Consider the following 57,671-nt stretch of genomic DNA (forward strand, 5'->3'; position numbering starts at 1 on the left):
GCCATATAAGCTTGTGCTGTTGGCGGTACAGATGGAATAAATAGACCAATTAAAAATCTTGTTCCAATAAGACTTGCTAATAATAAACCGCCGCTTATAAGCTGGTTCAATCCCATATAGACAACAATGGTGAACAGCGCATATGTTACAAATAACCCTAACAGACCGATGAGCATGATCGGTTTTCTGCCTTTTTTATCACTCCATACACCCCATAAAGGACCTGCTGCAGTCATTGCAATGGACCCTATCGAAACAATCCAGCCTGCATGGCTTTCTGAAAGGTGAAGTTCACGAATTAAAGGTGACAAAACAGGCATGATCACGGTTAAACCAAGGAAAGATACGAAAACAGAAATAAAAATACTAAATTTGATTTTTTCCAATTTTTCACCTCTTAATAGTTTGTAATTGATATTCTTTCTCAATTATAGTGGCGGTTATTAATGCGAACTACCTCAAAGCGGATAAAATTACGCTCAAAAGGATTATTTTTTATAAAAAGAGGTGAGAAAATCAATAATAACGTTTAATATGTGAAGGGGTGATACCAAATGTATCGCGGAAGCATTTAGAGAATGCACTTAAATTTGTATAACCCACTTCAGAGGCTACTTCTGTTATGGTTCTTTTTTCGGTACACAATAAGTCAAAAGCATGATCCATCCGTTTTTTTCGTAAGTAACCAAAGACTGTTGTTCCAAAATACTCCTTAAATCCGACTTTCAACTTATAATCATTAAGACCTACTGAACGGGCTAACTCTAATAAAGTAGGAGGGTAATCCATTTTTGAAGTGATGAGCTCAGCTGCTTTACGCAATTTCATTGTATCGTTCCTTGATAAAGATACTTGATGCCGAACATGACTTGAATCAAACATGAGAAGATGAAGTGAACGATTAAGCAGCTCTAATGCTTTAGCTTCAATAATAAATGCCGATGTATCTTGAGCAGATATTTCTTTTACGATGCGATGTATCAAATGTTCAATGATGGGATCAATTTCTAATTCATACTGTTTAAATGACTGTCTCAACAAAAAATATTCGAATTTAGCGTGTGAATGGTCTAAATACTGTGCCAAATAATAATCGAAAAGTTGAACAGGCAGTCCTATCGATAATGATTTAATTCGCCCTAATTCCGGGAATTCAAAACTGACCTCAAAGTCTTTCATAAATAAAAATGAACTTGTTCCCGGATTTACATTGCAATTAGAGCCTTTTACCCAAATCTCACTTTCTCCTTCAAGCATAAACTGAATTTCCACCATTTCGTGTTCTGAAGAAAAACGTTTTATTTGTTGCTGTTTATAAAAAAAATTTGAATAGACAATCTCAAGTCCTGAAAATGTTTTAACTCGTTTAAAACCGCCTTCTCCCAATAACTCAGGTAGCGTATAAATACGGTTGTTTTTAGAATGAACAGGCATGGCTGAGAAAAAATCGTGATAAATTGTATCAAGACTTTCTATTTGCATAGTTGATCCCTCTTTTCTCTATAATCTCAGTTTATAATTGATAATCGTTATCAATTATAAACAAATCTTTTTTTAAAACAAGTCATATTTATGGTAAATTAATTTTTTAGAGAATTGATGATATGAAACTACCATTAGGTCATTCTATTGTCAGCAAATAAGATCGCCTAGCATATGGGGATCATATTGATATTTCCAGAGATAATAATAGTGAGGGAGGTCGAGAAAAGGGGTTGGGGTGACCTGGGAATTTGCTCGCTTTCCACGGGCGATCCGCGAATCTCCTGTGGGGTCCCGCCTAGTTCGCTGTTCCCGCAGGAGTCTTGCAGTTTCCCCTGATCCATGTTGATAAAGGGCTTTTTAGACAGCTTCTTTCTAGTAAGTACATCATGTCGGGTGAATGGGCTATAAGGCAGAGACAGCTTCATGTGACATACATCTTCATTGTTTTAATATCCGCAAATATTCCTTCCAAGGTCCGACATCTCCCTGATATCGTTTCGCCAGCACTCTAGTTATTTGAGAGAGATGATCGAGATCATGTGCAACCCAAGTTGAGATTTGTTCTCTCAGTTTGACAATGCCAAACTCAGGATGTACCCCTGTTTGCTCTAAATCTGTCTGTGAATCAACTAAACATTGTAGCTTTTCTAGGTTTTTCTGACGAAGTTTCACAAACTCTTCAAGTAATTGTTCAATTGTTTTCCCAATGTTTTGTTGAAGCTGAGTAAAGCGATCAAATGGGGAGAATGTTTCAGTTTCTCCTTTAGTTATGATCATTTCGATTCGCGGTATCCAATTATGTTTTTCGCCCTCAATCAGGTGCCCGACGATATCAAAAGCATTCCAAGTTGCTTCACCTTCGTTGCAAGTGATCCATGAGTTTGATAATCCATCAAGCAAATGCTGAAGTGTTTTTGGTGTGCGTTCAAGAATTTCGATTGCTTCTTTAAGTTGAAAGTTCATTTCTATCAACCTCCTAATATGTGATTTATAGCCTTAGATAGTCTTGTGATCCCCTCATTAATTTGTTCTTCAGTTAAATGTCCATACCCTATGATAATCTTATCTACATGCATGCCTTTTTGAATGGTATGATCTTCTACTGAATAGACTTTGACTTTGAACTTTTCGATGTTGTTTATGATTTCTTTTGTAAATTGAAGTTCTTTAAATTCAACAATTAAATGTAATCCTGTCGAATACCCAAAAATATTAACTCTGTTTGAGAATGTTTCATATAATCGTTTAATAAGGTAATCCCTCCTTTTTTTATATACTTTTCTCATTTTCAAAATATGTCTCTCCAAATATCCCTGTTCTATAAACTGTGCAAGAATAAGTTGATCAACTGTTGGTGTATGTAAATCTAAGTATTTTTTAAGATTGCGGCATTCTTCTACAAGATGTGGTGGAAGGATTAAGTATCCTAGACGTAGTGATGGGGAAAGTATTTTACTGAGTGTTCCAATATATATGACTCGGTCAGGAGCCAATCCTTGTAAAGAACTTACAGGGGTATTTTCATAACGAAATTCACTACCATAGTCATCTTCAACTAGGTAACAATCATTGTTTCTCGCATAATTGATTAAATCGATTTGACGTTCTACTGAAAGAGTTCCGCCCAAGGGAAATTGATGAGAAGGAGTAAAAAATACAAATTTTGGGTTTTTGTTGGTGGGTAATAAATCTGTTTTTATTCCATTGCGATCTACCGGAATTGGATAAAGAAAAGCACCTGAACTTTTAAAGATTTTTTGTACATTGTCTTTAATAGGGTCTTCAATGACAACTTGTCCGTTTGATTTTAAAAGCAAACTAGAAACAAGTGTTAATGCTTGTACTGCACCAGATGTAATAATCAGATGGTCCGGGTGACATAAAACTTTTCTTGTTTTATTTAAATAATTTAAGATAGCCCCTCTTAATTCAATCCGGCCTTCAGGTACATCATATCCAAACATAGAGGACCTAGTTTCATGCCATATTATATTTGATAACCTTGCCCATATTTTTCGGGGGAAGAAATCTAATGCAGGAACTCCTGAGCGGAAATCGATCATATCATTGCTAGTTTTCTCATTCGATTGATTTAATTTGTATGTCTGTATTTTTTCCTGTTTTAAGTAGGTTCCTTCAGCAATGTATGATCCAGAACCCTTATATGTAACGATAAAACCTTCCGCAATTAGTTGTTCATATGCTGTTAAAATGACATTTCTAGAGACACCTAAGTGAGAAGACAGCTCTCTTGTTGAAGGTAACTTTTCTCCGGATTTTATCTTTCCATTTAAAACTTGATCCCTAATATACTGGTAAACTTGTCCTGTTAAAGATGTGGTAGAAAGACGATTAATTGGTATCAATAGCATCACGTTAGATCCTTTCTTAAAAAGTGGTACCACAAAAATTTTTAACAAGTGGTACTAATCATCTGAATTATAGCATGTTAAAGTATAACTAAACAGAACAAACCCATTATTAAACAAAAAAGGTAAATTTGAATCAGTCTATTCATCAATTCTTGGTCTTTTTAAGGAGGTAAAGACTGTGATTAAGGAATTAGTTTATAAGTTAACCAACAATCAGTCACTGAGTTTTCAAGAAGCCTATGATTGCATGAGTGAAATACTAAAAGGGAATTTCACACCCGTTCAAATAGGGGCGTTTCTTTGTGCATTATCTGCAAAAGGAGAAGTAAAAGAGGAATTAATGGGTTTTCTTAAAGCTATTCATGAGCAGATGATTCAGATTGATAAAGTAGAAGATGTAGTAGATACGTGTGGTACAGGAGGTGATATGTTAGGTTCATTTAACACTTCTACTGCTGCAGCACTTGTGGCAAGTGCTGCTGGAGCAAAAGTAGCAAAGTGTGGCAATAGATCATCAAGTAGTTTATGTGGTAGTGCAGATTTGTTAGAGGAGTTAGGAATTAAAATAGAATTATTACCAGATGAGGCTGAAAATTGGGTAAAAGAAAGTGGTTTTGCATTTTTGTTTACTCCTAAATTCCATCCTTCCTTAAGAAAGCTATCTCCTCTTAGAAAAGAAATTGGTGTGCCAACTGCATTTAATCTTTTAGGACCGCTTGGGAACCCGATGAGCCCGAAACGACATTTACTAGGTGTGTCTAACCGAACGCTTGCTCCTTTATATGCAGAATTATTATTAGAGTTAGGTGCAAAACATTCATTGGTTGTTCATGGACTTGATGGAATGGATGAGATTTCCCTTAGCGCTCCATCTGAATTGTATGAAATTCGGAATGGATATGTGAAAAAGATGCTATTTGACCCGGCTTCACTTGGACTTGAATATATATCTCATGAAGACATTAGTGGAGGTGATGCTCACCATAATAAAAACATGTTAATAGAGCTATTTGATGGACAAAAAAACGGTGTAAGGGAAATAGTCTGCCTTAATGCAGGGGTAACTTTAATGCTTGCGGGTCAGGCTGAAGATTTTCGCGAAGGTTTAATTGTAGCTAGAAAAGCTATTGATTCAGGTTTAGCAAAAGAAAAGCTAAATGAACTAATGAATCGAAGTAAAGAAGGAGTGAACGGTTAAAATGTTTATGCTTGATGAGATTTTGCAAAATAAAATCCAAGAAGTTGAAGCTAAGAAACAGAGTAAATCGTTGAATGAGATGAAAGTAAAGGTAGAAGATGCGAGAGCACCACGTGATTTTTATCATGCATTGCAAAAGCCGGGTATTTCTTTAATTGCTGAAGTAAAGCGTAAGTCTCCCTCGAAAGGAGAATTAAGGAACGACTTTCATGCACTTACACTAGCTCGCACATATTCTACATATGGAGCTAGCGCAATTTCCGTTCTTGCCGATGAAGTCTTTTTCGGTGGCGGGCCTCATGTTGTGCAAAGTGTTGCAAATGACCCACAAGTGAACTTACCGGTTATGTATAAAGAGTTTATTATTGATCCATACCAGATTTTTGAGGCTCGATCTGTAGGAGCTGATGCTGTATTGCTCATTGTTCGTATTATTGATCCTGAGTTACTGCCTGAGATGTTGGCAATCGTACACGACCTTGGAATGCATGCTCTTGTTGAATGCTTTACTTTGGAGGAAGCAACTTTTGCGGTAAAAGCAGGAGCTAAAATAATTGGAATTAATAATCGTGATTTACAGACGTTTAAAGTAGACTTAAAGCGCTCAGAAGAAATTCGTTCGATGCTGCCATCTTCAATCGTCACAGTCAGTGAGAGTGGTTTGCACAATCGTACTGATGTTCTCAAAGTAGAATCAATCGGATTTGATGCAATGCTAGTGGGTGAAGCTCTATTAAAGTCAGATGATGTAGGAAATCGAATTCAAGAGTTTTTAGGGCTTAATGATGTCATAAGAGAAAAAAGGTAAGAGGAGTGACGGTTAAGATGGAAGGATTTTTTGGACAGTTTGGCGGTGCATATGTTGCGGAAACATTGATTTCTAATTTAGAAGATTTGGAACGAGAGTATCGGAAAACGAAGAAGGATATTGAGTTCAAAGAGGAACTATCCCAACTTTTAAAAGAATTTGTTGGTCGTCCAACACCGTTAACTCCTCTTAAAAGAATGACTGCAGAGAAAGGCGGGGCAAGGATATATTTGAAAAGGGAGGATTTGACACATACAGGTGCTCATAAAATAAATAACGCTTTGGCCCAAGCTTTACTAGCCAAAAAAATGGGGAAGAAGCGAATTGTAGCAGAAACTGGGGCTGGACAACACGGTGTTGCAGTGGCAACTGCTGCTAGCTTACTTGGACTGAAATGTGTCATTTATATGGGTGCTGTTGATGCGGAACGGCAAGCACCTAATGTTCAAAGAATGAAATTGCTTGGTGCAGAGCTGCATCTTGTAAACATCGGGCAAAAAACATTAAAAGATGCCATTAGTGAAGCTATTCGTGATTGGATATCCAATGCTAATAATACCTATTATTTACTTGGTTCAGCTGTCGGTCCTCATCCTTTTCCAACGATTGTGAGAGATTTTCAATCAGTCATTGGTGAGGAAACAAAAGCTCAGATACTTGAGATAGAAGGGCGCCTTCCAGATTGCGTTATCGCTTGTGTAGGAGGCGGGAGTAATGCAATTGGGATGTTTCATTCTTTTTTAGATGATCAGTCGGTCAAATTAGTGGGAGTTCAATCGGCAGGAAAAGGAATCGAAACAGATCAACATGCTGCACCACTTATTAAAGGAACATTAGGGATTGTTCAAGGTGCTCATACCTATATGTTACAAGATCAATATGGTCAAATAAAGGAAACCTATTCAATTGCACCTGGTCTTGACTACCCAGGGGTTGGTCCGCAACACAGTTATTTGAAAGATATTGGTCGTGTTCAATATACACATGTAAATGATGATGAAGCCCTTGAGGCATTTGAGTATTTGTGTAGATCAGAAGGTATATTGCCAGCGCTGGAATCTTCACATGCTGTTGCTTATGCGTTGAAAATAGCCGGAACAATGAATGAAAAAGACATTCTGATTGTCAATTTATCAGGTAGAGGTGACAAAGATTTAACCCAAGCTATAGATGCCCTTGAAAATTTAAGAGAAAGGAGATCTTCAGACTATGAGTCGTATCAAGAATACGTTTGAGAAGCTTAAAAAAAGAAATGAAGGAGCGCTTATTCCATATATTCCTGTCGGTTATCCAACCATGGATTCATCTGAAACAATAATCAAGACGATATGTCATGCAGGTGCTGATATTTTAGAACTAGGTGTTCCATGCGCTGATCCTTTAGCAGATGGTCCTACAATTCAAGAAGCAAGTGCTCAAGCTTTAGATAATGGTATAAATCTAAATGAATGTATCAAAATGGTTCACAAGTTGCGAAGTAATGGTTTAGAAACTCCGATTGTATTAATGGGGTATTGTAACTCCTTTTTAGCTTATGGATTAGAGCAACTTGCTACTGATGCTTCAAAAGCAGGTGTAGATGGATTTATCATTCCTGATTTACCTTCCACTATGGCTGATCCTTGGTTAACTGTGTTTCGTCCATACGGTCTAGACTTGATATTCTTTTTAGCACCAACAACATCAAATACTAGAATGGCTTCAGTCGTAAAAAAAGGTTCAGGGTTCTTATATTGTATATCAGTAAATGGTGTAACAGGCGAGCGAGAAAATATGCCTAAAGAATTACCTGTATTTTTAAAACATGTACGAGCTGTAACTGATTCACCTTTATGTGTAGGTTTTGGAATTTCAAGTGCAAACCACGTAACTGAAGTGTGTGAGTATGCCGATGGGGCAATAGTAGGCAGCGCTTTAATTAATGTGATGAAACATGCAGCACCTAACGAGATAGAAACAGTTGTCAGAAGTTATATAGCTTCATTGAAAGAAGCAACACAAAAGAAGTTAATAACATGATGGAGGAAACAAAATGGTCCGAATTAAGTTTTGTGGGATCACGAACCTACAATCTGCAAAAAGTGCAATTGAAGCTGGTGCTGATGCGATCGGTTTCGTGTTTACAAATAGTAAGCGCGAGGTGACACCTGAACAAGCCAAACATATCATCAGCCAACTACCTCCATTTGTGACCGCCGTAGGTGTATTTGTTGACGAAAGACTAGAACTTGTAAATGAAATCGCAAACTTTTGTCAGTTGGATTTCATACAGTTACATGGTTCTGAGTCCTCTGAATATTGTCGCTTAGTTGAACGCCCAGTTGTTAAATCAATCAAGGTTCGTAATGCTGGTGATTTGGAAGATATGCATGTGTATGCAGAAGCTGTGAGAGGAATTCTTTTTGATTCGCACGTTCATGGAAAATCCGGCGGGACAGGTAAATCGTTTCCGTGGGAACACATTGTTTCCATTCAAGACAAAAGTAAAGTGATTCTTGCTGGGGGATTAAATGTTGACAATATTGAGGAAGCCATCTTAAAAACACGTCCTTATGCAGTGGATGTTAGTAGTGGTATAGAGACCAATAATGTGAAAGATCCTCTTAAGATGCATGAGTTTGTTAACCGTGTAAGAAACTGCGTCATGAAGATCAGTTCTGATAAATAGAGAGGGGATAACAATGCAGCAATCGTTAATTATCGGTTTTGGAAAGGCAGGTCGTGAGTTGCATTTACATTGTCTGCGTAAAGCCTATTCTGATCAGTCTCATCCCAGCCTCTTCGACCCCAAAATAGGTGTTGTCGATCCATATGTTAAGTCATCTGACTTTAAAAAAGAAGACATTCAGTTTTTTTCAAACATGGAGGAAGTAGATGGTTTTGATCCTAAAAACACTGTTGTACACATTTGTACTCCACCTGAAATGCATAATGAAACTTTAAAGCAAGTGGCTAAGTTAGGTTTTACGAAATGTATGATGGAAAAACCGCTTGCAACCAGCAAAGAAGAACTAGCAAGCATACATGAGTTGATTGAAAAGTTCTCCATTGACCTTTTAGTCGTTGCCAATTGGTTATCGAGCACATTAACATCTCAATTAGTCGATATTATTAAGACGAAAACATATGGACAGCTTTTGCATATGGTTGCAGAACAAAACAAGGCAAGATTATCACGGACGATGAGTAACCATAGCCATGGTAGTGCATTTGATGTTGAGATACCGCATCTTATGGCACTTGCTCTTTATTTAGGCGGGTCAGATGTTGAAGTTGTTTCAGCAAAAGTTGCTGATATGCATATCGGTAATCTTACAGTGCCACATATGGGGCAGGCTAATATATCTTTATTGCATCACAATGGTATGACATCTGAATTACTGTCAAACTTAAAAACTCCGATTCGTGAACGTTGTATCCGTCTATATTTTAAAGAACACAGGGTTGTAGGCTATTATCCAAGCAGTAAAGATGACAGTTACTCATGGATTAAAATATATTCAGCTTCAGGAAAACTTCTGGAAGAACGTGTGATGTATGATGATCCACTATCGGCTGTTTTCACAGAATATTATCAATATTTTGATGAATCTAAAGAAAAGCCAGTTAGTGATGCACAATTTAATTCGCAAATAGTTGAAGCTATTTGTCAAGCAAAAGAATCTTGCGGATTGATGTTTACTGAGAAAGATGAGGTGATATTATGAGTGTTCCTTTTTATACCAATCGAGAATCTTTTGAAAAGCAATGGCCGCTCATTTCTTCTAAGCTTGATGAAGTTCTTCATCAAGGACAGTTCACAAATGGCCCGATCGTGAGCGAATTAGAAAGAGAGATACAAGTGTTTACAGGTGCAAAACATGCTATTGCTGTTGGGAATGCAACAGAAGCTTTAGTGATTATGTTGAAAGCAGCAGGGATTGGATCTGGTGATGAAGTGATTGTCCCTTGTTTTTCTTTTTTTGCATCAGCCTCTAGCATAGCACATGTTGGTGCAGTACCTGTTTTTTGTGATATTGATCCAGTAACATACAGCATTAAAATAGCTGATCTTGAAAGCAAAATAACAAAGCGGACAAAAGCCATTATGCCGGTCCATTTATTTACCCAACTGGCTGACATGGCAGCTATTTGTGAAATAGCGGAAAAACATGATTTATTGATCCTTGAAGATAGTGCTGAAGCCATCTCAATGTTCAATGATGGGACTCATGCTGGTTTAATTGGAATGGCTGGTGTTCTGTCCTTTTTTCCTACAAAAACTCTTGGTGCAATCGGTGATGCGGGTATGCTGCTAACAAATGATGATGATATTGCACATCAAGCACGACTATTAAGGACTCATGGTCGAGAGGAAGATAGACCTTATATTCATCAAGTGATTGGTTATAACAGCCGTATGGATGATATTCAAGCAGCTGTCCTTCTTGTAAAGCTAAAATATTTACAAAGTGAGATTGCTAGACGTGCACATTTAGCCCGGCTTTATGATCAGTTGCTTGGTGAATTGCCACAGGTTCAGATACCGGTTATTAAAGAGCGGGAAGATACTGCAAATCCTGTTTACTATGTTTATTTAATTGAAGCGGAACAGAGAGATTCCTTAGTGACTTTTTTAGGGGAACATGGAATTGGTACAGAAACATATTACCCAACTCCATTACACACCCAACCTTGTTTTTCAGAATTAGGCTATAAATCAGGTAGTATGCCTCATGCTGAACGAGCATGCACTCGAACAGTTGGTCTACCAATGTATCCTGATTTAACAGAAATAAAGGTGCGAGAGGTTTGTGAGGTTATTCAAAAGTTTTACAAACAGGGGGTTGAATGATGAAAGTCCCATTTTTTAATTACCCGGCACGCTATGCAGAAGATCGTGAAACCATCAAAGATATAGTCTATCAAATCGGAACATCTGATGATTTCATCCTGAAAAAAAATGTATTGGAACTGGAGGGGAAAATACGCGACTATACTGGAGCGAAACATGCCATTGCTACATCAAATGGAACCAGTGCATTGACAATTATTTTACGTGCGATGGGAGTCGGTCCAGGAGTGGATGTGCTTACTCCAGCATTTTCTTTTATCTCAACGGCAAGCACAATTGTGTTATTAGGAGGACGACCCATATTTGTAGATGTCGATCCATTGACTGGAATGATGGATCCAAGTGATTTAGAAGCAAAGATTACTCCGCAAAGTAAAGTGATCATTCCAACGCACCTGTTTTCGGTCATGGCTGATATGTCGGAAATTCAGAAAATTGCCAAGAAACATCATTTATTGGTACTTGAAGACAGTGCTGTTTCTCTTGGAGCACGCATGAATGGTAAGATGGCAGGCATGTTAGGTGATGCAGGATTATACTCTTTCTTCCCAGCAAAACCACTTGGCGGTATAGGTGATGGGGCAATCATTGTGACGAATAACGATGAGCTTGGGAAGATGTGCCGGATGCTAAGAAATCATGGGCAGGATGGAATCAATCGTTTTCTCCATCATCACCTTGGCTATAATCATCGAATGGATGAAACGGTAGCTGCATATTTAGTTCACAAGCTAGGTCGATATGATCAATTGCTTGCACGGCGTTCGAAGATTGGTAGTGATTACAATGAAGCATTTAAAGACCTAAACCCGCAAATTCAAGTAGTCAATGAAACAACTTATGATCGTGTGTATTATACGTATGTTCTCCAAGTGGAGAATCGTGACAATTTTCGTCAGTTCCTGCATGAGAAAGGGATTGAAACACAGATTTATTACCCGCTTGCCTTACCATTACAACCGGCTTTTTCCTTTCTAAAGCATCAAGAAGGCGATTTTCCAGTGGCAGAAGGAATAGCTAAGCGTTCAATTGCTATACCGCTTTATGCAGAGATGCCAGACGAACATGTCGAGTATGTCGTGCAAAGTGTATTACAGTTTGTATCGGTTGTGAATGCACATGTCTAAACCTGCAAATGCGCTTTCAGGAATTAGTGATGAGGCTGGAGCATCAATCGATGTGCAAATCAAAGCCCATCTAAAGCTGGGTTGGAAAGAGATCGAGCTGCGTTCAGTAAATGGGATACCTCTATATCAACTAGATAGCTCTACATTTGAACAATTACGACATAAGATGTCGTTAGCCGGACTTAAAGTGACGGCTGTTGCATCAAGCATTGGCAACTGGGGAAGGTCGATCCATTCTCCATTTGCTGAAGATTTGGAAGAGCTTAAAATACTTTCAGACAGAATGAATCAACTCGGAGCTAAATATGTAAGAATCATGTCATATCCAAATGACGGGCTAATAGAAGAAGAGTGGCGTAACCGTGTGGTTGAACGAATGTATGCATTATCAATGCTTGCTGAGAAATCAGACATTGTACTACTTCACGAAAATTGTGCTGGTTGGGGAGGTATTTCACCAGAAAATTCACTCTATTTAATAGAAAAAGTGAATCACCCCGCACTAAGGTTGCTGTTCGATACTGGAAATGGGATTGCATACCGCTATAATGCTTATGAGTTCTTACAAAAAACATATCAATATGTAGAACATGTTCATATTAAGGATGGTCTATTGCAAAATGGGGAAGCTGTATATACATTTCCTGGGCAAGGACACTCTCAGGTAAAAGAATGCTTACAATTTTTAATAAACCATCATTACAAAGGAATTTTTTCCATAGAACCACATTTGCATCTGATCCCTCATTTAGGAAAAGGTGGGACAACAGATTCATTTATGGATTCATATATTGAATACGGTCACCATTTAGAGGCGCTTTTAGATGAACTATCGACAAAAGAGAGAATTCATCATGAGTAAACAGGTGTTCACAACAGATTATATCAATTTGCTGTTAGCCCTGCTCCATACCAATACGATCACACCGATGGAAACAGGGGAAAAATCTGAGACATTAAAGGCGCAACAATTATACGCAGATTATGCTTTAGGTCATTTTAATGGAATGTGTGACATTGTCCATCATGCATCTTCAGATCCCCTTGTACTTCAGTCAGAACATATTCCTCTCACTATTCGTGAGAGAGCTAAACAAATGGGACATCTATTTTGGGACAATCAACCTAACCTCGTTCTTCGATTTGGTAAGGAACGTTCTATAGAAGAGACGATGATGTTTAATTTTCATATGGATACAGTTGCTAATTTTTTACCTGTCACTTTTGACGGAAAGAAGTTTTGTGGGCGGGGAGCTGTTGATATGAAAGGTCCCGGTGTGGCAGTGTTAGCAGGTATTGAAGCAGCACTAAAACAAAAGGATGATCTGCTAGATGATCTTTCCATATTAGTTCAATGTGTATCAGGAGAAGAAGGTGGCGCTATGGGTGTATACGGCACCAAATCGTTAGTTGAACAAGGATATTTCGGCCGGTTTAATCTATTTGCAGAACCATCTGCCGGTGTTTACTTTGATCATTCTAGTACATCTATGACAGCACGAATAGATGTCAGTGGAAATGATTCAACAGATGATGCACCACATAACGGGCATAATGCGACACTACTTTTAGGATATCTATCACAATGGTTAATGAAACAATGGTCGACTCGAATTGAAGATCGAGGAGGAAAAATGTGTCTGGCAGGTGTTCATACCGGGCACATGCATAATAAAGTTTTTGGGACAGGGCAGCTCCTCATGAACTTTGCTTATGTAGAAAACAAAGATGGTGACCGCATCAAAAACTGGGTTGAAACAGAAATTGATCGGGCATTAACACATTTCAGGCAAGAATTTTCAGCGATTCCGACGGCCTTGTTGACGGTGAAAGAAGCACAGGATATATGTCGGTTAACCTGGATTAAACACGGTTTACCAGTGCTGAACAACCGTAGCTCAGAAATAGAACAATTTTTAAACCAGCTTGGATTCGTAAGAAACTCAGAGAAACAACTAAATCATGCTTTTACTTGTGATGCAATGTGGGCTCAGCGTTCAGATATTTATACAGTTGTTTATGGTCCTGGTAGCTTGAACAATAATAATGCACATGCTGAAGGTGAATTTATTACATTAAAAGAACTTGAGGAGTATTCGTCTAACATTGGGGATTTACTTGTTGCATACAGTAACCTACCGCTGAAGAAGGAGCTGAGAATATGAGCACTAACCATTTTGTGAACATCCAAAAAAACGATTTGCGTCGTTTTATAAAAGAGGTCTTTATTTCTCAAGGATTATTAGAAAAGCATAGTCAAACTGCTGCTGATGTACTATGTTATGCAGATGAGCATGGTTTTACTACACATGGCGTGACCAATTTAAGAAATGTCTATTTAGAACGTTTAATGGATAGGCGTATCAATCCGAAAGCGGAATTTTCTATAGCCGCAGAATCGCCTGGTACAGCTGTCATTGACGCTCATCATGGTCTAGGTTTAGTAGCTGGTGATTATGCTATAAATGTCGCTATTCAAAAAGCAAAAAAGGTCGGTGTCGGATGTGTAGTTGTTCGTCAAAGTTCTCATTTTGGCAGTGCAGGATATTATACAAATTTAGCGCTTAAAAACGGTATGATAGGAATAGCAATGACAAATCTTGGTTCCCAAACGATTGCCCGCCCTTTAGGTGGTTCAGTGAACATGATTGGAACCAATCCTATTGCCATGAGTGCACCTGCAAAAAAAGTACCACCTTTCGTCCTTGACATGAGTACCACCGTTGTTGCGACTGGAAAGATTAGAGATGCTCAACGTCGGGGAGAATCAATACCTGAAGGTTGGTTAATTGATGATTACGGTCAGCCGCAAACCGACCCCAATACATACTTCGAGGGCACCGGTCATCTTCAGATGCTTGGGGGAGCGCTAGCAACAGGAGGAGCAAAAGGGTATGGCTTAGGTTTATTGGTCGATATCCTTTGCGGTGTGCTTTCTGGCGCAAATGTAGGTCCAGATCCAAAAATATTGAAAGCAGGACAAAGTGATGAGCAATCAAAAAAAGATCAAAACATTGGCCACTTTTTTCTCGCATTAAATGTAGAAGCTTTTCGTCCTCTTTTAGAGTTTCAAGATCAAATGGATTCAATGCTAGAAACATTATTAAATTGTCCGACTACTTCTGATTCAAACCAAGTTGTTTATCCAGGATACTTAGAATCAATGAGAAAAAACCAATCTGAATTAGTCGCAATCGATAGAAGTGTTTTTGAAGATTTATCAAGATTAGGCAACCAATTTGATATCACTATACCTGAAACTGAAAAGGTGGTCACACACTCATGAGTCTACGAATTGGCATAATCGGCATGGGCGTTATTTCTAAATTTTATGTTTTTGCTTTACAAAACAAACTGAACAATCCTCTATTAACAGCAGTTTGTGACCTCAATGCTGAAAGATTGAAGAATTTTAATGATAGTGAAGTTTGGTGTTTCTCTCATTACCATGATCTATTAGCCAGAGAAGATATTGATGCAGTGATTGTAAATGTTCCAAATGATAAACATTTTGAAATATGTCGAGATGCTTTAAAAGCTGGAAAACATGTATGTTGCGAAAAACCATTGACTTTAACTATGGAAGAAGCTGAGGAACTGGTTGCTATTTCTCGTGAAATGAATGTTACTTTGTTCACAGCTTTTCATCGGAGATACAATCTTCATTTTGTTCAAGCGCTAGAGAAGTTGACGTCTAGAGAAGAGATTGCTGCTGTTCATGCTAGTTATTTAGAGTTGATTGAAGAACACGCAGGGGAAGATAAATGGTATCTGCAGCCAGAAAGATGTGGTGGAGGCTGTGTTGCAGATAATGGACCGAACGTATTTGATACACTCTCCTTCTTTTTAGGAAAAATGAGGGTGCAAGCTGCAAATATCATCCGTGATGAACATCATGTTGACATCAAAGCATATATTCAGTTAATTACTAATTCAGATATTAAAGTACATGTAGAACTTGATTGGGGTTATCTTCATGGTGAGAAAAAGGATGTTCTTATTATGTTAAAGAATGGTCAAAAGATATATGTCGATATGCTCGAAGGATTTCCTGAATTTAAGTCGTCTCTATACCATGAATATGAGCAAATTTTACTTGATTTCAAAAGGCAAATAGAGCTTGGAAATTGTCATGGAGAAGCAGGTTTAGATGCTGTCCGATTGGTACAAGAAACATATGAAACCGAGAATCTAAAAATATGAAGCTTGTAAATAAGCGAATTGTCAAAGGTGCATTTGTTAAATTACTATTTCATAAACAAAAGTACAGAGGGATGAGATTGATGGATTTCGAAACACGCTGTGTACAACAGGGTGAGATTCACGAGATCGTAACAACAACACACAAAAATGCTAAAAGTGGTGACACCATAGATGAAGTCGGCTTTCTTGGTTTTGCAGAAATGAACTGTGGCGGTGTGATTGAGCGTGGAGATCAAGTCATTATAAACAACAAGGTAATAGGTTATGTTTTAGGTTTTGATGATTGTCATTTTCCTAATCATTACAATGTTTTGATTGCTGTAGAACAAACAATGACGGCCGATGAACTCCATATCGCGGTTGAAAATGAAATTATTTTTGGAGGGTAGTGAAAGCCATATGTATCAAACCATTTCAATGTCAGACGAAGTTGAAAACAAGCTGAATGGGGTACAAGTTTTTGCTGTCAAACTTGACTTAGAACCCATAGATAACGAAAAGTTAGATTTAAAAGCTGATTGGAAGGTTCTACATGAAAAATGGAAAGGGAAAAGCAAGTCAGAAGTTGCACAAACAGAACGTATCATGGCTTATCAAGATTTTTATCAACAACTTGGCTTAAATACTAAAAAAACACCTCCTTCAGTCCAAAATTTAATTCAGCGATTTTTGATAAAGGAGGAGTTGGCTCGAATTCCTGAGATTCATCCGATTGTAGATGCAGTAAATATAGCCGCTGTTAAACATTTGATCCCCCTTGGCGTTTTTGATGCTGCCCAAGTTGAAGGAGATATTCGTTTAACTTTATCGAAAGGTGGAGAACGGTTTCAACCGATCGGTAGCCAAAATCCAGAAGAATTGGCTTCAAATATGTTGGTGTTAACAGATGATGAAAAAGTCCTTTCCCTGTTCTGTTACCGTGATAGTGAGAAACAAAAGATAACAGAAAAAACACGTTCGATATGGATTCTAGGCTGTCAAGTTCCAGGTGTTTCGGCTGAAGTTATCTTTCATGCATTAGATGCATCCCAGTCTTATCTCAGTCAAACATTTCATCTTAAATAATGAAAAATTGTGAGGTGGGAATATTGGATCTTATTGAAAAAATAAATTCAAGACAAGCAAATATTGGTATTGTTGGTTTAGGTTATGTAGGTCTACCTCTTTGTATCGCTTTTGCCCAAACTGGATTTCGAGTTACAGGAATTGACTTAAATCAAGAGAAAGTAGATATTTTAAATAAGGGCTATTCGTATATCACGGATGTGAAAGATGAGGATATTCAGTTTATAGTTGATAATGGTCACTTTAAAGCAACAACTGAATTTTCCTGCATGAGCTTTCTTGATGCCATCTGTATTTGTGTTCCAACACCATTGAACAAGAACCTTGATCCGGACCTTTCTGCAATTGAATATGTTGTTGACAAACTTAAAAAACATTTGAGACCTGGGACACTTGTGGTATTAGAGAGTACTACTTATCCTGGTACTACTGAGGAGCGAATTGAAAAAGCACTAGCTCTTACTGATCTGCATGCTGGAATTGATTATCACCTATGTTATTCACCTGAACGAGTAGATCCTGGAAACAAAAAGTACACCATTCTCAATACCCCAAAAGTAATAGGAGGTGTTACAAATAACTGTTTAAAGCTTGCAGAAACTCTTTATGGCACAATCGTAAATCAGATTTTTCCGGTCTCAACTCCAAAAGTTGCTGAAGTATCTAAATTATTAGAAAATACGTTCCGCAGTATTAATATTGCTTTTATTAATGAGATGGCACTAATGTGTGACTCCTTAGGTGTAAACATTTGGGAAGTTATAAAAGCAGCCTCTACTAAGCCTTTTGGGTTTATGCCATTTTATCCGGGACCTGGTATTGGCGGACATTGTATACCCCTTGATCCGATGTATCTGACGTGGAGAGCAAAAGAAGAGAATTTTTTTAGTCGCTTTATCGAACTTTCCCAAGATATCAACAGGAACATGCCAAAGTATGTTGTCGGAAAAATATCTGAATTGCTTAATGCTCAAAAGAAATGTGTAAATGGAGGAAGAATCTTATTGCTGGGAATGGCATATAAACCAGATGTAAACGATCACCGAGAGTCGCCCAGTTTAAATGTTTATGAACTTTTAAAAGAAAAAGGAGCCGTCATAACGGTTAACGATCCATTTTGTGATCATATTTTAGATGTTAATGATCAGCAAATCAACATTCAAACAGAGATGAACTATGAAGAACTTTGTCACTACGACTTGATTGCGCTCCTTACTGCACATTCCACTTATGATTTCAAAAGAATTGCTGAATCCGGAGTGCCAATCTTAGATACTCGGAATGCTTTTAATGGATTGAACACACCTCATGTGACATGTATTGGCGACGTCCTCAAAGAGGCCGGTCCTGTCATATCAGAAACGGTGCTTGCTGGCGGGTGAATTGGCTCCGTATAGGAGGAATCAAATGAAACATCAGGTAAAAGCTTATCTAGCAATGGCAATTGCGATGACGACAGTTGGTAGCTCTTTTGTCATTGGAAAATGGATTTTAAATGACTTTCCCATATATTTAGCTTCGGGAATCCGTTATGGAATTGCTGCGGTATTACTATTAATATTTCTTTATTTGACGGAAAAACCTTTTCCGAAGATTTCAAAAAGTGATTTATGGACTCTCTTTATGTTGGCATTGACAGGTGTATTTGGCTTTAGCGTATTATTGCTTTACGGTTTAAAGTACACGACAGCAACAGAAAGTGGCATTATCACTAGTACTACTCCAATGGTCATTTGTTTCATATCATTTATGTTTTTAAAAGAAAAGTTATCTCGTCATCAATGGCTTGGGATATTGTTAGCTGTATGCGGGATTTCGGTTATCCACTTGTTAAGCGGTGAATCTCATGAAGTCATTCCAGGTGTTCCTAAGTGGATAGGAACAATCTTAATATTTGGTGCTGTTGTAGGCGAGTCATTATTTACGATATTCGGTAAGGTACTCTCTGGGAAACTGTCTGCTTTATGTATTGCAACCTTTGCTACGTTAATGGGGTTCTTCATGTTTTTACCGTTTGCAATTTATGAGGCACTATCGTTCGATTTTACTCAACCAACAATGACCAGTTGGCTCAATATCATTTATTATGCAGTGATTGTGACAGTTGTCGGCTTTGTGCTTTGGTATTATGGCGTTTCTAAAGTTCCTGTCAGTACATCGGCAGTATTTACTGGAATTATTGCTGTATCTTCCCTTCTGCTTTCATATATTTTTCTGAAAGAAACCATTCAGTGGGGACATTTTGTAGGGATTGCTTGTGTATTACTGGGAATTATCGCGACAACTCGGCCAGACAAAACACAATTGCAAGAAAAATCCCCCACAATTAAAAGCTGAATCGTTCATTAGAGAGGGGTTTCTGGAAAAACCCCCTCTCTTTTTAAAACACTTAAACCAAAGGATAACGGTCCAAATCAATAGATAATCAGTTTAGCTTTTTGAAATCACACGACAGTAAACAAATACCTTTTATTTCATTTCTTGAAGGTCTCTCTAGGGTTAGTCATCTTTCCGTTAACTAAGCATGGAGAGAACACTTTGCCTCTACAAGTGTGTATACTTAAATCAACAAACAAAAAACGGAGGCAACCTATGAAACAGTATCGGACATTATTTTTTGATGTAGATCAGACACTTTTAGATTTTAGTGCAGCGGAGGATTCAGCGCTGCACATGCTTTTTGAGCAGCAAAACATAGCTTTTACAAAGGAGATCGAATCAGATTATAAAAAGGTGAACCATAGATTATGGAGGGCGTTCGAAGACGGAGAAATGGATCGTGATGAAGTGGTCAACACTCGCTTTTCTCTGTTATTCAAGGAGTATGGCATTGATGTTGATGGAGTTTTACTAGAGAAGCAGTATCAGAGTTTCCTTGAGAAAGGGCATCAATTAATAGATGGAGCTTTTCAATTGATTGAAAACTTAAAAGATCAATATGATTTATATATCGTGACGAACGGCATTTCTAAAACACAGTATAAACGTTTGCATGATTCAGGATTGTATCCGATGTTTAAAGATATTTTTGTTTCAGAAGACACCGGTTACCAAAAGCCGATGAAGGAATACTTTGATTACGTGTTTGCGCGGGTTCCGCATTTTAGAAAAGAACAAAGCCTGATTATCGGGGACTCTTTAACAGCGGACATCAAAGGGGGTCAATTGGCAGGAGTTGATACGTGCTGGATGAACCCTAGTCTGAAACCTCATCATATCGACATTGTTCCTACATATCAAATTCAAAAACTGGCTGAGTTGTATCAAATTCTAGACCGTAAGGCAGACGCATCTTAAAATCAAGATGCGTTTTTTTATTTTATATCAATATAGTGCTTAGCCATCATTTAATCTCTTAAAAAAGTGTTCTTCTGAAAAAACAATTGTATATTATGAAAAAATTTATTATGATAAAATAAGTTAATTGGAAATTATATCATAAGTTTTCAGATTTTTATCACTACTTAAATAGAAAAAGGAGTCCCCTTTTACTTAGAGGAGGAAGAGAAGTGGCTAACAAAGAACTGAAGAGGGGTTTGGGAGCACGCCATATTCAGATGATTGCTTTAGGCGGTACAATCGGTGTTGGTTTATTTATGGGATCAGCCAGCACGATTAAATGGACTGGTCCGTCTGTTCTACTTGCTTATGCAATCTGCGGAATCTTTATCTTTTTTATTATGCGTGCAATGGGAGAAATGTTGTATGTGGAACCTAGTACGGGTTCATTTGCGACATTTGGTCATCAATATATTCACCCGCTTGCTGGCTATTTGACAGCGTGGAGCAACTGGTTTCAGTGGGTAATCGTCGGGATGTCAGAGATTATCGCCGTTGGGGAGTATATGCAGTATTGGTTCCCTGATCTGCCTGCATGGATACCAGGGATTATCGCGATGGCAATCCTTGGCGGTGCTAATCTGATTTCCGTTAAATCGTTTGGAGAATTTGAGTTTTGGTTTGCCATGATTAAAATCATTACGATTGTTTTAATGATTATCGCTGGATTTGGTTTGATTTTCTTCGGTTTTGGCAATGGCGGGCATGCCATCGGTTTGTCAAATCTTTGGTCACATGGAGGTTTCTTTACAGGAGGCTTTACAGGATTCTTCTTTGCATTATCTCTTGTCATCGCAGCCTATCAAGGAGTTGAACTGATCGGGATTACAGCCGGGGAAGCAAAAGATCCGCAAAACACGTTAAAAAGTGCTATTCAAAGTCTCATCTGGCGTATTTTAATTTTTTATATCGGTGCCATTTTTGTCATCGTTACAGTTTACCCTTGGGATGAACTAAACACATTGGGAAGCCCGTTTGTCTCAACATTTGCGAAAATCGGAATTACTGCAGCAGCTGGTATCATTAACTTTGTTGTGATTACTGCAGCTATGTCAGGCTGTAACAGCGGTATTTTCAGTGCAGGACGTATGCTTTATACTTTGGGTGTCAATGGACAAGCGCCAGCAATCTTTAAGAAGATTTCCCGAAATGGTGTACCATTGTATGGAACCATTGCTGTGCTAACTGGTTTAGTAGTCGGTGTTGTTTTAAATTATATTTCACCGCCGAACATCTTTGTCTATGTATATAGTGCCAGTGTCCTACCAGGGATGATTCCATGTTTTGTGATTTTAATTAGCCATATCGGTTTTAGAAAGGCGAAAGGGGCTGAACTTGACAATCATCCGTTCAAAATGCCATTTGCGCCTGTTACAAACTATTTAACGATTGCCTTTTTACTCATGGTTTTAGTTGGAATGTGGTTCAACGATGATACGCGTGTATCTTTAATTGTTGGGGTTGCGTTTATGGCGGTGATTACTGCTAGTTATTATCTATTTAGAATTGGCAAGCGTGTTTAAAAATTCAGTACTGAGCCTGATCATGAAAAGCTCCCCAAAAAAATAGGGGAGCTTTTCAATTGCTCAAATATACGCTGGGGGAGTGACGCTCTTCACTAGAACAAGGCCATCATATTGTTCAGAAGGTCTTATGGTCATTTCTCCAAGACCTCCATCCATTGCAGTGATCGTGTTGTGAATCCACATTGAATCACCATGATTTGGAGGACTCGTGAGATCAATAAAGGAAATGGGTAAATGAGTTGAAGCCATATATTGTTCAATGCTGTGTTCGGGTGGCTTTTTCACTTCGTATACTTCTCTATTATTGTGAGCGACCGATCCTTCATACATAAACATGCCGATGATGTAAGACTGCGTTTTAATTGACTCAGGCAAATAGGAGCCGATCGAACGAAAACCAATGATATTTTTAATGTTTTTTGCAATGTGACCATTGTGTGCCCAGATGATTACTTTTTCGTCAGGGTGCATGTTTGTCACATACCATTTAAGATTATCAGCCATTGCTTGATCACGAATTTTTAATGTTTTTCTCATACCATGGGAAAGCATTGAAATAAAGTCGATGCGATTAACAATGACCCGTCTGATGATTTGAAAATAACTCGTTTCTGGTATATGGTTTGCGATTTCTTCTTCATGCTGATCTAGAAAGCTCAGTAATTCTTTATACGCATCCTTGAGTGTTCTGCATGTTCTTACGTTCCTTCTGTAGAAAGGTAAAAAATAGGCTCGTCCTTTTTTTTCTTTATATAGTGCTAAAACGTCATTCTCCATTGTCCAGACTTTCTCTGAATAAGGCTGATCAAGTTTAGCAATCATATCGACCAATTTTTTCGAAAATATCAATTCCCTAGAGGAGAATTGTATATCAATCCCGCTTAAATGGAGATGAGATTTTTTCATGTACTTAAAAAGCTCTAGCACCTCTTCGGTATGCCAAACTGGAAAAATGGTCTTCTTCATGACCTTTTCTGGTTCCAATGTTTTCTCAAAGTCATTAAAATAACTGCACTCACCTAAACCGCTCTCAAAGAGAATATGATTGAATCCAAGCTGTTCATGAAGATATTGAATCATTCGAACTTTTAATTGGCTATGTTGGGCAACTCCATGACCATTTTCACCTAGAAAAACGATTCTTTTATTTTGTAAGTATTGATCTAAAAATGAGAACGATTCTAATTGATCATTGATTTCATGAAGGTGGTCTTTTGTCCACTGTTCTTGATTCATCGATATCCCCCTATGTTAACTGCTGTTCAGCAAACTCATGATATAAAGGGTGTGAAGCTGCTAATTCATGATGACACCCGATTCCTGTGATTCTGCCTTTTTCGATAAAAATAATTTTATCTGCATTGATAATCGTTGATAAGCGGTGGGCGATGACAAAGGTAGTCCGTCCTTCCATCAGTCTTGTCAACGCTTGTTGGACAATTCTTTCTGATTGACTATCAAGGCTTGCTGTTGCTTCATCCATCATCAAGATTTTTGGATCCCGTAAAAAGGCACGAGCGATCGCAATTCGCTGCCGCTGTCCTCCTGATAGCCTCACACCACGCTCACCAACTTTCGTTTCAAGTTGATTGGGAAATTGTTTTATAAACGTATCAGCAAAAGCCATTTCTGCTACTTCCCATAGTTTTTGATCATTAACCTCATGATCTAATCCATAGCAAAGGTTCTCCCTAATTGTTCCGGCCATCATTGGGCTGTCTTGTGACACATAACCGATTTGGCTCCGCCAAGACTTCATTGATAGCATTTGAATGGGTGTATCACCAATTTTAATCACTCCAGCATTTGGTTCATAAAAGCGCTCCAGTAAAGCAAACATCGTCGTTTTGCCGCCACCGCTTGGCCCTGCAAACGCAATCATTTGTCCAGGCTCAACATGAAATGATATATCATGTAAAACGGGTTCATCATCACTATAGGAAAAAGAAAGATTCTCAACATGGATCGGTTGATTTGTAATATCCACGTCAATTCCTTGGTTTCCTTGTTCTTCATCTATATTTAAAATCTCAATGATCCGTTTTGTTGCTCCTTTTGCTTTTTGAACTTGGGTAAAGAACATTGTAAAGGATGTGATTGGTATAATGATTTGAAACAGATAAAGCAAAAATGCGACAAGAGAGCCGGTTGTCATTGTGCCGTCAGAAACACGAATTCCGCCATAACTGATAATCATCACAATCACGACCATCACGATAAGATGCATGAGCGGTGTAACAAGCGCAAAAATACGCGCTTCTTTGAGACCAAATTCGAATAGTTTTAAAATACCTACATTTCCTTTTGTTTTTTCTGTCTGTTCTGCATTGGATGCTTTCATTAATCTAATTTCACTTAATGTTTGTTGAACATTCCCAGAGAATGTAGCCGTTTCATCTTGTAAGCCTTTAGAGATTTTCTCCATTTTTCTGCCTAGCGGAATCATGATAATAGTTGTAACCGGAACAGCAATAAGCATCAGAAGTGTCATTTTCCAATCCATTATCAGTAAAATAGTAATTGAGCCAATGATGGAGATCATGCCTGTGATAAATTGCGGGAATTGATCGGAAATTAAACCTTTAATGATCACCGTATCATTAACGACACGGCTGACGGTTTCACCACTCGTTTTTTGATCAAAGTAACGAACAGGCAGCCGCAGTAATTTAAACCACATTCGTTCTCTTAAAGACGAAACCGCTTTTTGCCCAACATATGAGAGCAAATAGGTTGAAAAGCCATCACAAACTGCTTGGATAATAAAGACGATCGCGATGATTCCGGCTAAGGCCAAAGTAATGGAACTGGCCGAAAAGTCATCAACCATTTTCCTAGTTAATAACGGGATTGATAGTTCAACTAATGTGGTGACAAGGCTTGTGCACAGACCAATTGCTAGTGCTAATTTAGGGATGTTCATTGAGAGAATGAATGAATAGAAGGATTGTTGACTACTTTTTTCTGTTTTCATGTTAAATAACCCCTTAATTCAAAATATGAAGCAGAAACTATAGAACTAGTATTTTATTGGTAATCACTCCTTCTTATACCATATTATCCGTAGGAATTTCAAGAAAAAAGAGCAGGCTATAAATCGCCTGCTCATGCGGAAATTACTCTTGATGATCTTCTTGGTCTTTTGCTTCTTTCTGTTTTTGTTTTTTCAGAGCTTCACGTTGTTTTTCTTGAGCCTTTTTAGCTTGCTCAGCTCTTTTTTCTGCTTTTTCACGTTGTTTTTCTTGAGCTTTTTTTGCTTGCTCAGCTCTTTTTTCTGCCTTTTCACGTTCTCTTTCAGCCTGTTTTTTCAGAGCTTCACGTTGTTTTTCTTGAGCCTTTTTTGCTTGCTCAGCTCTTTTTTCTGCTTTTTCACGTTCTCTTTCAGCCTGTTTTTCGCGTTGTTTTTCAATCGTGTTGGCAGGTGTTGTGTCTTTGTCTTCTTTAACATCAGCTTCATCTTTATTGTCTTGATCTTGACGATCTTCATCTAAAGAATCTTTGACAGCTTCATCAGCCTCTTCACTGATATCTTTCACCGCTTCATCTTGCTCTTCTGCTAACTCTTTATCAATTTCAGCAAGTTCATTTTTATATTCTTGTTCATCAATTTCACCAGATTTTAATTTTTCTTCAAGTTCAGAACGTTTTTTCTCAGCCTTTTGCTGCTTTTCTTCTAACTTGGCTATTTTTTTGTTGATTTTCTTTTCCAGTTTTTCTTTTGCTTTTACAATATTTTTTTGAAGTGCTTCTTTTGCTGTTGGGTTTTCAATTTTATTTAATGCTGCTTGTAGTGCAAGTACATTAGAAGCGAATTTTTCTTCTAGTGATGCTCGAATGTTATCAATAGACACTGGTTCTTTTGTATCAGTATCTTTGTTTTCTTGATTCGCTGTTTGATCTTCTGCTTCCTCTTTGTATTTTTCTAATGCAGCCTCTTGTTGTTCAAGGGCTTTTTCAAGAACTTCATGAGCCAAAGATTCTTCTCCCTGTGCAAGTAATGCTTCTGCTTCTTTAATACGTTCTTCGGCAAAAGATGCTAATAGTTCAGCCTCTTTTACGCTGTCAAATGTTAAAGCAAGCTGAACATTTTCTTTTAGTTTTTTTGCGAAATAAAAGAAATCTCCAGGTAGAAGTGAGGGAGCATCTGCTGTTGTGCCAGTTTCCTGATTTACCGGTTGTTCATCTGCAAAGACTTGACTTGTCCCTAATCCAAAAGTGAGACCTAAAACAACAAGGAGTGTTACAAACTTTCTGAATAATCTCATGAAATCCCTCCATATCGTATTGTCACATCCTGTATTTGGATGTTTAATGAATACAAATACCTATTTGATGTTATTATATATTGAATACAAAAGAATAAATAGTATAAAATTTTAATAAAATTGTTATTTTATGCTTATTTTTAAAAGAATAATAGTTAAACGATCAATTTCAAAATAGATGAATGAATTGTGTCCGATTGACTCAAGCTATAGAAAAAAAGGAGAGCGACCAATGGATACAACATTAGGTTATTTGCGTGAGTCACTGTCAAATCATCTTCAGCATGATATAGGACGGAGTATTTATAAAAAACTTAAACATTATGCCAATGAGGAAGAGTTTGCCCAACATTTAAGTCAGCGAGAAATGTCGTTTTTGAATCAGGTATTGAAACATGAAATGAATTATGTTAAAAATGAGCAAGATGATGAACGGTTAAGACAATTAAATGAAATATATGAACTGCTGTTTTGAAGGGTGGACAGATAAAAATGGGAGCGATCGAGCGAAACGGTTATACGTTTGAACCCGAATATAGTGTGACAAGGCAAAATGGAGCCATCCATGTTTATAGACGTGGACAATTTGTCGAGGAAATTCGATTTGGTTTTGAAGGTGAGTTTCCAGAGCACGATTTGATTGAAGAATTGGTGAATCATTATTGCTATGAGAACAAAATATAAAGAGCTGCCGAGATGTGGCAGCTCATTTTTTTTGCTGATCATAATATTGAACCGGATAGGCTGAGCCTTCTGATACCATTTTGTTGTCTTCAATATCTTCAGGTGACGGGTTTCCTGCTTTATGAATCGGAAGCGATTTTTCCGCTTTCTTCATATATTGTTTTAGCAAATAGGAAGTGAGTCCGACCGCCACTGTGGAAACAACAAGACTAGACATGATGGTTTTTCTTTTCATCAGCACTGCCCCTTTCCAAATGTTTTAATCGTTTTTCCCGTTTCCTCGATTGATTAAACGTTCCAGTACTTCGTCTATGTTTGTCGTTGGCTGCTGACAGGCAAAATTTTCACAAACATAGACGGTTGTTTTGTCTTCAATGGAATGATAGTCTGTTGCAAATTCGGCAATCCCTTGAAAATCGTTTGGTGTTTCGGCAACAAGAATCGCATATTGTGGTTGAAATGCTTGCTGTAATGCTGTGATGATCGTCTGCCTGTTTTGATCATTTTGTTTTCCGAGAATAACAATTTCTTTTTGCGGCATGACATGGCTTAATAAACTTTGGAGAAAGTTTGTATGACCGTTTGGATATGATAAGACATCTCCATGAAATGCGGAATACATTTTTGTAACTTGATCAATCAATGACAGATCACCTGTCAACCGTCCCAATCGTAAGAGCTGCACGGCTGCTACACCATTTCCAGAAGGTAAGGCACCATCATAGATTTCTTTATCCCGTACGATTAAATTCTCCGCATCATGGCCTGTAAAATAAAACCCGCCACTTTCCTTGTCTAAAAACAGATTCAACATGCCCGCCGACCATTGTTTGGCTTTCTGCAAATAGCTTAAATCGAAGGAAGCTTCATACAATTCAAGATAAGCCCAAAGCAAAAATGCATAGTCATCAATAAACCCTTTATTTTTCACTTCACCATCACGGTAGCGAACCATCAGGCGACCGTCTTTGACTAATTCGTTTTCGATAAAGGTAGCAGCGGTTACTGCCATTTTCATATAGTCAGATGACTGAAACACTTTTGCTGCTTTGGCGAGACCCGCTATCATTAAGGCATTCCATGATGTAAGGACTTTATCATCCACATGAGGGTATACGCGTTCTTGTCGTTTTTTGAAAAGCTTTTGTCTTGCTACTTCAAGTTTGTTGTTTAGTTCCTCATCAGTCCTATTACCACGAAAATGAATCAGGTTGGGAATATTGTGTCCCTCAAAATTTCCTTCAGCTGTGACGTTATAGGTTTGACAGTAGAGTTCACCGAGATCATTTCCTACTGTTTCGAGAATGTCTTCTTTTGACCAGACGTAATATTTGCCTTCAACACCTTCTGTATCTGCATCAAGGGCTGAATAAAAAGCACCTTTGTCATTGGTCATTTCCCGCTTGATAAACGTAATGATCTGTTCAGATATTGTTTTATACCGTGGGTTTTTTGTCACTTGATAGGCCTCGGTGTAAGCCATTAATAATAAAGCGTTATCATAAAGCATTTTTTCAAAATGGGGAACAAGCCAACTGTGGTCTGTCGAATAGCGAGCAAACCCATAGCCAATATGGTCGTAAATCCCTCCATCTGCCATACTGTCCAGCGTCTTTGTGACCATATGTAAAGCTTTTTCTTCAGCGCTGAATCGATAGTAGCGAAGCAGAAAGGTCAGCATGTGTGGGATTGGGAATTTTGGCGCACTGCCAAACCCGCCGTATTCAGCATCAAAGCTCTTATTAAGCTGTTCATATGTCCGTTTCAAAACTCCTTCATCAAGTGAATCACCAGCAGTACTTTTCGCTTTTATGCTCAACTGTTTAGTTGCATTGTCAGCAACATCTTCAACATGGTCACGGCTTTTTGTAAACGTATCTGAAAGATGTTCTAAAACTTCAATAAACCCCGGACGATTATACCGACTTGTCTTCGGAAAATAAGTGCCTGCATAAAACGGTTTCTGTTCAGGCGTTAAAAATACATTTAACGGCCAACCGCCCTGACCGGTCATCATTTGACAAATGGTCATATAGATTGAATCAACATCAGGTCGTTCCTCACGATCAACTTTAATTGAGACAAATTTTTCATTTAAAAGGTCTGCAACTTCTTGGTCTTCAAAGCTTTCATGGGCCATGACGTGACACCAGTGGCATGTGCATTAGAGTAACCAAACTAGCTATACCCAATAGATACGAGTACAGGCTTGTTCTCGCGTTTCGCTTTGTCAAATGCTTCTTCTCCCCAAGGGAACCAGTCTACAGGATTGTGGGCATGTTGAAGTAAGTATGGAGATTTCTCAGCGATTAATCTATTGGGTTTATCGTTAGTTGGCATGGGATCACCTTCTTTCTATACAATAATTTCTTTGTTTAACTTACCACATTGGAATAAAAAAATACCGCAAGTGTAAAAGGAAGTTATCAGAAATTTTTAAAAAAGTTAATTTTAAATTCTTAAGAACTTAAAATTCATAACTATAATGTTATTTTGGAGGAATTTAGTTTTTGAATCGCAGAAAAACTTTTCCTGTGATATTTTCTTTTTGCTCTCTTTTCCCTTAAATACTTGTGCATTTTTAAGACTAAGTATTTCTCTTTTTCGCTGCCCTAACAATTACATAATTTGCTATCGTATAATTCCTCAATATGCTCCTTCAAACGCTTCAACTCTGAAGAGTAACTGATTGCAACATTTTGGTATAATTTTTTTTCTTCATCCAGACAAGAATCAATACACTTTGATATTTGGAGTAGCTCTGCTTTTATTTTGTTTATTTTGGTCAAGTCAAATTCCTTTTTTTATCCCCTTGTTCATCTTTTGATAAACAATTCTATTTAATCCAACGATCTTATGTTTATTGTCTATAACTGTTAGAGGTGTAAATTGATAACCATTCTTTTTAAAATTCTATCAATGCTTTTTTATCATTAATTAAGTCTTTTTCCTCAAAGTCGATATTGTGTTTATGAAACCATTTTTTTAACTTCTTAAACGGTTCACACAAGGGATTAGTGTATATAATTACTGTTTTCCTCATTTTTTTAATATTCCTCCTTTAGCCTCTCACTCGCCCGTATGTTCTTAAAGGGAGCCAATGGGCAATTACTATTTTTGCTTGGTTTACGCAACAACCTTGTAATCTCTTTAAGTAAAAAATGAAAACAGGAGTTTTAAATCCATGGAGAAAAAGATAATCCTCCATGGATTTTTTTTAACTCTTTACATGACGTTAAGTATACTATACAATGTGTTTGAGTATAGTATACTATACACATGAATGAGGTGGTAACACATGTTATGAGAAACAATACACAAAACAAAATTCGTGAATATAGAAATAAATTTGGTTTTACCCAACAACAATTGGCATCAGAAGTTGGTGTAACTCGCTTAACCATTATATCTATTGAGAAAAGAAGATATGAACCCACAGTTGGGCTGGCAATAAAAATAGCTACTTTTTTTGGTTGTAAAGTTGAAGACTTATTTACTGTGGAGGAGGAAAATTGAATTACTTACACGGATTTTTATTAAGATTAGCGGTTTCATTGCTATTTATGATTTTTTCGTTCAGTGCATGGAAAAGTTCAGATGCTTACTTGGCAAATTTCATCTTTCCTTTTCTATTTATAATACTTATAACAATGTTGATCATTGACTTTATTAACTTAAAAAAGCGCAATCTTAAAGTTGTCGATGAAAACAAAGAAATAGATGAAAGATCATTGAGGAATCATTATAAATCTGGTTATTATGCGTTTTGGATGAATCTTATTTTTTTAGGAGTCATATTCTATTTCTTTAATGGTTACTCAATATTTTTGAGTGAAGTGGATTTTTTTGCAATATTAGGATTGGTGAATTTCCTTCTTTACTATATTTTGATTATTTATTTTAAATTTTTTAAGTGAAAGGAGTTTTTTTCTTGAAGGGCTTAAACTTTATGAATTTTATATCTCTATTGATTCCTTCATTTTTAACAATTTTAATTCTTAATTTTTTCTTTGAAATAGTACCTTTAGAAAAAATACAAGGGTTGCCATTGGTATTTCCACTATTTCTATGTCCAATTGCAGCAGTATTCGGTTTTGTTTCTTATAGATTGAAGAAAGATAAACTTTCTCAAATAGGAATTATTTTTAACATCCTTCTCTTTATATTCCCAATTGCATATAACATAATTGGCACTCTGCTTTTTGGTGCCTGACTATTCCTGAATGAAATTTTTGGATCAAACGATATCATGGCTTCTAATATGTCATTTTACACAGACAGTTGGAAGCCATTAATTTTACGATTTTGATCTATTCATACTGCTTGTATTTTTTTATAATTTCAACAGTCCATTGCCTTGAATCCTACTTGTATATCCAGTTAATTTAATTGATTGGGATAGCAGGTGATTTTTTATTGTTTTTACCTTCACTGGAATATTATTGCTTCTCCAGATGCTGTTATAAAAGTATTATTCAGAAAGGTTGAATAAATATTATGCCCAGGAGCTAAAAAATCAATATTGTTGTTTGTATTACTAAATTTTAGTGGCTTGTTAAAACGATCTACTGCTGCAATTTGAAATACATCCTCAAAGAACCCTGGATAAAGAATTTCATCAGTTTCTCCATCTCCATAGTTCCCAGCAGAAGCGAGATTGCATTATCTATACTATTCTTTAATTGTTTGTCATCTTTTTTTCCACCTAAAGAAAGATTTATTATATCTACTTTTTCATTATTTCTCCCCTTCCAATTCAAAGCAAAATCTATAGCTTCGGATAATCTTGATGTTAGTCTAATAATTGGACACAGAGAATAGAGATTTTTATACTGAAACTAATAATTTCTAGGAGTGTCCAAAATGAACGGAAAAAGATACGATAAAGACTTTAAAATCTATGCTGTTAAGATGGTTGTGGAAGATGGAAGAAAGGTAGCTGAAGTTGCACGAGAGCTAGATTTAGTTCATCAAACTTTGCATAAGTGGGTGGATAAGTATAAGGAAGAGCAGGAGGATGCCTTTGTAGGAAGTGGGAATCTTAATCCCAAGGATCAAGCTAATTATGAAAAAGATAAACGTATTCGTGACTTGGAAGAGGAAGTTTCCATTTTAAAAAAGGCTATGGGCATCTTCGCAAAAAACCAGAAGTAATTTATGACTTCATCGAAAAACACCGACACGAGTTCCGTGTAGCGAAGATGTGCGAAGTATTAGGTGTTTGGAAAAGTGGTTATTATGACTGGAGGAATCGAGATAAGAGTGAGCAGAAAAAGCGTAGAGAAAAGCTAACAGCCGAAGTGAAGCGTGTTTATATGGAGTCCAAGAGAAGGTATGGTAGCCCTAAAATCACTGAACAATTAAAACAAGAGGGTTGGGATGTATCTCAAAAGACTGTTACTCGTATCATGAGCGAGAATGACTTGCGGTCTAAAACGGTGAAAAAGTACAAGGCGACGACAAATTCTAAGCATTCTTATCCTATTTATCCGAATGTATTGAAGCAAAACTTCCACGTAGACAAGCCTGGAGCTGTTTGGGTTGGTGATATAACCTATGTATGGACAAGAGAAGGTTGGTTGTATTTAGCTACGATCATGGACTTATTTTCAAGGAGAATCATCGGTTGGGAAATGAGTAGACGTATGACGAAGGAATTGACCATTACCGCTTTGAAACGGGCGATAAACCAGCAGCCACCACAGAAAGGGCTTATTCACCATTCCGATCGAGGTAGTCAATACGCAGCGTATGACTATCAAGCAGTTCTACGAGACTATAAGATTACGACAAGTATGAGCAGAAAAGGTAACTGTTACGATAATGCATGTATTGAATCTTTTCACAGTGTGATCAAGAAGGAGCTCATATTCCATCAGAAGTATCAAACACGAGCAGAAGCAAAAAGAAGCATATTTGCCTATATCATGACTTTTTACAACTACAAACGTATTCATTCATCTATTGGTTATTTATCACCGATAGCTTATGAGAAAAAGTATGCGCAAAAGTGAATACAACTGATAGAGTAGAAGTTTAGTTACCTCTTAATAGAAGGAATGGGAGAATGCCGTTCCTTCTATTAAGAGGACAGCAAGCGAAGCGCGGTAGCCTTGACAATAATTTAATATTTTAAGTGTCCAATATCTTGACATAGGTCCATCTTTCATAACTAGCTACTCCATGAGGATAAGGAAGGATATTAATATCCAAACCTCTTAACTATGATCTGTTTAATTATTATGATTGTGTTATATGAATAACTGATCATAGCGATTATAATCGTGAATTGATCTTTCAAAACACTAAACTCATAGTAGATACGAGAAACTTTTTTAGAAATTACAGAAGTAAGAAAATATTTAAGTTTGGATCTGTATTCCATGAAATAAAAGAAAAAACAAAGCAATGAAGATACTCTCATTACTTTGTTCTAGTAATTAGTGCCGTTGTAAAAACTCCAATCGGTTACCGAATGGATCATCTACATAAAATCGTGTTGCCCCCTCTAAAGGTTCATCTTCTTTTATTTTAATATTGTTTTCAATTAACCTTTGCTTTAGTTTATTTATATCTTTTATGCTGAAGGCTGGATGTGCTTTAATTGCTGGGATAAAGTTTTCCTGAATACCAATATGAAGTTCATGAGTGCCACATTGAAACCAAACCCCTCCGCGTTTTTTGAGATTTTCTGGTTTGAGTATTTCCTCCATTCCTAGAATTTCCGAAAAAAATTTTCTGCACTTATCTTCACTACCTTTAGGGGCGGCAATTTGAACATGATCAATTCCAACAAACATATAATTCTTCCTCCTTACCATTTAATTTCCTTGCAATACAAATTTATCATATTTTTTGGATTTATAAAAAATTAACAAACATACCAATGCGAGTTAAGATTTTCAATAATATGAAAATTAGGTGGTGAGCAATTTGATTCTAAAGGACATTACTGTATCCTCTGGTCGGGCGGGTGAAGTTGGCATGGAATCACCTTCTTTCTAGACAAATTTTTATTCAGTACTGTCTATCGATGATTTAATATACAAATATTAAAAAAAGAGGTCTTTTATATGTTAAGAAAAGAGTTGCGTTCAAATGTTAAGAATTCTTAGGGTTTTTTGCCCCTTTTTCTTCAGGTTTTAATGTAAAATATGATTATAAATTCAAAACAATGGAGAGATTTTAATATGAAACGTCTGAAATTCTTATTTCAATATATAGTTCATCCAAGAACTATTGGTGCCGTCCTTCCTAGCTCGAGGTTTCTTGGAGATAAGATGATGGAAACAATTAATTTTCAGAAAGCAAAATACATCGTTGAATATGGACCAGGTACAGGCGTATTTACAAAAAAGTTGCTTGAAAAGCGAAATCCAAAGACGATTCTTTTATTAGTGGAAAATAATAAAGAATTTTATTTATTGTTGAAAGCGAAATTTAAAGAGGAGAAGAATGTATTCATTTTATATGGATCTGCCGAAAATATTGACCAGTATTTAAAGGAGTATTGTATTCCTTATGCTGACTATATTGTTTCAGGTCTTCCTTTTGCAAGTTTACCAAAAAGCGTTTCAGCCCAGATTTTATTAAATACCACCAAAGTCTTAAAAAAGGATGGACAATTCATTACTTTCCAATACACTAAGTATAAAAAGACGCTAATTGACCAGTTTTTTACGAAAATAGATATAAAAAAAGAATTAAGAAATTTGCCGCCGGCTTATGTCTTTAGCTGCTCGTTATAACTCATGATGATGGGGGAATCATATGGAGTCTAACATTCTGATTGTTGATGATGACAAAGTGCATTTGTTAATGGAGCAGATGGGATTCCTGCTATCATCATACCAGTTATAAATTTAGTGACAATTATTCTAGCGGTTTATACCATAAAAAATGGAAGGCGGGAAATGCATGAAAACGTTAGTTGTATTCTGTTCGAATCACGGAACAACGGAGAAGGCTGTAAAACATCTAGTCAACCAACTCCCTGGAGAAACGAAGTCGATAGATTTAAAAAGAGAGAAACTTAAGGTTGATATAAATGAATTTGATTATGTATTGGTTGGTGGTTCCATCCATGCAGGTCAAATTCAAGGGAAGCTTAGAAACTTTATGAAAAATAATATGGATATACTTCTTAATAAAAAACTAGGTTTGTTTCTTTGTTGTATGCGAGAAGGAGAGACAGCCCAGAATCAATTTGAGCAGGCTTTTCCAAAAGAACTACGAAAGAAAGCCATTGTTCATGGATTATTTGGCGGAGAGTTCCTGGTTACCAAAATGAATTTCTTTGAAAAAGCAATCGTAAAAAAGGTTAGTGGTGTCGTGACAGATACTTCAACCCTAAATACAAAGGCCATCAAGGAGTTTGTGAATCAGTTGGAAAACCATATGGACGTTGTACAATAGGGCTATCTTAGCTCTTTTTTTAATTGGGATTATAAATATATACATCTTTTCGATAAAATCTTCTAAATGGCTCCGGGTATAATACATTAAATAATAGAAATTTTAATATGTGTAAACTTCTATCTTCCTATCTAATGTATAAAAAAATCATTTGCGTTCGCTTTTCGTGATGAAGAAAAGCCCGATAACCGAGCATTTTTTTGCAAACTTATTTTTTGTTTTCATCATTATCTTTAATGATCTCCCAAACTTTAGCAAGTTGTTTTATTTTATCTTCGAGGGCGCTAAGAAGCTCATTTTTTAAATATTAAGGTTTTTTCTTGACTTGCCCCTAACAGGCACCTTTACAATAAAAGTAAATATTTATTAGGGAGTGATTATATTGAATATCAAACAAGTGTCTGAACTGACAGGGTTAACAAAAAAAGCGATCAAGTATTATGAAACAGAGGGCTTGATCAATGTAAAAAAAAACCCTAATAATCAATACCGTGAATACTCTGATTATATAGTGTCTCAATTAAGAGTTATTGCTTCACTCCGTTTACTTCGACTACCAATTAAGGAGATAAAATCCCTTCTCGACGGAAACAAAAGTCTGCCTGACTTATTAAATGATCAGTTAAATCAAATCAATTGCAAGTTAAAAGAACTTCATCAAAGTAAAATTTTAACAGAAACATTAATTCAAAATTTAAGTGAAATTGAGGATTTTAGTAGTAAAATTAAAGCATTAGAAAGTACGTTACAACTTAAAGATTTTGAGAAGAAAGAGTATGTCAAAGAAAAATTGTTAAGAATGTTTCCGGGTAAATTTGGAGAACTTATTGCGATTATTTTTGAACCATTTTTAGAATTCAAAATTGACGATGAAAATAAACAAATGGACTGGTTAAATTTAGTGAGTTACTTAGATGATATAGATGAAGTTAGCATTGAACATCCAGTAATGCAACTAATTTTTGAAAATTCAAATCAATTAGTAGAGTTTAAAGAGAATAATCGTGATTTTATAGATAAAATTATAAAAAAAGATTATGAGCTATGGGAACAACAAAAAAATGCAATAATCAATCTAGTGAAAAATATTTCAGAGAATGAAGAGTTCAAGCAAAATTTTATTGAACAATTGAAGAATAGTAAAGATCTTCCTCAATTAAAAGAAGGTAGTCCATTCAGCGATGTACTATATAAAATTAGTCCCAAATATAAAGCGTTCTTAGATAATCAAAAGCAGATAAAAAAAGAAGCGGATAAAGAATTAGGTTTTGATTCACAGAATTTTTTAAAAATTATACAAAATAATATACACAGGGCTGATGAAAATTGTTAAATTATATTGTGGGTGGATCTATTTGCATATTTTTTTCATATTTAATAGGAGTAAAAAAAATTTTAAGTCTATTAATTGAATATAATGAACTGACTTTTTTAGGAGATAAAAATAAGTTATCCAAGAGAATGGGTTTTCTGCTTTTGATAATTGGCATATTCACTTTATTAATGCCACTATTGTTAATCGTTTTTGGTTCTTTCATTAAGTATATATATATTTTCGTGGTTAGTGTATTAATTTTTATTGCAACTGCTTTTATAGTTATCCCTTATTTTCAAGTAAAATAAAAGTGTTGTGATGCTAGACTAAAAAGTAGACACGGATTGTTATAATAAAAATATAAAAATAATGAGGTGTGTCTAAAATGGGTAGAGGAACTGGAAAACGTTACGATGAATCATTTAAGAAAGAAACGGTTAAGTATATCGCTGAGCACAACAAGCCTGTAGCACAAGTAGCTAGAGAGGTCGGTGTCAATGAAAATACTGTTCACGGTTGGGTCAAGAAGTATGGACAACAACCTAAAATCAAAAGGCGATGCACTACTTCGCAAAAAGCCCTCGGTAAAGTATTCGTTCATCCATGAAAATCGCTCCCATTACCGAGTGGAGAAGATGTGCCATGTTTTGGAAGTTTCCAAAAATGGATATTTCAAATGGATCAACAGACCGAAGAGTGATAGACAAAAACACCATGAAAAACTATGATCAAGGAGTTTGTGAATCGGAAAATCATATGGACGTTGTACAATAGGGCTATCTTAGCTCTTTTTTTGTGTTTTGAAGGCTGTCTAGCTTCAACGACGAACGCTTACAGCACGAGTAAGCTTCGAGTTATTTTGACGGATACACTTCGTAAGATAGTAGCGAAAGAGACATTTTTACGCATTGATTGTGCTTTTCATAGCGCCAATTAATACTAGAAACTTCCCTTCACTGTGTCTAAGAAAATCAACATTGAATCACATTTAGGTTTTTGCTTTTTTTGTAAATCTCATATTTGAGTCTATCTAAATCTCTTAGATGTTACTTTGATTTGGGATTAATCATCTTTATTTTAAAGGGTGTTGAAATTAATGTGGGTTTTTAATCAGAATTTGGTTTTACAAGAGATGTTAAATAAGAACGGAGGGTTTTCCAATGAATAAAAAATATCCAATCGGACAATTCGATTGTCCTCAAGAATTACAGGAAACAGATATTCAAATGTGCGGGAAAGAAAATCATCAAAGTGGTCTAAGTGCAGGTGAGTGACAATGACAGCATCTACTTCCTTCATCAAATTGTCAATTGGTGTTGGCAAACTTACTAAAGTATTGTTTTGCTCCTGTCTTGGCGAGTTTGGGATAGGGGGTAAGTACCTTTCTCTGCTAACATTGATCTATTAAAAGCTTCTTACCTGGATATTCGACAACTAATGTAGCATTACGAATCTGTTGATTAATCATCTTTTAATGCTCCTTTTCTTTGAATTACGTTTAGTTTATACTATGGTCAAATAACAGATACATAGATAAAATCAGGTGTTTTTACCGTTTGCCTTGATTTTTGAAAGAATATTTGAGTTTGGGCTAATGGGTAAGAAACGAGTTTTAGGCATTTCCTGTTACAAAAAGTACTTTTAGATTTGCTTTGAAAGGATTTGATTTTATGTTGGATCACACGGATATGCGAATATTGGAAGAATTATCTAAAAACAGCCGTATAACAATGAAAGAATTAGGAGATAGAGTTCATTTGACAGGGCAGGCAGCTGCAGCTAGAGTTGCCAAATTAGAAGATAACGGAGTGATTGAGGGTTACACGATTAAGACCAACCGAGTTAAATTAGGATATTTTGTACATGCTTTTATTAATATTTATACAAAAAGCATTCATCACCAACCTTATCTCTCATTTATTAAATCGCAAGAGCAATATGTACTCAATAACTATAAAATTAGTGGAGATGGCTGCTATCTTCTTGAATGTACATTTCCTTCAAATGAATTGTTAAATCAGTTTTTGCAAAGTTTAAACAAACAGGCAAACTATAAATTGACGATTGTTATTAATAAATAGTGGGTCTACTTTGTTTTTTCAAATCCACATAAAAAACTAGCTACAAGATAACCTAAAGTAGATGGAGATACAGTACTTAAAACCGAAATTAACAAGGCTGAAGGAAAACCAACAGCCTTTGTTTTCAGACTAAACTATAACTGTAAACATCTTACAACCTCATCTTCTGTTTGTTTAGTTTCGTGAAAACCTAAAGACTCATATAATTTGGCTGCAACATCATTGTTTGGTCTATGACAAATTATTATTTTTTTATAATGGTGCCTTTTAACAATCAAATCTATCAATTGCTTGACTGCTTCTTTTCCATAGCCCTTTCCCTGATATTTCTCGTCTATCATTACTGTAGTAATCCATGGTGCATCAATATCAGGGTCAATGCCATATGCAACAACACCAACAATTAAATTTTCATAATATACGGCAAGTAACTCAAGTTCGTTATTATATTCATATTTAGAACTTGCCATCCAATATACAACAGAGACAGGAAATATCTTTTTTTGTTCTTCACTTACTGAAAGTTCTGTACATTCATACCAATTAGTGGCATTAATTTCTTTCAAAGAAATACTCATTTCTTTTCCACCTTTCATTATGATGTTGATTCAAGAAAAGGTGGAGTATGCTTGTCAGTTTTGGTAACTAAGCAGTAAACCACCGATTAAGCATTTTTTTCATTTCGCCTCAACCCCTTTTTATGTAATGAATGGTCATAGCTTATCATATGCTAATGACAACTTCTTGATTTTACCGTTTATTACTATAGATTTACAAGGTAAATGAAAAGAAGCCTATAAGTTGATTTTAAGGCTTCCTTTACACTTTTCTATTAACTTCGAAATATGTGGTTAATGAAAGAATCCGATTTCTCAGTACAAAATTATGAATCCCTTCATTACATGGTTCCAACATTTAAGTCTTGATTCAACACCCACAATTATCAGATATGTTGTTTGATTTTGAAACAGGAAAGTTCATTTGTTGCCATGCTGCAATACCTCCAGTCAACTCTTTCGCTTTAGTCCAATAAAAATTTTGCAACTTTTGCAGCAGTATTACACCAGACATCCCAACAATAAACAATAATTTCTTTGTCCTTTGGTACTTCACTTATACGTTCTGGTAACTGTTGTTCAGGAATAATATTAGCATCTTCAATTGTTAAACTTCTGACATGAGTTGGACCGTTTCTAACATCAATTAAGAAGTATTTTTCCGGTTCTATTTGCTTAGATCTCAAATAATCCATAGGACTTATTGTTGCTTCTAGACGCGCATTAAAATAATCAAGTGCGTTCATATTTATAACCTCCTGTTTTCTATAGCGATCTCCAAACTTTAACAAGAAACTCTTTAAGCAATTGTCTTTCTTGCTGGGATAAAGGAGCTAAAACTTCTGACTCTGTATTGATTAAAAATTCCCAACGCGAATCCAGCACTTCATGACCTTTTTCAGTAATCAAAAGGCTATAAGATCTTCTATCATGAGGATTCTTTGTCCTCTCAACAAACCCGAGCTTTTCCAAATGATCAATATGGCTCACCATCGTTGTTCGATCGATCTTCAGGTTTTCAGAAATATCTTTTTGTGATGAGTAAGGATTTCCCTGAATAAATAAAAGTACTCCATATTGTCTTGCGTTAATATGAAAGGGGTCCAGTCCTTTAAGAAACTTATTTTCCATCCGTTGCAGAACCTTTCCGAGCATAAAGCCATAAGACTGATTCCGTTTATTCAGTTCGATAGTCACCCAATCAAATCATCAGTTGTGTATATAATCGTATAACTGAGTTGTGGGTTTTCTTACAGAAAATGGTGAATATTATGGAGAGCAATATGATATGTGGATAGTTCTAGAAGACGACGATTATATTTGAAACCCAGATAGGGACTCGTTGACATCGAGTCCCCATCGATCATTGTATTTAAGATTTAAGCGTTTTCCCAGATACAATATGCCAATGTAAATGTTTAGAGTCTTGATAAGTCCCCAGGTTTGTTATCACCCTGCAGGCGCCTCAATTGCATTGGGATTTCTTTTTTCCGGGAAAAGGAAGGCGGCTGCTGAACAACAGTTATAGTGTAAGTGTTGTTTATTAAATGGGAAAGGGGCTGTCTAAAAAGTCCTTTATCAACATGATTCAGGGGGAATTGCGAGACTCCTGCGGGAACAGCGAGCCAGGCGAGACCCAAGAGGAGCAAGGAACGAGCTCCGAGGAGGCTCGCGGATCGCCCGCGGAAAGCGAGCAAATTCCCGATTTTTATTCATCCACAAAAAACCGGATTGTTGTAGTTCCAACATTTTTACCTAATAAAATGATAGAGATCTATTCCAAATATCGTTAATAGTCCTGTACTTATTCCCCATATCAATATACTAATCAATTGCCATATTACAACTTGTTTTTTTTCAGCTCCGGCAATCACTGAAACGAAAGCGGATATATGATTTGCCCCAATAATGGGTCCCATCAGTGTCAACCCAGGAACTCCATATCGATGAAAATAACCTTTGGCTTTACTAAATCGATGTCCTAGCCAGGACGATGCGTTCTCCTTAATAGTTTTATTTCGAACAAATTTTGTAAGGTTGATGATGAACATTGACTGAAATAAAATTAGCTGCAATACCGATGCTTGTGACTACGAAAAAAGGCAGGCCAAGTATCACTCCTAAAGGAACTGAGACATGTGCTTCAAGAAAAGGAATGAATCCGATGATAAATAAAATTAGCAATTGAAAAAAAACGGCAAATCAATAACTTTTTGAAACAATTCTTCAAACAATTCTTCAAACAATTCCATTCCCCCATTTACATCATTTGATCTTTATCGACGAACTCATACGCTTTTTTTAAATACTCTATTTCTTCACGGTTCAGTGGGTTATATAATTCAATGCCTTGGATATTTAGTGATTTTAAATTATCAATGTTGGTGGATAAACTACTTGTTAAAGCCGCTTGAATTCTTTCTATCAAACCCTGAGCTTCGGCAGAGGTATGGGGAATTTTGTTTGAAACTAACTGTCTTAACTCCATAAACAAATGAAAATACGTTTTATTCATTGTTGATCACTGTTTCTAAAAGTTGCCGCTCTTTTACATCAAGCTGTTCTTCCCAAATCATAGCGTGCACGACAAAACAAAAGATGCTTAAATCAATGTGATCACTGTTATTAATAACGTCATTCATTATATTTAACTTGTCAATGATTCTCTTTATCTCTTCCATTTCCTCGATATATTCTTGTTTTTTATAATAGATTCGTTTTTTTAAGTCATCTTTTAGTATAATCGGATTTTTTAAAATATCGTCGATTTCTTTTAAGGAAAGGCCTAAGAACTTTAATGACTGAATTTTTTTGAGTTTATCTAAGTCATTTATAAAGTCACTTGGCTTTAGTAACCCTATTTTGTCATAATACCTCAATGTCCGAATGGTAACACCAGCACGTTTTGCCATCTGTGCAATGGTTAAACAGGTTTCCATTTTGTTGTTCTTCTTTTTGGCATCTTTAGCATCCATTATAAAGAGGTAACGCGAGGTTAGGTGCAAGAAGAATTTTAGTTTTTGAAGGAATATTCAAATATAAAAGAGAATTTTTACTTATTGTTTGTAAAAAAGGAGGAGAGATAAAAGTATGAATCCAATTGATCTTATTGTGTTAAATTTTGAAGAGGTGAGGCGTCGAAGTATGAAGGTGTGGACAAGTATACCTCAAGAAAAGTTGGACTGGCGTCCCGATCCAAATGCGATGTCATGTAAAGAAATGAATAAGACATGTCCTTGAAGGAGAATATCTTTACCAAATTAGGAACCAGCTCATCCTTATCAATCAAAAGTGTTTACAACAGTAACTGAAGAGCTAGAATTTGCACAACCCTTTCGAAATCAATTTATAGATTTCGTCAAATCTTTGAATGTTCAAGATTTAACAACTACTCATATAGATCGGTCTGAGGTTGGATATATCCGCAAACTCGGTAAGAATTGCATATCATGAATCAGTCCATACCGGTCAACTTTTAGATTATTTGAGAACGGCTAAAATTGATCGGCCTTTCATTTGGGATTAGGAGGAGGCTTTCAGATGGCATCTCAAGAATTACAGTTTTACGAATACAACAGATGGGCAAACCAACAAGTGTTTAACCGGTTAAAAGAGCTTCCAACGAAGGTTTATCAGCAAGAGATTCAAAGTGTATTTCCAACAATTGCTCATGTGTTGGCACATGTTTATCTTTCTGATCATAGTTGGCTTGAAGTTTTTTCTGGGAAAAGCTTGAAAGACACCTTAAAGTTTGCTGAACAACAAATGGAACAAACAGCGTCAAAACAATTAGCAGAAATGGAAACCATGTTTGAGCAGTTATCAAACCGATACACATCGTTCCTTAAGCAAGCTGAAAACATGGATAAGCCACTGGCGATTGAAAACCCTTCTGGTGAATTCATAAAATATAGTATCTCTGAACTACTGATCCATGTTGTTAATCATGGTACATATCACCGAGGAAATATAACAGCTATGTTGAGGCAAATAGGATATGCTTCTGTCCCGACAGATTACGGGCTTTATTTATATTTGAACATGGGGGGACAACGATGATCGGCATATTAGCAGGAATGGGACCAAAGTCGACCGGCCCATTTGTGAATAAAGTTGTAGATGAATGTCAAAAAATTTATGGTGCAACATATGATCTAGATTTTCCGCACATGATGATTTATTCATGTCCAACCCCTTTCTACATTGATCAACCAATAGATCACAAAGAGATGGAACGAGCTATTATAAACGGTGCTCGTAAACTTGAAAAAACAGGTGTTGATTTTATTGCCATACCTTGTACTACCGCACATATTTATTTTAAGTCATTAAAAAACGCAGTTTCTGTGCCTTTATTAAACATGGTGGACGAAACTATGAAAATAATCCCTGAAGAATCCAAGAAAATAGCGTTATTAGCTACTCAGTTGACAATTGAATCTGGGTTATATCAAGAGGCTTTTGTAAAAAATGGATTTGACTATATTCATAAAGACAGTTGGCAAGCTCTTGTAAATCAAATCATTTTATACATTAAAAGTGGTCATGTGAATGATTCTTTTTCGTTGTGGAACAAGCTCTCTGAAGAACTAACGAAAGAAGTTGATGTGGCTGTTATTGCATGTACAGATTTAAATGTAGTGACTGATAAGCAGGCGGGAAATCTATGCCTGATTGATTCTTCAGCTAGTCTGGCTAAAGCCATTGTACATCAGTATTTATCAATCAAGGCATAACGGTGAGAGGGAGGAAAAAGTATGAAACATATGGGTACAGAAGAAGCAATTAAAAGGTGGGACCGATCAGAACCATTCCGAACATGGGGACATTCATAAAGAAGTTTTTTTAAACCCTGCGATATTTTCTTTCATTGAAACAATAACCAACAAAAATGTGTTAGATGCAGGGTGTGGTGAAGGATATTTAAGTAGAATGCTAGCCAAGTCTGGAGCTCATGTAACAGCTGTGGATTATTCAGAACGAATGATCGAGATAGCTAAAAAAAGAACACCACCAGATTTACAAATTCATTATCAGCAAGGGAATTGTGAAGACTTGCACTTTTTAGAGGATCATAGCTTTGATTTGATCATCGCCAATATGGTGATTCATGACCTTGCCAATTATGAAAAAGCATTTCGAGAAATGTACCGGTTATTAAGAGATCAAGGCACATTTATTTTTACCATTTTACACCCTTGTTTTGTAACGCCTGAAAGTGGTTGGGAGAAAACAGAAGAGGGCAAAAAATTGCATTGGAATGTCGATCGATATTTCTATGAAGGTGCATATGAACAAAGGTTAGGTGATCAGGAAAAAATGTTGTTTTTCCATAGAACCTTAACAAGTTATATCAACACCCTTATTAAAACAGGTTTTCGTTTAGAAGGCATCATTGAACCAAAACCATCAGAAGAGCTGCTGCAACAATATCCTTCATTTGAAGAAGACTTTAGATGTCCCGATTTTATCGTTTTTAAAGTGAAAAAGAGCTGATAAGACCATGAGCCTGAGAGATGTCAGGCTCTTTTTTTAATGTCTAAAAATTAGATCAACATCATATAGTTTAAGGGTCTAAACTAAATGTGGGGGTGAAAGCTTCTGGATGAAAAAAAATTATCCCAAGCCATCGATCTTTTTGCTGAAGTATTGTTTGATGCTACAGAATATGTGCAACGGGAAATCAACCAGGATTTGTTTGAACATATATCCAGAGAGCAGGCCGACTTGTTAACCATTTTAAAAATAAAAGGTTCGTGTTCTCCAGGTAGTTTGGCTCTTATACAAAATGTTCATAAAAGCGCTATTTCCAATAGGTTGAAAAAGTTGTTAGAAAAAGGGTTTGTTGAATGGGATGATTCTCAAATTCATCGTGATAAACGTTCTAAACGAATTAATATTACGAGAAAAGGCGAAGGAATGATAGAGGAATTAAATTCTGCTATTTTTAAAGCTTTAAGAAAGCTAATAGATGAAGTAGATGAGGAACATTTAGATTCTTTTATTAAGATTTTTACAATTTTAAAAGGCAAATTTAAAGGAGACTTTTCTGAATGAGATTGATTGTGAAATTCAAATGGTTGATTGCGTCGATTATCTTAATGCTTACTGCTGTATTGATCGTATGTTCCCCAAACCTAACGGAATTGGCAAATCAAAAGGGACAGTCTCAGCTGCCAGCTGATTCAATGTCAGAGAGAGCAAAGGACATTTTAAAAAGTGCTGGTGAAGATCATCAGACCATTAGTGTCGTATTTAAGTTAAATCAATCCTTAAAACGTGAAAAATTAGCTAAGATCATAGATCAAATCGAAAAAATAGCTGGTGTCAAAAGGGTAACTTCTCCTTTTGATCAAAAAATGCGTGGTCAACTTATATCTAAGGATCAGAAGACAGTTCTCTTGCCTGTTATGGTTGAAGGATCTGATCAACAGGTAGAAAAGATTGCGGACAACATTTATAAAAAGGTTTCTGATGAGTTAACGGTATACATTACAGGCGCTTCGCTTATTAATCAAGACTTTGCCCACAGTTCTGAGGAGGGTCTAAAGAAAACAGAAATCATTACAGCATTTTTAATTGTAGGTTTACTTTTGGTTGTTTTTCGCTCAATCGTTACCCCTTTCATCCCGATGATCACAGTTGGGTTCTCCTATCTCATCAGTCAATCGTTATTAGCAATCTTAGTGGAACATGTTGATTTTCCAATTTCGACTTTTACCCAAACTTTTTTAGTAGCCATCTTGTTTGGGATTGGGACAGATTATTGTATTCTGCTCCTCACACGTTTTCGTGAAGAGCTGGCAAACGGACATGACAGAATTGAAGCGACCCTTATTGCTTACCGTACGGCAGGGAAAACACTATTTATTAGCGGTTTTGCGGTGTTAATAGGATTTTTCGCTTTGGGTTTTGCCAAGTTTGCTGTATTTCAGTCTGCTGTAGGGGTTGCAGTCGGGGTTGGCGTTTTAATGCTGTTGCTATATACTTTATTACCATTGTTTATGGTAACACTGGGAGAAAAAATATTTTGGCCGTCGAAAAAGGTTTTTTCTCATGGTGATAACCGATTATGGTCCTTTCTTGGTAAACAGTCAGTTGCAAGACCATTTTTATTTATCATCATTACAGCTGTTATTACTGTTCCGTTTATTGTGACGTATGATGAGCAAATTTCTTTTGATTCGACTTCAGAAATAAGCAGTAGTTATAAATCGGTAAAAGGAATTGAGGCAATCAAAGAAGGTATTGGTGAAGGAAAAGCTTTTCCTGTGAATATTATAATAAAGGGAGAAAATAAGTTAACGACAGCTGATACAATCCCATTTCTCGGGAACCTTAGTCAAGCAATTGAGAAAGTGGAGCATGTTGATTCGGTCATGACCATCACGCAACCAACCGGAAAGAAAATGGATGATTTATATATAGACCACCAGTTACGGGCAGTATCAGACGGATTAGAAAAGACAACCAAAGGGCTTGACGATGTTCAGAGCGGTTTAACGACAGTAGAAGAAGGTCTGAGAAAAATAATCGGGCAAGCGGCTGGTTCAGCAACAAGCCAACAATCAGGAGGTTCACTAGCAGGTGCGGCAAAAGCTGTAGGGAAAATCAAACGTCAGCTAGGACTTGTCAGCAAACAGATGGCGCAAACGGGTAATGTTTCAGAGGCGGTTCCTCAGCTTACAGCGATCAGTGGCCAATTGGTGAAAATTCAAAGCAGTCTTCAGCAGGCAAATCAACAGTTTGCTGGACAGCAAAAGCAGGCAGGTACACTAAAAAATCATCTCGGTCAGCTAGCAGGTGGTGTGAAGAGTGCAAACGCTGGTCTTGTCAAAATAGCAGATGGTATAACTAAATCCCGTCAAATTTTAAAGGAAATGAGTGAAAGCAGAAACTTAAATGACACGGGAATATTTATCCCTCAGCAGGTGATGGAAAACAAAGACTTTCAAAAGTCTATTGATCATTACTCATTTTCAGATGGCAAGGGTGTTCAATTAAGCGTAGGGTTAGATATTAATCCATATTCAGAACAAGCGATTACGACAATTAATGAAATAAAAAAATCTGTTGCAGATGAAGTCGCAGGTACCCCTTTAAAAAAGGCAACAATTATGTATGGGGGAGTGACAAGTCAAAATGCAGATTTAAAAGATATCTCCACCGCTGATTTATCTCGAACAATGATCATCATGGTGGTTGGTTTGTTTTTCGTGTTATCCATCTTGTTTCGTTCAATGATGATGCCAATCTATATGCTTGCATCTCTATTTGTCACATATTACACAGCCATATCTATAACGGAATTCATTTTTGTGCACATCAGTGGCGATGATGGTATTAGCTGGGCCGTACCATTCTTTAGTTTTGTTATTCTTATTGCTTTAGGAATAGATTATTCGATCTTCTTGCTGGATCGTTTTAAAGAAGAAATTCAGCTCGGAATTTCTCGAGGCATTGTAAGGTCAATGAGTAAAATGGGTTCTGTTATTATGACAGCGGCAATTATTCTAGCAGGTACATTTGCTGCAATGATGCCATCTGGGGTAAATACTTTAATGCAAGTCGCTACTGTTGTTATAATCGGTTTGCTTCTTTACGGGCTCATCATCCTACCGCTTTTGATTCCATCAGTCATCATCTCATTTGGGGAAGGAAACTGGTGGCCGTTTTCTAGAAAAAAAGAGTGATGAAGGTATTTTGATTCATCACTCTTGCCTTCTTGTTTTCCTGTAAATAATGGCTGAAATCCACAACACAAATCCGACTGTTCCTGTAGCAATTGGATATGTGAGCGGGAACAAAATAGAAGGATAGCCTGTTAATATATCTGAATGATAACCTATCGGCATTAATGATGTCTCTGAAACCTCAATTAAACGAACGGCAAGTGGATATTTTAATCGTTTTTGATAAGAAATTTTTTCTTCTAATATATCTCCTTTTTCATCAATCCAAAGGATTTTCCATTTACTATTTTTCATTTCAACATCATCATCAGTAAGTCTTTGTTATAATAGCAATTTGCTTGTTCACCTTTAAAATATCAAGCCATGAGAAGTAACGACCACCTCCATCACGGTTTGACAGCCAAATTTTATCTGCTTTTGTCACTTCTTTTTCATTTACATAAAGATGAATTTTTACAATATCTCCTGCTTTCACACTCTCATCTATATCAAATGAAGTCAAATTTGCTTTTTTGCCTGTTTGCTCCTCAACAATTTTGATATGTTGGTCATTAACCGTTACTTCTTGGACGTCAATATGTGTTGGAAAGCCATCCTCTATATAGACATGTTGAATCATATATTGCGATTTATCAACCACTCAGTTACGACTTCATGTGTGATTTGAAACAATGGTATGGCTGAAATAAGGAATAACAAAAGTCCCAGTATATATAATATTTTGCTCACTTTGCTCCCTCCTTTATAGATGTTGTTCGACCAATACTGACAAAAACCTTTGTCAAAGAGAGACTCAGGGCTCATAAAATGATTTCTAAAAAGAAGAGCTGGGCTTTATAATGAAAGAGAAGTTTCGTGTTTTCTTTTACCTAATGGAGAGGTGGAGCGAACTATGGCATACATTGAATTAACAAAAGACAATCTTGATGATCATCACATTTGCTGTGCATTAGGTGCAAAACAGTATGAACAGGCTGTTCATGAGAAGAAGAACTGGCTGAAGGAGCGGATGGAGGAAGGGTTAATATTTTATCGTTTAAATGAAAGAGCAAAAGTTTTTATTGAATATTTGCCCGCAGATCAGGCCTGGATTCCGCTTCATGCACCAAATTACATGTATATCAACTGTCTGTGGGTATCAGGGAAATATAAGGATCAAGGTCATGCAAAGCAATTGCTAGATCAATGTGTCAATGATGCAAAGGCTCGCGGTATGGACGGAATCGTCCATATCGTAGGAAAGAAAAAGCTGCCTTACTTGAGTGATAAGCGGTTCTTTGAACATATGGGGTTCAACATGTCTGATCAAGCAGATCCCTATTTTCAATTAGCTGTTTTAAAGTGGAATGATCAAGGAGTGAATCCTAGTTTTAAACAGCAAGTAAAACAAAACGAGGTAGATGACAAGGGAATAGTCATTTACTATACAGCCCAATGTCCATTTGCTGTGGGGATGATAGAAGAATTAAGAAAAGTAGCGGATCGAAACGGTGTTCATTTTCAATCATATCAATTCAAAACAAAAGCTGAGGCGCAAAATGGACCGGCGATATGGACGACATTTGCCGTGTTTTATCAAGGTAGATTTATCACCCACGAAATCATGAGTGTCAACAAATTTGAAAAATTACTTCACAAGTTAGGAAATACATGAGAAAAAGGCCGCTCTTGTAGCAGCCTTTTTCTGGTATTCTATGTAGTTAATTCTTTTGTCATCAAAACATGCGGAATACCCTCTTCGATAAATACATCTGATGTCGTCTGATAGCCAAGTTTTTCATAAAAACCTTTTGCCTGTGTTTGCCCGTGCAGCTTTACTTTTGTAAGGCCTTTTTTTCTAGTGATGTCCTCCAAACCTTTGACAATGACTTTCCCTAGTCCGAATTCTCGATAATCTTTTAGAAGACAAATTCTTTCCAGTTTGCCGATGTCTTCAACCCAACGAACTCGTCCAGTTCCAACAGGTTTATCATCATAGTAAACTAAAATATGCTGGCATTGTTCATCAATCGTATCGTATTGATCAAGTTCTTCAGACAATGGAACGCCTTGTTCTTCAACAAACACTGATATTCTAATCTCAAAAGCTTTTTTTAAATCGCTTTCAGTTATGATTCTCTTGACATTCATTCAGTTCAGTCCTTTCTTGGCGGATATGATCTTATCATTTTAACAGAGAGAAACTGGTTTTGTAGACTAAAAAAAATGACAGCATACAATCAGTATGCTGTCATAGAGAATATTATATGTTAGCCGTATTTTCGTTAATTACTTTATTAGTGGCATTTCGGCTCATAAGATTAATAACTAAGATACTGATGACCACTATGGTTCCAATTATTGAAAAAAGAAATGGTGAAAAAGCTTTATCTGTCGAAAATTTTAGTTTAAAAAGAGCAGTCATGACCTGCTCTGCTCTTAAAAAATCTCATGTCGTATATGTTTTTACACTTGGTGCTTCATATGTAGAAAATCGTTCTATTAATCTCTCGGGATCTTGCTCAATAACCGTCATTGCCCGGTATTTCTCCTGTAAAAATTCTTCTTTTGTCATATGGCTAAAAAGCGATATGAGATGGTCATAGTAATGATTAATATTTAACAGCCCGCAAGGTTTTTGATGTAATCCAATTTGTGCCCAAGTAAAGACCTCAAAGAATTCTTCAAGTGTACCAGGTCCACCTGGAAGCGCAATAAATCCATCTGCAAGCTCTGCCATTTTTGCTTTTCGTTCATGCATGGAATGAACAACGATCAGTTCCGTTAAACCAGGATGAGAAATTTCTCGGTCTTCTAACATTTTAGGAATCACACCGATCACTTTGCCGCCTTCCTCTAAGACTGTATTTGCGACTGTACCCATTATTCCAACACTAGCACCGCCATAGATAAGTGTGATCCCTTTTTTTGCTAATTCTTTTCCGAGCTGAACAGCCCCTTCTTTGTAAACCTTAGAGGCCCCATTGCTTGAACCACAGAAAACAGCCAGCCTTTTCAAAAAAAACTCCCCCAATCATTGTATAAAGTGACACTATTAAACATTATAGAAGAGATTCTGATAAAATGGAAGGAGTCTAAAATATGAGGGGGAGAAAGATGGATATTACTGATTTTCAGGACTGGGTCAGAAAATATTATGCTAAAAGAGGCTGGTCAGAGCTTGATATTTTTGTGAGAATTGGTTTTCTAGCAGAAGAAACAGGGGAGGTGGCAAGAGCGATTAGAGCGTTGGAAATCGGCAGAGACCGACCAGATGAGGGAGAAAAAATAACAAGTGAATTAAAACAAGATTTAACTGAAGAACTAGGTGATGTTTTAGGGAATGTGATTGTGATCGCTAATAAATACGATATATCTCTGGAAGAAATTTTTAACTCCCACAAAGAAAAGCTGGATGGGCGTTATTTTCAGAAGCAATAAATTGGAAAGGGGAGGGACTCATGAGGTGCTCCTCCTTTTTATTTCGTTTTAAAATCTTTGGACAATGACAACACCACAAATCACAAGAAGTACACCTAGTAATCTAGGAATATTAAGATTGTGTGTGGCTACACCGATTAAACCGAAATGATCAATTAAAACAGATGCAATCATTTGACCGAGCAAGATATAAGAAACTGTGGCAACAGCACCAATTCTCGGAATGAGGATAACAGTTGCTACGACATAAAATGCACCTAGCAGTCCTCCGGTCCAAATCCACCAAGGTGCTTCTAGCCATTCTTTTTTGATATGTACACTATTTCCAAATATAGATACTATCAATAAAGCAATTGAACCGACAATAAAAGAGATTGTCGAGGCTAGAAGTGGAGATCCGACAATTCCCCGTAATTGAGCATTAATACTAAACTGTGTAGGCAGAGCCATGCCTGCTAATAAAGAAAACACGATAAATATAATAACCATTCAATATACCCCTTTGTATTTTTTTACAGTATTAAATTAACATCATTTACATTATCTTGGTTTGACAATAAGAAACACACTGAGTTAATATTTGGGTGTTCATAATATTAGTAAAAGTGGAAAATTGCCGAACAAAAGCCATTTTAACACAAATTTTAACAATTGTTAAGGTGAAAAAGGGGGTCTTGTGTTGAGCAGTTATTTCGAAAGATTGAAATGTATGAAAAATGTGTACCTTAATGGCGAACAAGTGAATGATTTACTAGCTGAGCCTGCTTTTAAAGGGGCGGCACAAGCTATGCAGACGTATTATGATTTGCAAAAAGATGAACCGGAAACCCACTGTTTTCGTGATGAACAAGGAAACTATGCCCCGATTAGTTTAATGGTTCCAAAAACAATTGAAGATTTACGAAGAAAAAGGAAATCCTACAAAGCGATTGCAGATATTTCCTTTGGTATGTTAGGACGCACCCCAGATTTTATCAATGCAGCTCTTTCAACTTTGTATGCCCACTCCCACTTCTTAGGTATGGATCAATATGCCGACTATCAAAACAATGCAGTTGAATATTATAAATTTGTCAAAAATAAAAATTTGTTTATTGGACACGGCGCGATCAATCCTCAAATTGACCGTTCGGTTTCACTTGGTGAACAAACAAATGAATTTGCCGGTGTTCATGTCGTTTCCCATGATGTAAATGGCATAACCGTTAGCGGGGCAAAAATGATTGTCACTTTAGCACCGATTGCCGATGAATTGTTAGTTTTCAATATGCCTGGTTTACGGCCGGGGGATGAGAAATATGCCATTGCTTTTGCTCTTCCTGTCCAGACACCGGGAGCTAAGATTATTTGCAGAAAAACGACAGTCAAACCAACACTGAGCCAGTTTGATCATCCATTAGCCAATCGTTTTGATGAAATGGACGCTTACCTTGTTTTAGAGAATGTTCATATCCCTTGGAATCGAGTATTTATTTTCCGAGATGTGGAAAAATCAAACCTTTTTTATGATCGGACATTTATCAGACATCATACAGGGCATCAAGGGATTGTCAGAGGTGTATCGAAAGCTGAACTTTTAACAGGTGTAGCAATCAAATTAGCAAAAATGCTGAAGTTGGATCAGTTTGTCAATGTACAAGAAAAATTGGGTGAACTCACATCATCTGTAGAACTGTTAAAAGCAAGCATTATCTTAAGTGAAGAAACGGCTCATCTTAATGAAAAAGGGATCATCACGCCAAATATCCACACGATTCAAGCGATCAGATACCATTTTCCGAAAATGTATGAAAAGATGATCAAACATATTCAGTCTTTAGCTGCCGGCTCGATGTTGGCGACACCTCTTCTTCAAGATTTTCTGTCTGAGAATGGGGACATGCTGATGGCTGCTTTATCTACTGGAGAATTTGACGGACAAGAACGCACCAAATTATTAAATTTAGCTTGGGATGTGTCTGGAGATAGTTTCGGACAGCGTCAATTAGTCTATGAATATTATCATGCAGGTGATCCAATGAGAATTGCAGCAAATCATTATTTAGCCTATGAAAAAGAAGAAATGCTCGAAATGGTTGACAGGGCTCTAAATGAAAAACCTGAACTAATGAAGGTATACTAGACTTTTAAAAAGAGGTGCACGTAACGCAATGGGTGCTAATATTAAACGATTGATTTCGAAAATGGAAAATCAAAATCTTGATGCGATCATTGCTTGTACAAGAGAAAATATTCGTTACTTTGCTGGGTTTGATCCAGTAGTGAAAATATTAAACCCTTATTCTGGACAATGTTATGCTGTCATCACTGCTCAACATCCGGAAGTTGTTCATATTGTTCATTCAATAGGAGAAATCGATCAAGTTCTTGATGCCACATCGCAAATCGGTGAAGTCATGACATATGGAACATTTTATCGAGAAGATAACGGCAGATCAATGCTGACCGAAGAAGAACAGCTCCTAAAACACTATTCTCAAGTCAAAAACAGTTATAAAAGTGGAGAAGAAGCACTGCAATCTCTTCTCGTGAAACTTCATTTACATTCCGGACGAATCGGAATAGATGAAGAAGGGATAAACTTGAATGTAAAACAATTTTTAGCATCCAATCTGCCTGCTGCGGCATTTATTCCCTCATCACGAATGATTAAACTTGTCAGAGCTGTTAAAACGAGTGAAGAACTTGCGGCATTAAGTTACGCTGCCCAATGTATTGAACAAGCTGTTGACACAGTTGCAGCTGAAATTTATGAAGGAATTAGCGAAAAGGAAATTTTAAGAATATTCAATTATTTTATTGCCTCTAAAGGGGCAAATCCATATTTGCCTATGTTGAAAATTGGCAGACATGCTGTTGGCGGACAAAGACTTCAGCGTGATGACAACAAACTTCAGGCAGGGGATTTGATTTGGTTTGATTGTGACATTGTATGTGATGGGTACTGGGCTGATATTGCCAGAGTATTATTTTTCAAAGAATTTAAGCCGGAATATCAGAAATATAAGGCACTATATAAAGGACAACTGGCTGCTATTAAACAGATTAAACCAGGAATGAGCGGTGAAGCGGTTTTCCAATTAACCATGCAATCTGTCCATGAAGCTGGTTTTCAAGAATATAGGCGGCATCATGTGGGACATGGAATAGGTCTAGAACCTTATGAGCTTCCAATTTTAGCTCCCGGCAGTGAAGAAGTCATTGAAGAAGGAATGGTGTTGTCTATTGAGACACCATATTACGAATTTGGTCTTGGAGCATTGCATGTTGAAGATCCTGTCTATATTCAAGAAAACGGAAATAGAATGCTGACACAAAACCAAGCCGGCATTCAAGTTGTGGAGGGGAAATGAAATCATGATCTTAAACAACATTACAGATTGTATAGGCAATACTCCGGTTGTAGAGCTAAAAGATGATTTAGTATGTAAAGGAAAAAAACTGTACTTAAAATTAGATTATTTTAATCCCAATTTTAGTGTGAAAGACCGCACAGCTTATGGTTTGGTACAAGCAGCTTTTCATGAAGGAAGACTGAAAAGGGGCGGTATACTGATTGAGTCAACATCAGGGAATCTAGGAAAATCTTTAGCCATGCTTGGAGCTGTTTATCAATTTAAAGTGATCATTGTTGTTGACCCCAAAATTAGCCCCGCTGTCTTAAATTGGTATAAAGCATATGGTGCTCATGTTGAAATGGTAAAAGAACCTGCTGAAAAAGGAGGTTTTCAGCAGGCAAGAATCACAAGAGTAAAACAATTGTTGGAACAATACCCTGAAGCATATTGGCCAAACCAATACGATAACCCTGATAATCCTTCATTTCATTATGTGACCACAGCCAAAGAAATTGTGGAATTATCAGTCGACAGTGTGGTAGGTGCAGTCAGCACAGGAGGACATTTATGCGGGATTGGAAAGCGGGTCAAAGAAGAGAGAGCAAATATGAAAGTTGTAGCCTGTGATGTCAAAGGCTCAGCTGTGTTTGATCATCGATTCCGTCCTTACTTGATTAATGGTGTCGGATTAAGTTGGCGAGGGAATAATACTGATATCACAGTGATTGATCAAGTCTCAATCGCAAGTGACAGGCAAGCCATTTCGACTTGTATTCTCATCGCAAAAGAGCATGGCATCATGGTTGGCGGTTCCGGTGGATTGGTGATTTTCACTGCGCTTGCATGGTTGAATCAAAGCAATTGCAGTAGTGCAGTCGCCGTCATACCAGATGCGGGAATCAATTACTTAGACCAAATTTATAATGAAGAATGGAGAAGAGAAAAAGGGCTGGACACCATGGACAGAGCACAACTGAAAGAGGCCCTAGATCAGCAATTATTTATGGTTCCAGCAGAGAAAAAGGAATCTTTAAGTGTATAGGGAGATGAACATGTTAAATCAAACCTTTACTGAATACTTGTTTCATAACGAGCTGATTAAGTTTGGGGAATTTAAACTAAAATCAGGAAGATTAAGTCCATACTTCTTTCATCTCGGGTCGATTGATAACGCCGCAAAACTTTCAGCCTTAGGAGATTTTTACTCCACCGCTATTATTGACAAAAAAATTGAGTTTGATTGTTTGTTTGGTCCTGCATATAAAGGCATTCCAATTTCACTGGCAACTGCTTTATCTTTGTATAAAAAAGGGTATTCTAATGTGTCGTTTGCTTTTAATCGAAAAGAAATCAAAGACCATGGTGAGGGTGGAAAAATTATCGGGGCTAGTTTAAAAGGAAAAAAGGTTCTTGCAGTCGACGATGTTCTTACTTCTGGGAAAACAATTAGAGAGACAAAACAAGTGGTTGAAAGCGAAGGCGGAACACTGAATGCATGCTTAGTTGCTTTAGATCGAGGAGAAAAAGGGCTTAACTCTGAGGTGTCTGCACTAGAAGAAGCTTCTAAAAAGTATAATATACACATTTTTTCTGTGGCATCCATTCAGGATATTGTTCATTTTTTAGAAAATAATCATATATTTCCTCGTGAATATAATCAATCATTAAAAGATTATTTAAAGATATATGGAAGTCAACACACATCCATATTCCAGCAGTAGTATAAAAGCAACTTTTTTAAGGTTGCTTTTTCTTTCGTTCAGCAATTCTTCTAAAGAAGGGTGAAGCAGTTGGTTTATTCACTGATCCAGACAAAACCCGTAAACACGCAATTCATTTCTTAAAGGTTATCCAATCAAGGGCGATTTCAAGACAAATGTTCAAAAGTAAATGGGTGATAAATGACTTGAAACTCAAAGTTTCAGCCTCCAATCGGATTAGCAGTCAAGTTTTAAGGTGCAGTTGAAGTTGGCTCCATTAGCCCGCAACCGCAAAATGGAAATGCGAAACCTGGGATGTTACAGGTTGCCAGAAGGCGATTATGAATAGAATGGTTTTAATCATGATGGAATGTCAATAATTAAAAAAGGGTTAGAAAACCAGCCGGAAATTTCTGTTCCTTTAGGAATACGACTAATGATGATGAAAAAGGTTTAGCCATTTTTATTTATTGGGGGGTTATTTTGTCATTAATATGAGTTCGCCAAATCATGAGCATTTGCAATATGTACTGTTTGTCAGTTCATTAGAACCATTCTTAGATTCAATATGAAAAAAGAATGATAGGGACAAGATTTAAAATATGAAGAAATCGATCAAATCATTCATACAAATATAAAACAGAGGATTATTGCCAATAAGCCCAACCTAATAAAAGAGAAAGATGGTAAACCATTGGCAAGTGTCTCCAATCAAGTCATTAAACAAGTGTATAGGACTTCCGAATATCGGCAGTGGGGGAGTTTTTACAGAAAGAGATGCTTATGAAAAAATGAAAGCCCGGAGCAAATTTCTATTTCAGAAATCCGAAAGATTCGCTAGTTGACCGAGATCTTTTCGATATTAGCGAGTTCAACCCACTTTAATTCGGCTACTTCTAAAAAGAATGGCTAAGATAATCCTGCTTTATAAGGGAAGATCTACCTTAACTTATAGAGATAGTATTAAGATAATGTAAATTTTCAAAGCTAATGTTAAGTTATTGTAAATATTCGTTCTAAACCGTTTACATAAGCTTTATTCTCCAGCATAATCGTAGGGTATTTGTAGATATATGTCGAATTGGAGGGCAACACGTTGGGAATCGATATACAGCAATTGCTTTTTGAGTTTATAGGTGGTCTTGGTATCTTCCTCTTAGGAATTAAGTTTATGGGGGAAGGTCTCCAAAAGTCGGCAGGTGATAAACTGAGAGATATTTTAGATCGCTTTACAAGCAATCCTCTA

62 protein-coding genes and 4 pseudogenes (2 of these 66 running past the window's edge) are annotated in these 57,671 nt (G+C 36.7%); 43 read left to right on the forward strand and 23 right to left on the reverse strand.

Features of this window, described 5'->3' with window-relative positions:
- The 4 genes from HOO54_RS03475 to pdxR form a co-directional block, all read right to left on the reverse strand.
- Positions 1–386: the beginning of an MFS transporter gene (locus HOO54_RS03475; protein WP_172292606.1), read on the reverse strand. 814 nt of this gene lie to the left of the window's left edge; only the first 386 of its 1,200 coding nucleotides appear in the window; the start codon lies at positions 384–386; the stop codon falls past the left edge of the window.
- 130 nt (positions 387–516) lie between these two features.
- Positions 517–1,482 (reverse strand): helix-turn-helix transcriptional regulator, encoded by a 966-nt coding sequence (locus tag HOO54_RS03480; protein ID WP_172292608.1) that lies wholly within the window; start codon positions 1,480–1,482, stop codon positions 517–519.
- Positions 1,483–1,923: 441 nt separating this feature from the next.
- Complete coding sequence (locus tag HOO54_RS03485) at positions 1,924–2,448, reverse strand: DinB family protein (protein ID WP_172292610.1); 525 nt, start codon at positions 2,446–2,448, stop codon at positions 1,924–1,926.
- 5 nt (positions 2,449–2,453) lie between these two features.
- Entirely contained in the window at positions 2,454–3,857 is a 1,404-nt protein-coding gene (gene pdxR / locus HOO54_RS03490) for a MocR-like pyridoxine biosynthesis transcription factor PdxR (protein WP_172299298.1), read from the reverse strand.
- A gap of 178 nt (positions 3,858–4,035) precedes the next feature.
- Here pdxR and trpD point away from each other — a divergent pair, with 178 nt between their 5' ends.
- From trpD to HOO54_RS03580, 18 genes are all read left to right on the forward strand, one after another.
- Complete coding sequence (trpD, locus tag HOO54_RS03495; protein ID WP_172292612.1) at positions 4,036–5,055, forward strand: anthranilate phosphoribosyltransferase; 1,020 nt, start codon at positions 4,036–4,038, stop codon at positions 5,053–5,055.
- Between the two features lies 1 nt (position 5,056).
- On the forward strand, positions 5,057–5,863 hold the full coding sequence (trpC, locus tag HOO54_RS03500) for an indole-3-glycerol phosphate synthase TrpC (protein WP_172292614.1): 807 nt from the start codon (positions 5,057–5,059) through the stop codon (positions 5,861–5,863).
- A gap of 17 nt (positions 5,864–5,880) precedes the next feature.
- Positions 5,881–7,098, forward strand: a complete 1,218-nt coding sequence (gene trpB / locus HOO54_RS03505; protein ID WP_172292616.1) for a tryptophan synthase subunit beta — start codon at positions 5,881–5,883, stop codon at positions 7,096–7,098.
- On the forward strand, positions 7,073–7,882 hold the full coding sequence (gene trpA, locus HOO54_RS03510; RefSeq protein ID WP_172292618.1) for a tryptophan synthase subunit alpha: 810 nt from the start codon (positions 7,073–7,075) through the stop codon (positions 7,880–7,882). The genes trpB and trpA overlap by 26 nt, the downstream gene beginning before the upstream one ends.
- A gap of 13 nt (positions 7,883–7,895) precedes the next feature.
- Positions 7,896–8,531 carry a phosphoribosylanthranilate isomerase gene (locus HOO54_RS03515; RefSeq protein WP_172292620.1) on the forward strand — a complete coding sequence of 212 codons (636 nt, stop codon included), beginning with the start codon at positions 7,896–7,898 and terminating at the stop codon, positions 8,529–8,531.
- A 13-nt stretch (positions 8,532–8,544) separates the two neighbouring features.
- Complete coding sequence (locus HOO54_RS03520; RefSeq protein WP_172292622.1) at positions 8,545–9,570, forward strand: Gfo/Idh/MocA family protein; 1,026 nt, start codon at positions 8,545–8,547, stop codon at positions 9,568–9,570.
- On the forward strand, positions 9,567–10,697 hold the full coding sequence (locus HOO54_RS03525; RefSeq protein ID WP_172292624.1) for a DegT/DnrJ/EryC1/StrS family aminotransferase: 1,131 nt from the start codon (positions 9,567–9,569) through the stop codon (positions 10,695–10,697). The genes HOO54_RS03520 and HOO54_RS03525 overlap by 4 nt, the downstream gene beginning before the upstream one ends.
- Positions 10,697–11,824, forward strand: coding sequence for a DegT/DnrJ/EryC1/StrS family aminotransferase (locus HOO54_RS03530; protein WP_172292626.1), 1,128 nt, complete (start codon positions 10,697–10,699; stop codon positions 11,822–11,824). The genes HOO54_RS03525 and HOO54_RS03530 overlap by 1 nt, the downstream gene beginning before the upstream one ends.
- Positions 11,817–12,686 carry a sugar phosphate isomerase/epimerase family protein gene (locus HOO54_RS03535; protein ID WP_172292630.1) on the forward strand — a complete coding sequence of 290 codons (870 nt, stop codon included), beginning with the start codon at positions 11,817–11,819 and terminating at the stop codon, positions 12,684–12,686. The genes HOO54_RS03530 and HOO54_RS03535 overlap by 8 nt, the downstream gene beginning before the upstream one ends.
- On the forward strand, positions 12,679–13,989 hold the full coding sequence (locus HOO54_RS03540) for a M20/M25/M40 family metallo-hydrolase (protein WP_172292633.1): 1,311 nt from the start codon (positions 12,679–12,681) through the stop codon (positions 13,987–13,989). The genes HOO54_RS03535 and HOO54_RS03540 overlap by 8 nt, the downstream gene beginning before the upstream one ends.
- Complete coding sequence (locus HOO54_RS03545) at positions 13,986–15,110, forward strand: Ldh family oxidoreductase (protein ID WP_172292636.1); 1,125 nt, start codon at positions 13,986–13,988, stop codon at positions 15,108–15,110. The genes HOO54_RS03540 and HOO54_RS03545 overlap by 4 nt, the downstream gene beginning before the upstream one ends.
- Complete coding sequence (locus tag HOO54_RS03550; protein ID WP_172292638.1) at positions 15,107–16,027, forward strand: Gfo/Idh/MocA family protein; 921 nt, start codon at positions 15,107–15,109, stop codon at positions 16,025–16,027. Before HOO54_RS03545 ends, HOO54_RS03550 begins: the two co-directional genes overlap by 4 nt.
- The gene (locus HOO54_RS03555) at positions 16,024–16,416 is read left to right on the forward strand and encodes a DUF6917 domain-containing protein (protein WP_172292640.1); all 393 of its coding nucleotides are present in this window, start codon (positions 16,024–16,026) and stop codon (positions 16,414–16,416) included. The genes HOO54_RS03550 and HOO54_RS03555 overlap by 4 nt, the downstream gene beginning before the upstream one ends.
- Positions 16,417–16,426: 10 nt before the next feature.
- Positions 16,427–17,092, forward strand: a complete 666-nt coding sequence (locus HOO54_RS03560; protein WP_172292642.1) for a B3/B4 domain-containing protein — start codon at positions 16,427–16,429, stop codon at positions 17,090–17,092.
- Positions 17,092–18,474 (forward strand): nucleotide sugar dehydrogenase, encoded by a 1,383-nt coding sequence (locus HOO54_RS03565; RefSeq protein ID WP_172292644.1) that lies wholly within the window; start codon positions 17,092–17,094, stop codon positions 18,472–18,474. Before HOO54_RS03560 ends, HOO54_RS03565 begins: the two co-directional genes overlap by 1 nt.
- A 25-nt stretch (positions 18,475–18,499) precedes the next feature.
- Positions 18,500–19,429 carry a DMT family transporter gene (locus HOO54_RS03570; protein WP_172292646.1) on the forward strand — a complete coding sequence of 310 codons (930 nt, stop codon included), beginning with the start codon at positions 18,500–18,502 and terminating at the stop codon, positions 19,427–19,429.
- Between the two features lie 255 nt (positions 19,430–19,684).
- The gene (locus HOO54_RS03575; RefSeq protein ID WP_172292648.1) at positions 19,685–20,389 is read left to right on the forward strand and encodes a YjjG family noncanonical pyrimidine nucleotidase; all 705 of its coding nucleotides are present in this window, start codon (positions 19,685–19,687) and stop codon (positions 20,387–20,389) included.
- Between the two features lie 212 nt (positions 20,390–20,601).
- Positions 20,602–21,954 (forward strand): amino acid permease, encoded by a 1,353-nt coding sequence (locus HOO54_RS03580; protein ID WP_172292650.1) that lies wholly within the window; start codon positions 20,602–20,604, stop codon positions 21,952–21,954.
- Between the two features lie 63 nt (positions 21,955–22,017).
- Here HOO54_RS03580 and HOO54_RS03585 read toward each other — a convergent pair whose 3' ends face one another.
- The 3 genes from HOO54_RS03585 to HOO54_RS03595 all read right to left on the reverse strand — a co-directional run bounded on the left by HOO54_RS03585 (position 22,018) and on the right by HOO54_RS03595 (position 26,222).
- Positions 22,018–23,193, reverse strand: coding sequence for an erythromycin esterase family protein (locus HOO54_RS03585; RefSeq protein ID WP_172292652.1), 1,176 nt, complete (start codon positions 23,191–23,193; stop codon positions 22,018–22,020).
- Between the two features lie 10 nt (positions 23,194–23,203).
- Entirely contained in the window at positions 23,204–24,931 is a 1,728-nt protein-coding gene (locus tag HOO54_RS03590) for an ABC transporter ATP-binding protein (RefSeq protein ID WP_172292654.1), read from the reverse strand.
- A 142-nt stretch (positions 24,932–25,073) separates the two neighbouring features.
- Complete coding sequence (locus tag HOO54_RS03595) at positions 25,074–26,222, reverse strand: DUF5667 domain-containing protein (RefSeq protein ID WP_172292656.1); 1,149 nt, start codon at positions 26,220–26,222, stop codon at positions 25,074–25,076.
- 232 nt (positions 26,223–26,454) lie between these two features.
- Between HOO54_RS03595 and HOO54_RS03600 the strand changes: the two genes are divergently transcribed.
- Positions 26,455–26,697, forward strand: a complete 243-nt coding sequence (locus HOO54_RS03600) for a sigma-G-dependent sporulation-specific acid-soluble spore protein CsgA (RefSeq protein ID WP_172292658.1) — start codon at positions 26,455–26,457, stop codon at positions 26,695–26,697.
- A gap of 17 nt (positions 26,698–26,714) precedes the next feature.
- Positions 26,715–26,906, forward strand: coding sequence for a YbxH family protein (locus HOO54_RS03605; protein ID WP_172292660.1), 192 nt, complete (start codon positions 26,715–26,717; stop codon positions 26,904–26,906).
- Between the two features lie 22 nt (positions 26,907–26,928).
- Here the strand turns inward: HOO54_RS03605 and HOO54_RS03610 are convergent, their stop codons facing one another.
- The 3 genes from HOO54_RS03610 to HOO54_RS03620 are packed head-to-tail and all read right to left on the reverse strand — an operon-like array spanning position 26,929 to position 29,246.
- Entirely contained in the window at positions 26,929–27,141 is a 213-nt protein-coding gene (locus HOO54_RS03610; RefSeq protein WP_172292662.1) for a hypothetical protein, read from the reverse strand.
- Between the two features lie 24 nt (positions 27,142–27,165).
- A complete protein-coding gene (locus HOO54_RS03615; RefSeq protein WP_172292664.1) occupies positions 27,166–29,046 on the reverse strand; it encodes a thioredoxin domain-containing protein in 1,881 nt (626 codons plus the stop codon).
- A 38-nt stretch (positions 29,047–29,084) separates the two neighbouring features.
- Positions 29,085–29,246: a DUF255 domain-containing protein gene (locus HOO54_RS03620; RefSeq protein WP_172292666.1), complete on the reverse strand. Its 162-nt coding sequence runs from the start codon at positions 29,244–29,246 to the stop codon at positions 29,085–29,087.
- Between the two features lie 963 nt (positions 29,247–30,209).
- On the opposite strand from HOO54_RS03620, the gene HOO54_RS03625 reads away from it, so the two are divergent.
- The 4 genes from HOO54_RS03625 (at position 30,210) to HOO54_RS03640 (ending at position 32,920) form a co-directional block, all read left to right on the forward strand.
- Positions 30,210–30,422, forward strand: coding sequence for a helix-turn-helix transcriptional regulator (locus tag HOO54_RS03625; protein WP_172292668.1), 213 nt, complete (start codon positions 30,210–30,212; stop codon positions 30,420–30,422).
- Positions 30,419–30,823 (forward strand): hypothetical protein, encoded by a 405-nt coding sequence (locus HOO54_RS03630; protein WP_172292670.1) that lies wholly within the window; start codon positions 30,419–30,421, stop codon positions 30,821–30,823. The genes HOO54_RS03625 and HOO54_RS03630 overlap by 4 nt, the downstream gene beginning before the upstream one ends.
- Positions 30,824–30,837: 14 nt before the next feature.
- Positions 30,838–31,119: a hypothetical protein gene (locus tag HOO54_RS03635; RefSeq protein ID WP_253907602.1), complete on the forward strand. Its 282-nt coding sequence runs from the start codon at positions 30,838–30,840 to the stop codon at positions 31,117–31,119.
- Positions 31,120–31,769: 650 nt separating this feature from the next.
- Positions 31,770–32,920, forward strand: a protein-coding gene (locus HOO54_RS03640; RefSeq protein WP_172292672.1) for an IS3 family transposase whose coding sequence is annotated in 2 segments (ribosomal slippage) — positions 31,770–32,031 and positions 32,031–32,920 — 1,152 coding nt in all. Because the reading frame shifts where the segments join, the coding sequence is not laid out codon by codon here.
- A gap of 426 nt (positions 32,921–33,346) precedes the next feature.
- Here HOO54_RS03640 and HOO54_RS03645 read toward each other — a convergent pair.
- The gene (locus tag HOO54_RS03645) at positions 33,347–33,706 is read right to left on the reverse strand and encodes a VOC family protein (RefSeq protein ID WP_253907603.1); all 360 of its coding nucleotides are present in this window, start codon (positions 33,704–33,706) and stop codon (positions 33,347–33,349) included.
- Between the two features lie 390 nt (positions 33,707–34,096).
- On the opposite strand from HOO54_RS03645, the gene HOO54_RS03650 reads away from it, so the two are divergent.
- From HOO54_RS03650 to HOO54_RS03665, 5 genes are all read left to right on the forward strand, one after another.
- A complete protein-coding gene (locus HOO54_RS03650; protein WP_172292676.1) occupies positions 34,097–34,654 on the forward strand; it encodes a class I SAM-dependent methyltransferase in 558 nt (185 codons plus the stop codon).
- A 169-nt stretch (positions 34,655–34,823) separates the two neighbouring features.
- On the forward strand, positions 34,824–35,321 hold the full coding sequence (locus tag HOO54_RS03655) for a flavodoxin domain-containing protein (protein WP_172292678.1): 498 nt from the start codon (positions 34,824–34,826) through the stop codon (positions 35,319–35,321).
- A gap of 382 nt (positions 35,322–35,703) precedes the next feature.
- Positions 35,704–36,654: a MerR family transcriptional regulator gene (locus HOO54_RS03660; RefSeq protein ID WP_172292680.1), complete on the forward strand. Its 951-nt coding sequence runs from the start codon at positions 35,704–35,706 to the stop codon at positions 36,652–36,654.
- A gap of 8 nt (positions 36,655–36,662) precedes the next feature.
- Positions 36,663–36,944: a DUF3784 domain-containing protein gene (locus tag HOO54_RS25335; RefSeq protein WP_483862003.1), complete on the forward strand. Its 282-nt coding sequence runs from the start codon at positions 36,663–36,665 to the stop codon at positions 36,942–36,944.
- 77 nt (positions 36,945–37,021) lie between these two features.
- A complete protein-coding gene (locus tag HOO54_RS03665) occupies positions 37,022–37,243 on the forward strand; it encodes a transposase (protein ID WP_172292682.1) in 222 nt (73 codons plus the stop codon).
- 635 nt (positions 37,244–37,878) lie between these two features.
- Here HOO54_RS03665 and HOO54_RS24055 read toward each other — a convergent pair.
- Positions 37,879–38,104, reverse strand: a pseudogene (locus HOO54_RS24055) (MBL fold metallo-hydrolase); the annotation flags it as partial.
- A 202-nt stretch (positions 38,105–38,306) separates the two neighbouring features.
- On the opposite strand from HOO54_RS24055, the gene HOO54_RS03670 reads away from it, so the two are divergent.
- Positions 38,307–38,717 (forward strand): Lrp/AsnC family transcriptional regulator, encoded by a 411-nt coding sequence (locus tag HOO54_RS03670; RefSeq protein WP_172292684.1) that lies wholly within the window; start codon positions 38,307–38,309, stop codon positions 38,715–38,717.
- A gap of 134 nt (positions 38,718–38,851) precedes the next feature.
- Here the strand turns inward: HOO54_RS03670 and HOO54_RS03675 are convergent, their stop codons facing one another.
- From HOO54_RS03675 to HOO54_RS03695, 6 genes and pseudogenes are all read right to left on the reverse strand, one after another.
- A complete protein-coding gene (locus HOO54_RS03675; RefSeq protein ID WP_172292686.1) occupies positions 38,852–39,295 on the reverse strand; it encodes a GNAT family N-acetyltransferase in 444 nt (147 codons plus the stop codon).
- Between the two features lie 443 nt (positions 39,296–39,738).
- Complete coding sequence (locus HOO54_RS03680) at positions 39,739–40,020, reverse strand: rhodanese-like domain-containing protein (protein WP_253907604.1); 282 nt, start codon at positions 40,018–40,020, stop codon at positions 39,739–39,741.
- A gap of 19 nt (positions 40,021–40,039) precedes the next feature.
- On the reverse strand, positions 40,040–40,405 hold the full coding sequence (locus HOO54_RS03685) for a MarR family winged helix-turn-helix transcriptional regulator (RefSeq protein ID WP_253907605.1): 366 nt from the start codon (positions 40,403–40,405) through the stop codon (positions 40,040–40,042).
- A gap of 241 nt (positions 40,406–40,646) precedes the next feature.
- Positions 40,647–40,739, reverse strand: a pseudogene (locus tag HOO54_RS24060) (HIT family hydrolase); the annotation flags it as partial.
- 795 nt (positions 40,740–41,534) lie between these two features.
- Positions 41,535–41,789, reverse strand: a complete 255-nt coding sequence (locus tag HOO54_RS03690) for a hypothetical protein (protein ID WP_172292688.1) — start codon at positions 41,787–41,789, stop codon at positions 41,535–41,537.
- Positions 41,782–42,213 carry a MerR family transcriptional regulator gene (locus HOO54_RS03695; RefSeq protein WP_172292690.1) on the reverse strand — a complete coding sequence of 144 codons (432 nt, stop codon included), beginning with the start codon at positions 42,211–42,213 and terminating at the stop codon, positions 41,782–41,784. Before HOO54_RS03695 ends, HOO54_RS03690 begins: the two co-directional genes overlap by 8 nt.
- 151 nt (positions 42,214–42,364) lie before the next feature.
- On the opposite strand from HOO54_RS03695, the pseudogene HOO54_RS03700 reads away from it, so the two are divergent.
- From HOO54_RS03700 to HOO54_RS03725, 6 genes and pseudogenes are all read left to right on the forward strand, one after another.
- Positions 42,365–42,800 (forward strand): annotated as a pseudogene (locus HOO54_RS03700) (DinB family protein).
- Positions 42,801–42,814: 14 nt separating this feature from the next.
- The gene (locus tag HOO54_RS03705; RefSeq protein WP_172292691.1) at positions 42,815–43,333 is read left to right on the forward strand and encodes a DinB family protein; all 519 of its coding nucleotides are present in this window, start codon (positions 42,815–42,817) and stop codon (positions 43,331–43,333) included.
- Positions 43,330–44,010, forward strand: coding sequence for an aspartate/glutamate racemase family protein (locus HOO54_RS03710; RefSeq protein ID WP_172292693.1), 681 nt, complete (start codon positions 43,330–43,332; stop codon positions 44,008–44,010). Before HOO54_RS03705 ends, HOO54_RS03710 begins: the two co-directional genes overlap by 4 nt.
- Before the next feature lie 21 nt (positions 44,011–44,031).
- Positions 44,032–44,770 (forward strand): annotated as a pseudogene (locus tag HOO54_RS03715) (class I SAM-dependent methyltransferase).
- A gap of 105 nt (positions 44,771–44,875) precedes the next feature.
- Positions 44,876–45,331, forward strand: coding sequence for a MarR family transcriptional regulator (locus HOO54_RS03720; RefSeq protein WP_172299304.1), 456 nt, complete (start codon positions 44,876–44,878; stop codon positions 45,329–45,331).
- Positions 45,328–47,967, forward strand: coding sequence for an MMPL family transporter (locus tag HOO54_RS03725; RefSeq protein WP_172292695.1), 2,640 nt, complete (start codon positions 45,328–45,330; stop codon positions 47,965–47,967). The genes HOO54_RS03720 and HOO54_RS03725 overlap by 4 nt, the downstream gene beginning before the upstream one ends.
- An 18-nt stretch (positions 47,968–47,985) precedes the next feature.
- Here the strand turns inward: HOO54_RS03725 and HOO54_RS03730 are convergent, their stop codons facing one another.
- Positions 47,986–48,261, reverse strand: coding sequence for a hypothetical protein (locus HOO54_RS03730; protein ID WP_172292697.1), 276 nt, complete (start codon positions 48,259–48,261; stop codon positions 47,986–47,988).
- 13 nt (positions 48,262–48,274) lie between these two features.
- Positions 48,275–48,607, reverse strand: coding sequence for a hypothetical protein (locus HOO54_RS03735; protein ID WP_172292699.1), 333 nt, complete (start codon positions 48,605–48,607; stop codon positions 48,275–48,277).
- Positions 48,608–48,859: 252 nt separating this feature from the next.
- Between HOO54_RS03735 and HOO54_RS03740 the strand changes: the two genes are divergently transcribed.
- Positions 48,860–49,621 carry an N-acetyltransferase gene (locus HOO54_RS03740; protein WP_172292701.1) on the forward strand — a complete coding sequence of 254 codons (762 nt, stop codon included), beginning with the start codon at positions 48,860–48,862 and terminating at the stop codon, positions 49,619–49,621.
- Between the two features lie 38 nt (positions 49,622–49,659).
- Here HOO54_RS03740 and HOO54_RS03745 read toward each other — a convergent pair whose 3' ends face one another.
- On the reverse strand, positions 49,660–50,097 hold the full coding sequence (locus HOO54_RS03745; RefSeq protein ID WP_172292703.1) for a GNAT family N-acetyltransferase: 438 nt from the start codon (positions 50,095–50,097) through the stop codon (positions 49,660–49,662).
- Positions 50,098–50,395: 298 nt separating this feature from the next.
- Positions 50,396–50,965, reverse strand: coding sequence for an LOG family protein (locus tag HOO54_RS03750; protein ID WP_172292705.1), 570 nt, complete (start codon positions 50,963–50,965; stop codon positions 50,396–50,398).
- Between the two features lie 98 nt (positions 50,966–51,063).
- On the opposite strand from HOO54_RS03750, the gene HOO54_RS03755 reads away from it, so the two are divergent.
- Positions 51,064–51,387 carry a MazG nucleotide pyrophosphohydrolase domain-containing protein gene (locus tag HOO54_RS03755; RefSeq protein WP_172292707.1) on the forward strand — a complete coding sequence of 108 codons (324 nt, stop codon included), beginning with the start codon at positions 51,064–51,066 and terminating at the stop codon, positions 51,385–51,387.
- A 48-nt stretch (positions 51,388–51,435) separates the two neighbouring features.
- On the opposite strand, the gene HOO54_RS03760 is transcribed toward HOO54_RS03755, so the two are convergent.
- Positions 51,436–51,876: a DMT family transporter gene (locus HOO54_RS03760; protein WP_172292709.1), complete on the reverse strand. Its 441-nt coding sequence runs from the start codon at positions 51,874–51,876 to the stop codon at positions 51,436–51,438.
- A gap of 190 nt (positions 51,877–52,066) precedes the next feature.
- Between HOO54_RS03760 and HOO54_RS03765 the strand changes: the two genes are divergently transcribed.
- From HOO54_RS03765 to HOO54_RS03785, 5 genes are all read left to right on the forward strand, one after another.
- Positions 52,067–53,509 carry a 4-hydroxyphenylacetate 3-hydroxylase family protein gene (locus tag HOO54_RS03765; protein ID WP_253907606.1) on the forward strand — a complete coding sequence of 481 codons (1,443 nt, stop codon included), beginning with the start codon at positions 52,067–52,069 and terminating at the stop codon, positions 53,507–53,509.
- Between the two features lie 28 nt (positions 53,510–53,537).
- Positions 53,538–54,740: a M24 family metallopeptidase gene (locus HOO54_RS03770; RefSeq protein WP_172292711.1), complete on the forward strand. Its 1,203-nt coding sequence runs from the start codon at positions 53,538–53,540 to the stop codon at positions 54,738–54,740.
- A 4-nt stretch (positions 54,741–54,744) separates the two neighbouring features.
- Positions 54,745–55,767 carry a cysteine synthase family protein gene (locus HOO54_RS03775; RefSeq protein ID WP_172292713.1) on the forward strand — a complete coding sequence of 341 codons (1,023 nt, stop codon included), beginning with the start codon at positions 54,745–54,747 and terminating at the stop codon, positions 55,765–55,767.
- A 10-nt stretch (positions 55,768–55,777) separates the two neighbouring features.
- Entirely contained in the window at positions 55,778–56,446 is a 669-nt protein-coding gene (gene pyrE / locus HOO54_RS03780) for an orotate phosphoribosyltransferase (RefSeq protein ID WP_253907607.1), read from the forward strand.
- A gap of 1,075 nt (positions 56,447–57,521) precedes the next feature.
- On the forward strand, positions 57,522–57,671 hold the 5' end (the start) of the coding sequence (locus HOO54_RS03785) for a Na/Pi cotransporter family protein (protein ID WP_172292717.1). The gene runs 1,482 nt beyond the window's last position; only the first 150 of its 1,632 coding nucleotides appear in the window; it begins with the start codon at positions 57,522–57,524; its stop codon lies beyond the right edge, outside the window.

Source organism: Bacillus sp. WMMC1349 (assembly GCF_013155385.1).
Lineage (GTDB): Bacteria > Bacillota > Bacilli > Bacillales > Bacillaceae > Bacillus.

Bases quoted from the DNA above. Each gene is read 5' to 3' on its own strand.
- HOO54_RS03480 (WP_172292608.1), bottom strand. From the start codon at position 1,482: ATGCAAATAGAAAGTCTTGATACAATTTATCACGATTTTTTCTCAGCC.
- HOO54_RS03485 (WP_172292610.1), bottom strand. From the start codon at position 2,448: ATGAACTTTCAACTTAAAGAAGCAATCGAAATTCTTGAACGCACACCA.
- pdxR (WP_172299298.1), bottom strand. From the start codon at position 3,857: ATGCTATTGATACCAATTAATCGTCTTTCTACCACATCTTTAACAGGA.
- trpC (WP_172292614.1), top strand. From the start codon at position 5,057: ATGTTTATGCTTGATGAGATTTTGCAAAATAAAATCCAAGAAGTTGAA.
- trpB (WP_172292616.1), top strand. From the start codon at position 5,881: ATGGAAGGATTTTTTGGACAGTTTGGCGGTGCATATGTTGCGGAAACA.
- trpA (WP_172292618.1), top strand. From the start codon at position 7,073: ATGAGTCGTATCAAGAATACGTTTGAGAAGCTTAAAAAAAGAAATGAA.
- HOO54_RS03515 (WP_172292620.1), top strand. From the start codon at position 7,896: ATGGTCCGAATTAAGTTTTGTGGGATCACGAACCTACAATCTGCAAAA.
- HOO54_RS03520 (WP_172292622.1), top strand. From the start codon at position 8,545: ATGCAGCAATCGTTAATTATCGGTTTTGGAAAGGCAGGTCGTGAGTTG.
- HOO54_RS03525 (WP_172292624.1), top strand. From the start codon at position 9,567: ATGAGTGTTCCTTTTTATACCAATCGAGAATCTTTTGAAAAGCAATGG.
- HOO54_RS03530 (WP_172292626.1), top strand. From the start codon at position 10,697: ATGAAAGTCCCATTTTTTAATTACCCGGCACGCTATGCAGAAGATCGT.
- HOO54_RS03535 (WP_172292630.1), top strand. From the start codon at position 11,817: ATGTCTAAACCTGCAAATGCGCTTTCAGGAATTAGTGATGAGGCTGGA.
- HOO54_RS03540 (WP_172292633.1), top strand. From the start codon at position 12,679: ATGAGTAAACAGGTGTTCACAACAGATTATATCAATTTGCTGTTAGCC.
- HOO54_RS03545 (WP_172292636.1), top strand. From the start codon at position 13,986: ATGAGCACTAACCATTTTGTGAACATCCAAAAAAACGATTTGCGTCGT.
- HOO54_RS03550 (WP_172292638.1), top strand. From the start codon at position 15,107: ATGAGTCTACGAATTGGCATAATCGGCATGGGCGTTATTTCTAAATTT.
- HOO54_RS03555 (WP_172292640.1), top strand. From the start codon at position 16,024: ATGAAGCTTGTAAATAAGCGAATTGTCAAAGGTGCATTTGTTAAATTA.
- HOO54_RS03560 (WP_172292642.1), top strand. From the start codon at position 16,427: ATGTATCAAACCATTTCAATGTCAGACGAAGTTGAAAACAAGCTGAAT.
- HOO54_RS03565 (WP_172292644.1), top strand. From the start codon at position 17,092: ATGAAAAATTGTGAGGTGGGAATATTGGATCTTATTGAAAAAATAAAT.
- HOO54_RS03570 (WP_172292646.1), top strand. From the start codon at position 18,500: ATGAAACATCAGGTAAAAGCTTATCTAGCAATGGCAATTGCGATGACG.
- HOO54_RS03575 (WP_172292648.1), top strand. From the start codon at position 19,685: ATGAAACAGTATCGGACATTATTTTTTGATGTAGATCAGACACTTTTA.
- HOO54_RS03585 (WP_172292652.1), bottom strand. From the start codon at position 23,193: ATGAATCAAGAACAGTGGACAAAAGACCACCTTCATGAAATCAATGAT.
- HOO54_RS03590 (WP_172292654.1), bottom strand. From the start codon at position 24,931: ATGAAAACAGAAAAAAGTAGTCAACAATCCTTCTATTCATTCATTCTC.
- HOO54_RS03595 (WP_172292656.1), bottom strand. From the start codon at position 26,222: ATGAGATTATTCAGAAAGTTTGTAACACTCCTTGTTGTTTTAGGTCTC.
- HOO54_RS03600 (WP_172292658.1), top strand. From the start codon at position 26,455: ATGGATACAACATTAGGTTATTTGCGTGAGTCACTGTCAAATCATCTT.
- HOO54_RS03605 (WP_172292660.1), top strand. From the start codon at position 26,715: ATGGGAGCGATCGAGCGAAACGGTTATACGTTTGAACCCGAATATAGT.
- HOO54_RS03610 (WP_172292662.1), bottom strand. From the start codon at position 27,141: ATGAAAAGAAAAACCATCATGTCTAGTCTTGTTGTTTCCACAGTGGCG.
- HOO54_RS03615 (WP_172292664.1), bottom strand. From the start codon at position 29,046: ATGGCCCATGAAAGCTTTGAAGACCAAGAAGTTGCAGACCTTTTAAAT.
- HOO54_RS03620 (WP_172292666.1), bottom strand. From the start codon at position 29,246: ATGCCAACTAACGATAAACCCAATAGATTAATCGCTGAGAAATCTCCA.
- HOO54_RS03625 (WP_172292668.1), top strand. From the start codon at position 30,210: ATGAGAAACAATACACAAAACAAAATTCGTGAATATAGAAATAAATTT.
- HOO54_RS03645 (WP_253907603.1), bottom strand. From the start codon at position 33,706: ATGTTTGTTGGAATTGATCATGTTCAAATTGCCGCCCCTAAAGGTAGT.
- HOO54_RS03650 (WP_172292676.1), top strand. From the start codon at position 34,097: ATGAAACGTCTGAAATTCTTATTTCAATATATAGTTCATCCAAGAACT.
- HOO54_RS03655 (WP_172292678.1), top strand. From the start codon at position 34,824: ATGAAAACGTTAGTTGTATTCTGTTCGAATCACGGAACAACGGAGAAG.
- HOO54_RS03665 (WP_172292682.1), top strand. From the start codon at position 37,022: ATGGGTAGAGGAACTGGAAAACGTTACGATGAATCATTTAAGAAAGAA.
- HOO54_RS03670 (WP_172292684.1), top strand. From the start codon at position 38,307: ATGTTGGATCACACGGATATGCGAATATTGGAAGAATTATCTAAAAAC.
- HOO54_RS03675 (WP_172292686.1), bottom strand. From the start codon at position 39,295: ATGAGTATTTCTTTGAAAGAAATTAATGCCACTAATTGGTATGAATGT.
- HOO54_RS03680 (WP_253907604.1), bottom strand. From the start codon at position 40,020: ATGAACGCACTTGATTATTTTAATGCGCGTCTAGAAGCAACAATAAGT.
- HOO54_RS03685 (WP_253907605.1), bottom strand. From the start codon at position 40,405: ATGGAAAATAAGTTTCTTAAAGGACTGGACCCCTTTCATATTAACGCA.
- HOO54_RS03690 (WP_172292688.1), bottom strand. From the start codon at position 41,789: ATGAATAAAACGTATTTTCATTTGTTTATGGAGTTAAGACAGTTAGTT.
- HOO54_RS03695 (WP_172292690.1), bottom strand. From the start codon at position 42,213: ATGGAAACCTGTTTAACCATTGCACAGATGGCAAAACGTGCTGGTGTT.
- HOO54_RS03705 (WP_172292691.1), top strand. From the start codon at position 42,815: ATGGCATCTCAAGAATTACAGTTTTACGAATACAACAGATGGGCAAAC.
- HOO54_RS03710 (WP_172292693.1), top strand. From the start codon at position 43,330: ATGATCGGCATATTAGCAGGAATGGGACCAAAGTCGACCGGCCCATTT.
- HOO54_RS03725 (WP_172292695.1), top strand. From the start codon at position 45,328: ATGAGATTGATTGTGAAATTCAAATGGTTGATTGCGTCGATTATCTTA.
- HOO54_RS03730 (WP_172292697.1), bottom strand. From the start codon at position 48,261: ATGAAAAATAGTAAATGGAAAATCCTTTGGATTGATGAAAAAGGAGAT.
- HOO54_RS03740 (WP_172292701.1), top strand. From the start codon at position 48,860: ATGGCATACATTGAATTAACAAAAGACAATCTTGATGATCATCACATT.
- HOO54_RS03745 (WP_172292703.1), bottom strand. From the start codon at position 50,097: ATGAATGTCAAGAGAATCATAACTGAAAGCGATTTAAAAAAAGCTTTT.
- HOO54_RS03755 (WP_172292707.1), top strand. From the start codon at position 51,064: ATGGATATTACTGATTTTCAGGACTGGGTCAGAAAATATTATGCTAAA.
- HOO54_RS03760 (WP_172292709.1), bottom strand. From the start codon at position 51,876: ATGGTTATTATATTTATCGTGTTTTCTTTATTAGCAGGCATGGCTCTG.
- HOO54_RS03770 (WP_172292711.1), top strand. From the start codon at position 53,538: ATGGGTGCTAATATTAAACGATTGATTTCGAAAATGGAAAATCAAAAT.
- HOO54_RS03775 (WP_172292713.1), top strand. From the start codon at position 54,745: ATGATCTTAAACAACATTACAGATTGTATAGGCAATACTCCGGTTGTA.
- pyrE (WP_253907607.1), top strand. From the start codon at position 55,778: ATGTTAAATCAAACCTTTACTGAATACTTGTTTCATAACGAGCTGATT.